Below are 57,671 nucleotides of genomic sequence, written 5' to 3' on the forward strand. Positions count from 1 at the left end.
ACAATGATCCGTACTTTCATATTTTTTAGGATTACACTTAATAGACAATCTAAGTAATACATTTGTTCCACATTTATAAAAAAATAAAACCAGTGTGCCCCGATTGAATATCGAAACACACTGGTAGCTTAGCCTTTTTCTTATTGTCTACTTGACAGGGTCTGTCGGTCTCTTTTCAAAAATTACTATATTTGCACCATTTGCTAGACTCATACCAAATATGAATTCTTCTTCTAAACTATTAGTTTTTTTGTAGTAAAAAAACTACATCCTATATAGAATGTAGTTTTTCTCACAGACTTATCTATTTTTCACTTCATTTTTATAAAAATTATATAATAATTCAATAGATGAATTAGATAAAAGAGGAATTGCCCTCTCAACTAATCCTCTATTCCAATCAAACCAACGCATTTCCATTAGCATATTAATTTCTGCATCAGTGAACCGCTTTTTTATTTCCTTAGCAGGATTACCGCCCACTATTGTATACGGCGGAACATCTTTACATACGACAGATCCTGCCGCAACGATTGCACCTTCACCGATTGTAACGCCAGGCATTATTATAGCATTCATTCCAATCCAGGCATCACTTTTAATGACTGTATCACCCTTTTGTTCATATGATTGTTCTATTTGCTCAACGAATGGATACACTGTAATCCATTCAGGGTGATGGTTATGATTCCCACCCATTAAAATGACAACTCCACTTGCAATACAAACATAATTTCCAATAATGAGTTTATCAAGGTGCCAACCCATCTGTTCAATTGGATTGAAAAGTGCTTGGGACTTAGCATCGCCCCACAAATACCTTACACAACCATCTTCAAAATTTTGATTTCCATAATACCCTGAATAATAGGAGTACTCTCCTACTTCAATGAGTGGATTTGTTACTATACCTTTTAAATACTTTGTTTCAGACCAATGATTAAATAATGGATGTTTCATAACTATATTCCTCGCTTCTAAGTATTGTAGATTTTTGCAATTTACTTAGAAGCTTAATACGACAGCGACATTTTTAAACTTTTTCAAACGACGAATCATTATTTTCAAGCCTTTCAATTATAATGAAAAATCATAACCTAATAAATTATACAAGTCAAATAGAGAAAAGTATAACAAAACTGTTTTTATAAATACGGATTTGTTATACTTTATTTCTTTTGAAACTATTTATATTTTATACAAAATACGGTATATGAAATTTTCACTTCATATACGTAATGTACGTTCATTATATTTTCCATACTCTAAACTTATAAAAAATTCAATACAAAAGAGTAGCCTATAAATTTTTATAGGCTACTCTTAAATTCATCGGTTATTACAGAATTTACGATACAGGAAAGCCCACGCAGGACTTTAGTCCGTCTTTAGACGTGGGATGAAAGCATCGTTTTTGCATAGCAAAACATGGTATACTTTATTCATAGTCATGCAAAAGACGTAAAAACATTTGAGAACCTACAATCTGTACGGTATGGTCACAGTACCGTAGCCCACGAACCTATATGGTCTGTTGTGGGAGTGGTGATGGCACACCGCAAGCTTGCACGTCAGCGATACCAGAAATGGACTTCGCCTTTGGTAGCAAGAATCCCATTGACGTTAGTCAGCTTGCCCTCTTAGGGGTGGGAGTGTCAATTAGCTAATTCTTTCGTTCCCTTCATTACATCAACGAAAAATCCCCAGTTATTCACAACAGAAGAAATACTAATATGTTCATCTGGAGTGTGAACATTAAAGATATCTGGACCGAATGAAATAGCATCTAACTCAGGCATTTTTTGAACAAATACACTGCACTCAATTCCTGCATGTACAGCGAAGATTTCAGCATCTTTGCTGTATTTTTCTTGGTGCACTTTTTCGAATAAATTACGGATAGGCGAATTAGGATTATATGGCCACTCTGGATATTCAGACTCTTTTTCAAATGTTGCCCCTACTAATTCCGCAATATACTTAATTTCATCTACAATATGTTGTTTTAAGCTACTTACAGAACTTCTCACTTCGCTTCGTAATTTAATCTCATCTTGCAGTGTTTGAATAACTCCTAAATTAGTTGAGCTTTCTACAAGACCTTTAATATCCATGCTCATACTTTGTATACCATTTGGAATTAAGAATAATGAAGAAATAAGCTGTTTTTGTGTTTCTTTAGAAAAGACTTTTCCCGCCTTTTCTTCTATTTTTGTAAGTGAAACATGAACATCCGGATCAACAGCACGCAGCTCTTCTTGTAAAATACGTGTCCATGATTTTAGTTTTTCTTCTACTTGCTGTACATCTTCTGCACGTAATAAAATTGTAGCTACACTTTCACGCGGAATTGCATTTGTTTTTAAGCCGCCATGAACTTCACTCATATTAAATTGAATGTGAATTGATAAATCACGTAAAACTCGTCCTAATACTTTATTCGCATTACCGCGTTGTTTATCAATTTCCAAACCAGAATGTCCACCTTTAAGTCCACCAACATATAGTCGGTATGTGTCCATATCTACTGGCGCTTCATCCCAAATCACTGAAATCGTTTCAACTGCTTTCGCACCACCTGCGCTACTCACTAGTAATTTATGATCTTCTTCAGAATCAATATTAATAAATATTTTTCCGTCAAAATGATTTGAATCAACAGCGAATGCACCGCCCATTGTCGTTTCTTCTTCAGTTGTAATAACAACTTCTAAAGCTGGATGCGGGATGTCTGTTGAATCTAATAATGCTAATGCATATGCAACGGCAATACCATTATCCGCACCTAAAGTTGTTTCATTTGCATATAACATATCTCCGATAACTCTAAGTTCAATTGGATCTTTCTCAAAATCATGAACTGTCGCTTGATTCTTTTCACAAACCATATCAGAATGTCCCTGAATAATAATAGTTGGAACATTCTCATAACCAGAAGTAGCTTCTTTTTTTATAATGACATTTAACGCTTCATCTTGAATCACTTCTAAGTTACGCTCTTTTGCAAAGCCCACTAAATAATCACTAATTTCCTTTTCATTACCTGATCCTCTAGGAATCTTTGAAATTTCTGCAAAATGATAAAATACAGGGTGCTTTGTTAATTGTTCTAAAGTAGAATACATTTTTCAAGCTCCTCTCAAAATGACGAAATAATATGTAAGTCCTTTATCATTATACCATGATTCATTATTTTACCTTTCTTTTAACATTTTTAAAATTTGTTATTTTAATTAACAAGTCTTTTCATACTCTACTACTTATTAATCCACAAATAACAAAAAAAATAAAAGAAAATGCTCTATGCATTTTCTTTTATTTTTTTCACCTGTATATATTTCGGACTATTACTATTCATAAGCTTTTCTAAACGATTTATATTTTCCGTTAATGCACCCTTCACAAGAGAGAAATCTGTATTTGCTTCTTCTTTTTTTTCTTTAAAAAACGAAGAATTTTGTACATTTATTTCAGCCATCTCTTCTCCCCCTTTTCAAAAAGATACAACCTTTTATTTATATTATATAGCAAATGCAGACAGAGTGTACACGTATCATTTTCTTTTTAATTCTTCTTCTAACTCTTCTACTTGCTGTAATGTATCTCCTTTTATTAAAGAGAAATCTGTTGTATCTTCATTATCTTCTTTAAAAAAATCATTGTCATAATCTTTTATCACTACAATCACCTCTACGTGCTAGTGTAGGAATGATTGTCCGATTTTATACAAGCTTGTCTGAATTTGTTCTCCCTTTATGTATAGGTGAAAAGGACAGAAAAAGATTCTGTCCTTATTTACTAAAATAACTATGATGAATTGTTAAATTATATACATTTTCAAAATCTCGATCTTGAAGGTTATTTTTCTTCCCATCAATAACAATGAAAACATCACTAACTATTTTCGCTGGTATAATTCCGACATTTTCTACTTGCACCGCTTTCTGCTCATTCAATTGCTCGATGTGTTCTAATGGAACAATAATACTAAATTGAGAGCGGATACCACGAAAGTTTGTATTTAATTCCTTCACCGCTTCAAACACAACAATTTTCGCACCAATCTTTTCCCCATATGAATCTAAAAATGCGTTTAAGCTTTTTGTATATTCCTCTTCCATATGCCATTCCATTGTCCCAAAGGCTGCTGGATTCACATTTTGAATAATTGTCGTATATATTTCTCCTCTTGCTTTTGAAGCAATTAATGACCTTTTAATTGATTGGACCGTCTTTCCAATATCGCTGAATTTTGCGCCCCATATTTCTGAAATATTAGGTGTCAAAATAAATGCAATATCAACGAAAATTACCATCGCAGTGAACATTAAAAGATTTTTCCAGAGGGTTAAATCTATTCCTTTTATCATGAAATAAACTGTGACTGATATTATAAACAAACCATACCAAGTTTTTCGAATTCGTTGTTTCTTCTCCTCGTACAACTCTTCATTTCTCCAATAAAAGAAAACAAGAACTACAAAGGCGATTACTAGAATAAATAAACCGATTCGAATGTTAGAGATCGTCAATCACATCACCCTCCATTCAAAAACTCTTCACGATATCATTACATGCACAAACAGCTCTCTTTATGACAAAAGACGTGGACAACCTTCTAAATTTAGCTATATCGCATATAATTAGAAAGTGCCACGTCTTTTATCCCGCATTAACGGGCAGTAAGCCCCCCCACCTCAAAATTCAGCGAAAGCAAAGACGTTAGGTGAGGGATCAACTGCCCATAAAAGCCCGATTGGTTCAACTAATAATCAGTGCGGGATGAACACCCTCCACTGATTAAAGTTTCACTTTATCATGAATCTACATTGTATATGTAGACAAGCATGCGTTTCAAATTTTCATGTTAAAAAGAAATATGTTTCGGAATTTCCCCTTCAGGTACTTCTCCATCCATACTTAAGTAATAATGACGAATCGGATGTAATTTTTCATCTAACTCATAAACAAGCGGCATGCTAGTTGGAATATTTAATGAAACCACACCATCACTTGAAAGATTGTCTAAGTATTTCACTAGCGAACGAATTGTATTACCGTGCGATGATATCATTACTTTTTCACCATTCTTTAATGCCGGTGCGATTTCTGCATGCCAATAATCAACTACTCTTTTCTCCGTATCCTCTAAACATTCAGTCAATGGGAATTCGCCTTTTTTTAACGTTGTGTATCTCGGATCATTCGCTTCATATCGGGGATCATCTTCAGTAAGTGCAGGCGGTCTCACATCTATACTTCTTCTCCAAATATGAACTTGTTCATCTCCATATTTTTTTGCAGTTTCGTCTTTATTCAATCCTTGTAGTGCACCATAATGGCGTTCATTCAACTTCCATGAGTTATGTATAGGGACCCAAGTGAGATCCATTTCATGCAGTACAATCCATAATGTACGAATTGCTCGTTTTAGTACCGAGGTATACGCAACATCAAATGTATATCCATTCTTTTTTAATATTGTTCCTGCTTCTCTCGCTTCACTTAATCCATTCTTTGATAAATCCACATCTGTCCATCCTGTAAATCGATTTTCAAGATTCCACAAACTTTGTCCGTGACGAATGAGTACAAGTTTTATCATTATAATTCCCCTCTCGGAAATATGAATTTTAAAATTTCAATACGTACACATATAAAGTTTTTGGCAATGTGAATTTTTTATCCATAGTTGCCAAATATACAGATAAAAATTTATGATTTTTCAAACTACAAAACAAGATACTGTTTCTATCTTTTATTCTACTGGTATTTCACGCTTAGACGTCCATGCATCAAATCCTGAACGGCTATTTGCCATTTCATTCATAACTTGATGCCAATTTTCTTCACATGATTCGCCAAACTGTGAGAAAATAGCTCCCATTTGTTCTCTTTGAACATCGCTCAGTTTTTTCTCTAAGTCTGTTCCTTCTTCTGTTAAAGACAGCTGTTTCACACGACGATCATGTGCAGCTTCATTACTCTCAATAAGTCCTTTATCTAACAGTTGGCGCAACGGTCCGTGAAGAGCTTGTTTACTTATTTCTAAAAGTGATAGCAGCTCATTTACACTAAGCCCTGGAAAACGAGCGATAAAAAACAGAATTCTATGATGTACACGCTGTATACTATACTCTTTTATTATTTCATCTGGTTTTTCTGTAAAAGTTTTATATGCAAAGTAAAATAATGCTAATGCCTCATTCATTTGCTCTTCTTTATGTTGTGTCATCTACTTTCCCCCTGTATGTAAATTATACCACAACTCAATTATGAATAATTAAGTTGGTATATTGCGCCTAATTTCTTCATTCTAAAACCAACAAATTTCAACTATTATATTTTTTGAAGGTTGTTTAATTCGTAAACCATACCTTCAAATAAAGTATCCAAATTATTTTTTAAAGAATTCTTAAGGAAATAGGTTAAATTCAAATGATAAATATTGTAAAATTTATTTATTAATATTTTTTTGAAAAACTCAATTGTGATTGGAGTGTTATTGTATGCAAACAAAAAAAGTTTATCTTTATGTATTTAATACGATGTCAGACTGGGAATATGGACATTTAATTGCAGAACTAAACTCAGGAAGATATTTCAAAAAAGAGTTAGCCCCTTTAAAGGTAGTTACAGTAGGAGCTAATAATGAAATTATTACTACGATGGGAGGACTGAGCATAAAGCCAGATATTTCCCTGGATGAATGTACTCTTGAGAGTAACGATCTTTTAGTTTTACCTGGAGGGACTACTTGGGGGGAAAGCATTCATCACCCTATCTTAAAAAAAATTGGTGAAGCGTTAAAACTCGGCACTATTGTTGCTGCCATTTGTGGTGCAACTGAGGGGTTAGCGAATTTTGGATACCTAGATTCTAGAAAACATACAAGCAATGATTTAGAATATATTAAAATGGTTTGTCCTAATTATAAAGGAGAACAACTTTATAAGATGGAACCTGCAGTATGTGATGAAAATTTGATTACTGCATCAGGAGTAGCTCCTCTGGAATTTGCAATGGAAGTATTGAAAAAAATTGATGTATTTGCACCAGATACGTTACATTCATGGTATAACCTAAATAAGACTTATAAGCCTGAATACTTCTTCCAGTTAATGAATTCAATTACTAGATAAGCTGAAAAATTAAATTAGCAGTTTTATATTATATAAAAAACTTAAAAAGCACCCCTAAAGTCGTTATAAATACAACCGATGACGGTTGTAAAACAAAAAATAAAAGGGATGATACATATTTATCTTGTATCATCCCTTTTATTTTTTATAACATTAATATCACCATATTATTTTAATTATTCATCTCCAGCAAGAGTTAACTGCCAAGACACACCATACTTATCATTTAACCAGCCAAACTTTTTACTAAACGGATATGAACCTAAAGGCATAAGAACTTTTCCATCTTGTGCTAGTTTATTAAAAACTGTTTCGATTTCCTCTTCCGTATCACAAGTTACATAAAGAGACATAGCTGGAGTGAATGTAAAATCATGCTTTACATAACTATCAATACACATGAACTCTTGTCCATTTAGCGTAAAAGTTGCATGAATTACAGTTCCCTCTTTACCTGGTCCATTCTCATCATAACGAGAGATACTTACAATTTCTGATTGATTAAATAGCGATGTGTAAAAATTCATCGCTTCCTCAGCTTTGCCCTCAAACATTAAAAACGTAGTGATTTTTTGATTTGTGTTACCCATTTAGAGACATCCCCTTGTTATGTATTTATGCAAAACATACATCGGACAATAAAACCGAACGTACATTCTTATAAGTGTATTGTCTATAAAAACGATGAGTTTGTCAATTATCTATGTTTTATTTCTTCTTAAATAATGCTGTCCAAAGAAATGATTCTCCAAACATATTATTTGGTTGTTCAATTTGCTTCATAAATCGAACTTATCGTGTATATACTAATTTCAAAATAAAGAACAAAAAAGAGCCACGATTTTTCGCGACTCTTTTTTGTCTATCTAATAAATAAAATGATTTACAATCATATCTGAAATTTTATCGGTGATTGTTATTATTTATCAACTTATCGACAAATAATAACAACCCTCTTTATCCCGATTACTATTTTAAGATTTAACGGCCACGTCTTTGCTGACCTTGTTTTGTACTACTTTTCTTATTACTTGGCTTATTAAATGATCGATTGTTATCATTTCTCGAACTATTTCTTGAATCGTTTCTTGGACCACCTTTTGAACCACTTCTTGAACCTTCACGGCTATCTCTTTGACGATATTGACCTGATTTCTTTGGAGCCGGCTTTTGTACCGGTTTTCCATTTTCATCTACATTTTTTATCATCGGTTGTTCGATTATTTGTCTTTGTATTGGTGCACCAAGCGTTTTTTCAATTTCTTCTAAATGTTTTTCATCTTTCGCTGCAACGAACGTAATTGCAAGACCTGATCCACCTGCACGTCCTGTTCGGCCAATGCGGTGAATATAACTTTCTACATCTTCAGGGATATCAAAGTTAAATACGTGCGTTACACCATCTACATCAAGTCCACGAGCTGCTACATCAGTCGCAATTAAGTACTGAATTTTAGCTTCGCGGAAACTCTTCATGACTCTTTCACGTTTCGCTTGAGGTATATCACCATGAAGTTCAGCACAATTATAACCAAGTCCCTTTAAATCATCATAAAGCTTACTTGCTCTAACCTTTGTACGACAGAAAATAACTGCTAAAAATGGCTGATCACGATCCATAACAAAACGAAGTGCATCTGGCTTTGCACGATCTGTCGTCTCAATGACACGCTGCTCAATTGTATCTACCGTTACTTCTTCACTTTGTACTTGAATCATTTGCGGCTCTTCCATATAACGTTTCGCCAATTTTTTAATATCTTTTGGCATCGTTGCTGAGAATAACATCGTTTGTTTACTATCAGGTGTCTCATCTAAAATATCTTCAATATCATATAAGAATCCGAAATAAAGCATTTGATCTGCTTCATCTAGTACAATCGTTGAAAGATTACTTAAATCAATTGTTTCACGTCGTATATGATCTAATAATCGTCCTGGTGTCGCTACAACAATATGTGTATTACCTTTTAATTTTCTCAATTGTTGTGCTACATCTTGTCCGCCATATATCGCTAGTACATTAATATCTTCTCTTTGAACAAGCATTTTTTTAATTTCAGTTGTAATTTGCAGTGCTAGTTCCCTTGTTGGTGCAACAATTAAAGCCTGAACATCACTAGACTCTGGATCGATTTTTTCTAAAATCGGTAACACGAATGCTAACGTTTTACCCGTTCCTGTTTTCGCCTGCCCAATAATATCTTTACCTGACATAATAACAGGAATTGCCTTCTCCTGAATCGGTGTTGCTTCTGTAATTCCATTTTCACGTAATGTATGATTAAAAGTTTCACTAATTCCTAATTCTAAAAAGTTTTTCAAATAGACCACTTCTTTTCCTTATTTTTCACATTAGCTTTCATTGTACCATTTGTTTCGCCAAATATGAAAAATAAAAAAATTCTTATCTTCTTTTTTTATATTCATCCTGTACTAGATGAACAAATTCTTTTTGTTTTTTCTCGGATTTTATTAATGCTTCCATATTTGCCGAATTCAAAATATATTTCTTAATTTTTCTATTACTCCAAATTAAACCTGTATATTTCGGATCTTCGTGTAACCTTCGAAACCACTCAAATTCGCTTAATTTGGCAATATGGTGTTTTAATTTCATGTCATTTCGAGGATAAAATAAAATTATATCTGCTATTACATCAAATAATGAGCCCAAGTTATTCCCTCCTATAACTTCTTTAATGAAGATATTAACGTAATTTTAAAAATCATTGTTTCACCAATTCAAAATAAATTACACCAATATGTACATCAAGGAACTAAGTTCTACAATTTAATATGTAATACGAAAGCATTATATAACCTTCATTTTGATTTAGCATATGAGCTTATCTTTCAGAAAGATGGTTTGCAATATAAAATGGAAAAATCCTAATAGTGCATTAGAGATATTTATTATTTTTCATTATAATTTTTATAGCCTTACCATATCAATTTGGGAATTTTGTGCGTTTAGAAAACCATTTAGATACATTTAGCCATATATTGTACGCCAATAATATAGTAGTAAGAAATTTACAAATGAAGGATATAGAAAGAGTAAGGGGGCATGGTTAATTACTCATGAAGGTATAGTGCGTTAGATGAATAAATAGGCTTCATTTGCAATAACATAGTATGTTTTCCCTTTACTGCTGTGTGCTTTGTACTGTGGCGAACCATTGACACTCACTTTTGCATCAATCATAAATCCCTGCATCTACAGAACCAGCTCCATCTTTATATTTCCAAGATGGAGCATCCTAGAAACGTAGATTGTCCACTTTGAAAACAATACGTTTTCAAGGTGGACAAATAAACTGTGCTTTTCTTATCGAGTAGCAACAGATACTTCTGAAAGAAATAGACTACATCGTAATAGGGGTTATATTCACAGCTGTAATTTTACAAGTTGAAATTGCAAACCTAACGGTTGTAGTTGGATTTATAGGTAATGTCCCTAGTACTATCCCAAGTCCTGTTTGTTCCACGCTAAAATCTGCTGCAATAGAACCATTACTTGCTAAAAGACTTACTGTAGATCCGATAAACGCATCCAGTAATTGTCTAATTGGTCGTTCACGACATTCACACTCGCATCCTACATCGGTAGGTGGAAGTAATGTAATAGGTGGTCCTGGTGGTAAAAAACCTACCCCTGTTACATCAGATATATTGACCACAAAGGTTGTGGTGCCATCTGTAACTGTAACTAAAAAATCATTCACAGAAGTGATAGTAAATAGAAAGAAAAGCGGGGGCGTGTTGGGTGTGTCTGCAATAGTGCCAAGAATAACAGTTTCTCCAATAAGTTGTTGTAAAACGCTTTGCATAGGTAAAACACAGCAATCACAAAGACAACCTTCAGTTCCTCCTGTTGGGCCTGTCTCTCCTGTTGGACCCGTTACTCCTGTTGGACCCGTTACTCCCGTTGGACCCGTTACTCCTGTTGGACCCGTTCCCCCGGTTGGACCCGTTACTCCTGTTGGACCCGTTCCCCCGGTTGGACCCGTTACTCCCGTTGGGCCTGTCCCTCCTGTTGGACCTGTGGGTAAAGTAAATGGTGGGATTGGGGGAAGTGTAGGGCCAATTAAATTTGGATTTAATGCATTAGCTTGAAGTATCCCATTTATCTTTTGTATTTCATTTTTATCAAACACATAACTACCTCCTATGAGTGTACTATACTGTAGTAATACAGTTACATACACATAAACTTCATTGATCGTAATATAATATGTTTTCCCTATACTATTGTGCACCTTAAATTGTACTGAACCTTCCATATTTAAATTCCTAAAAATTGTAAATACCTCACCTACATCTACAAAACCATCCACGTCTTTATCCTGCCAAGATCGAGCATCATAGAAACGTAGAATGTTAACTTTAGAAACAACACGCTTTCCTACAATAGAAGAATCTACTGTACTTTTCTTACTAAACTTCACATAGGATGGATTGTTCTTAATCCATTGCTCTCCACCAAGGTTTAACCAACCAGGCTTTTCACCCCATTCAACATAAGCTTCTGATTTATTTAGTTGACGAATCTTAGAATAGCTTGTGTCTGGTCCTTTACGTAAATTAACGTTGTAGCCTTCAATATAAGCTATACCATCGGTTACAGCTGTTGGTACTTCTGTTGGTTTAGGTGGCTTTCAGGTACAGAAACATCCACACTAGAATTATTGTATGCGCGTTGTACATCAGCACGGGATTGAGCTCCTGATCCCCCATGAGATTTTAAATAATCAAGTTGATCTTCATGATCTGTACCGCCAAGATATTTAATCACATCGTAGTGAATCCACAATCCTTTTCCTACAGATAACTTGTTATCTTTTAAGATTTCCGCTAAAAGTTTTACGTATTTTTCATATGAACGCTCGAGCTTTGTATGGTCTGCTGTTTCACATAACTCTACATGTACAAATCGTTTATTAGCAGCAGGTCCACCGCCATATGCAATGTATTTTATATTAGCGATTTGGATTGTTTCATCTCAATCAACAGCATATTGAACAAATGCGTTTCTTCATGTACGAGATTCATACTTTTGAATATTTCAGAAGTCGCTGTACTATGAGCTACTACGCCCTCATAAACACCTACGCCAAAACGATATGATTGTTTTGGTAAATTAGGGATAAAAAACGTTCTATCAGCAAAAATACTTGTAGCAAATGAACCAGCAAGTACTAGAATCATAAGGAACGAGGTAATTAGCTATATTAAAACCAGCTAAAATTGGAATGAATGTAAGTGATTGATTATTTATATCCTTAATTCCTTTCAATATTATTGTTGTATTCGGATTCATATACGCTATAAACAATCTAATAATTATTGTCAAGATAGCTGGTATTAAGAAATCAAAAGTTTTTTCTGCCTTCGTTGCAGAACGCAAATAATTCATTGAAACCTCTATCGGAAACTTATTTGCTTTCCAAAACAGATTTTCTCTTCATCCATCTCCATAATCGTATCCACTTAACAAGCATTGTTTTATTTTGAACAGGTATTCGCTTATAAATATCGAAATATACAATAAGAAAAAACAATAAAATTGATTATTCTTTCGCTTCTTTGTCCATCCTTTTAAAAAATCTATTTTTTGGGAAAGGAGTTTTTATATGGAGAAACAGACTCTTTGGAAAAAATTCACAAAAAGCTCTGTAAACCTTGGTAAATCCAGCGTATATGAAAGTATTATTTTATTCTACACAATGAGAAAAAAAGAGTTACCTACTAAAGCGAAATTCATAATATTAGCCGCTTTATCTTATTACGTATTAACTATTGATTTCATTCCAGATATAGCTGCTATTATTGGGATTGGCTTATTAGATGATGTTTTAGCAATCGCTATAGCGCATAAATTTGTAATGCGCCATGCAGACGCTGAAATTCGAGAAAAGAGTAGAATAAAAATGGAGTCATTATTTACTTCAGTTCAGACGTGACTTAAAATAGTTAGTCATTTACCTACCTTTTCTAGTTTCAACTAAAGCCAACCCTTAATTAACGTAAACTCTATGCACCCCACTGAATATTATCCTTCATCAATTGCGCTTTTACAGGATAAATCCTATCATAAGCATAAGAAATTCTCTTAGCTCTCAAGCTGTAGACAAATAGGGTGTCAGCACTTATTCCTAAGTTCCGACACCCTATTATTCGTTCTTATAACTATCTATTATGCAGTTGATTCCAATAAAGGAATATAGACAATAATAGTGCAGGTATTTTATACAGTTACATGCGTCCCCCTATACAAAACTGCGATTGCCACTGTTATAAGAATCATCCCCATAAAAGCAGGTGCGGCATGACCAAGTGATACATAAATTTGCCCTCCAATAATTGGACCAATCATTCTTGCCAAAGCTTGAATAGATTGGCTTCCACCTTGAATCCTTCCTTGTTCACTAGAATCGACAGACTTTGAGAGCATCCCATTGAATGAAGGTCCGAAAATTGAATCACCAAAGCCAAACATTAACATTCCAATGATAAGAAGAGGATATTGGGAAAACAAAGCAGATGCGGCAATAAAACTGTAGCCAATAATCTCCGAAACCATCCCAAGAATTGCTATTTGTTTATCACTAAGCTTGATCAAAAGCTTTGGCATTATAAAAGCTTGTGAAATGATGTCTTGAAAGCCCATAATTGAAAACATAAGTCCGATTAGTGCAGGCTTCCAGCTAAAAGTATCCATCGTAAATTGTGTGAAAATTGCTTGTAAAGATCCGTTAGGTATCCAAAGTAAAAACGCTGAGACAAGTAACCATTTTAAGTTTTTCATGGAAAGTATGTTTGCAAGCTGTGCAAAAGGATTTAACCTTACAAAAGTAATCTCTTTCAACCTATTATTTTTGTCAAGACTCTCAGGCATATATTTCATCCCATATAAAACATTTAATAAAGTTATGAGCGCTCCAAAATATAAAGGTACAGAATGACCAAACTTGGCAAGTAATCCCCCAAGAGTTGGACCAATGATGGTTCCTACACCTACCACCGCACTCACCCATCCAAAGTATTTCGTTCTCTGTTCTGGAGGAATGATATCTGCAAAATATGCGAAAATTGTACTTATACTCCCGCCTGTTATACCTTCTATTATGCGTCCAGCAAATAGTACCCATAAGGCCCCTCCTATACCAAAAACTAAGTACCCGATTGCAGAACCGAAAAGGCATATTAAAAGTAATGGACGACGGCCATATTTATCGCTCAAAGCTCCGAGTACAGGAGCAGCGAAAAACACGCAGACAGCATAAACAGAGGTCAGTAGCGTAACAACTAGAACCTGTTCTTCCGGACTACTTATATAAGGCTGCACTAAGAATGGCACTACAGGCATAATGATACTGAAACCTATACCACAAAGAAATACAGAAATAAGGCCGAATATTAAAGCATGTTTATCTATGTTTTTTTCAGTTTCGCTTTCATTTTGTGATCTAAAAATAGACATTTAACTTCTCTCCTTAAAACATTTTGTTGCTTCGTCAACAAAATAATAACTCTGTTTTGTTGATTAGTCAACAAAAATACAATAATAAAAAGGTAGCCTTACTATGAACAGGCTACCTTTTTATTATTTAAATGTATCCCGCATGAACGGGAAAATAAGTTAGTTTTCGGGATTAACTACCCGTAAAAGCCCGAATGCTTCAACTTTATTATGACTTAATATGTATACCTTGTTTCTTTATTTCTGCATCCAAATGCCTACTATACTTTTCCACGAAGTTAATTATACTGTCGAATTCTGCCTCGGTTACTTGCTCAAATACAGCTTTATCCCGCTCTTGAAACTCATTGTGCAACTCTTCGTGAATTTTATATATTTCTTTCCCTTGTTCAGTAAGCCTAAAATAGATCTCTTTTTTATTCTCTGATTTCTGGTAACTTTCGATAAGGCCTTTTTTTATGAGCTTCTTAGTCATTCTACTTATTGCACCGCGAGTCACATAAAAAGCCTCTGCAAGTTGTGTCACGTTAGAATCTGTATTGTTTTCAATATATTCAATGCAATGTACTTCAGAAGACTTAAAACCCTTCAGACCTGCTTCCATCTTATCCTTATTTAGCCAAACCATCTTATTATATAATTCCCTGAAACCGTTCATGACCTGTTCTTCCTTACTCATGGCCTATCCTCCTAACAGCTCATTCATACATTAAAACCATTATATTAAATTTCCGTTTCTGTTTCGACAATATTGATATAATTATTTGAGTTATCTTTGAATATAGACGATTACATATAATAATTTACTATACAGTAGACAAAAAGTAAGAGCTAAGATTAGTTTTCTTAGCTCTGCTTTCATAAAATTTATGTTATTTAAATACTATTTCACTTCATTAGCTACAAAAAATTGCTCACAAACACTTGATATACGTTGCAAGTCTACGTTTCCACCAGATATAACGGCTACTACTTTTTTTCCTTTTATATATTGATCAACTTTCCCTGCAAGTAGAGCAGCAGTAGCTAATGCACCTGCACCTTCTACAACGGCTTTACCACGCTGTAATAAGTCTTTCATCGCTACTTCTAATTCACCTTCTGACACTGTTACAATATCATCTACTAATTCTTTTACAACTTCAAAAGTTAAATCGCCTGGTATTTTAACTGCGCAACCATCTGCTATAGTAGGTGCCTCATAATGTTCTACAATCGTGCCTTTGTCATAAGATGCCTTCATCCCATGAACATTTTCTGCTTGTACACCAATTATATTAATGGATGGATTAAAAGATTTTAATGCAACAGCAATTCCAGAAATAATTCCACCTCCGCCAATTGGTACAATGACCGTATCAACATCCCACATATCATCAAGAATGTCCAAACCAATTGTACCTTGACCAGCCATTACCTCTACATCATCGTATGGATGTAAGTATGTTTCACCTGTTTCCCTAATAATCTCCTCACATTTTGCCTTCGCATCATCAAAAGTTTCACCATATAAAATCACTTCTGATCCGTATCCTCTAGTTGCTTCAACTTTCGCCTTCGGTGCAGAAATCGGCATCACAATTTTACTCTTAATACCAAGTAAATGAGCAGATAAAGCAACTCCTTGCGCATGATTACCAGCGGAACAAGCAATTACGCCTCGCTCTTTTTCTTGATCTGTCAACTGTGACATTTTATTAAACGCACCACGAAATTTAAAAGAACCCGTTAATTGCATATTTTCTAATTTTAAGTGAATTTCTCCGCCTGTTTTACTAGTCAAATAAAATGATTTTACTAAAGGAGTTTTACGAGCATTTCTGTCTAAAATGTTTTGAGCTTTTTTAATGTCTGCTATATGTAATGGTAGTTTTTTAGTTATCATGCTAACACCTCTTCTAATAATTTATAATCTACTGTTTGTCTCATTTTTAAGTTTTCGTAAGTAATAATCCCTTTATACGCAACCAACTATGTTCAAAAATCATTGCTCATATATGTACGCCATTCTTTAATGTACATCTGTGTAAACAATTCAACATCCTTTTCATATCACGTTCTTTGTAATGATTCAGGCATGCAATTTGGATCCAGTTATTCTTTTGTAAATACGCTGATTCATAATGAACAATATATCCTTGTAACGCTAACGCATCACCTAGCGCCTTAGAAGACTGATCTTCATTTAATTGAATGGTAACTATAATTGGCGCGGCATGTTCTTTAGGTGAAACAAGATTTAAACCCATATTAGTAATAGCTTGTTCAATATATGTATACGTCTCTTTTATTTTTTCAAATACCATTTCATCTTCAAATATTTTTAATGCTTCTTGCAATGCATAAATTAAATTCCATGAATGGAAGTATGGGATACTTTCATTTTCTTCGTACATACCAATGTCCATATAAGCAGGTACTGCCTCGTTTACTTTTACAATGTGGTTATGAAAAACGAAAGATAATCCTGTATATGATTTAATCGCTTTTCCGCTAACACCACTTGCAAAATATACATCCTTCAAATTTATTGGTATTGCTCCAATTGAGCTTATACAATCTACACATAGTTTCATTTGATATTTTTTACAAAGAATGTTTAGTTCTTCTAAATTATTTAACATTCCAGTTGATGTTTCATGGTGAACAAACCAAAGCCATTCATAATTTCCAGTTGCCATTATTTTTTCTAATTCTGTATAAAGAAACGGCTCTGCCATTTCTTTTTTATGCGTATCATAATGTAATTGCGCACGTGTTGCATGTCCCACTAACCTATTTCCAAATTCCCCATTTGTTAAAACTAGTCCTTTCCCTTTTAAAGAATTCAACTGTAAAGCAATGGCATCATTCGCTAACGTCCCTGTTCCTAACATTATTTGCACACGTTTTGCTTTTGTCATTTGCAGTAAACGTTTTTTTACATTTTCCATTGTCACTTGAAATGACTTAGAACGATGCGAAATAGGCTTAGTAGAAAATGCCTTTCGAACATTTTCTTCAATATCCACTGGACCAGGTAAAAACGTATATTCTTTCGTCATAATACCCCCAACACTCGACTCTTCAAACATAGCTGGGGTAACATACATTGGCTGGAAGGCTGCTTCTTCAGTACCAACTAACGTATGGAAAGATTTGAATCCCATTTGCTCATATAAAGGTAGTTCACGTGTTGTAGCAGAAATGAGTGCCAATTCATATCCATTTAGAAGCAAATAACGATGTAAAAAGCGAATTAAACCTAACAATGCTCTTCCATTTCGATATTCACGTTCTACTGAAAGTAAACGAATTTCATATACATTTTCTCCATGTTCTTGCAAATAAAAATCTAGATTTGGAATTTTATAATCTAACGAGAATGGTCGTTTTCCTCGCAATGCAACCATACCTACTAACTTATCGTCATCTAAACAAATTAAATATGTATTTTCTTCATGGAAACGATCTATACGAACACGATCTTTCGTTTCTTCATGTTGCGGAATTTCTTCTACAAATGTTTTATAATTCAATTTATGTATACTTTCAAATTCCCAAGCTTGATCAGCAACTTTATAAATTAACCCCATGTTGTATCTCCTTTATGTATTTAATAAAAATTATAAGTGGAGATTAACTCCACTTATTAAAAGTTCATTTCATTCTCGATTTACATATAAAATAAGTACAATGATAAGTGCACTTAAAATAGTCGTAACAATAGAGTAAGAATACAAAATCATGCAAACTGGTAAACAAGCGATTGTAATTAGTCCGGGCTTAGTAAATCCTTTAAAGATTAAATAAAATATAATGAAAACAGCAATAAGAGTAAGCGCTATCAAATAATCAAATGCAATTAATCCTCCAATAAATGTTGCAATGCCTTTTCCACCCTTGCCTTTAAATAAAATTGGGTAAATATGTCCAAGTATAACAGCCAGTAAAGCTAACATTACAAATGTAGAATCTTCAAAAAGGTATTTTGCAATAGAAACTACGATTGCCCCTTTGATCGCATCACCTAAAAATGTAGCGACGAAATACCCTTTTCCATATACGCGCCCCATATTTCTTGCGCCAGGATTACCACTTCCTTCTTCACGAATATCAACATTATGTTTCCATTTCGTTACTATATAAGCGGTCAATATGTTTCCAAATAAATAAGAAGCCACCAAATACAAAAATTGCATACTATTAATCATGTAATCATTCACTTTCTACATGGGAGTACTTATACAATATTCAATGACTATGTATATTGTACTTTTTCTTGCTTTACATCCCTTTGTATATTTTAACATCATATTTTTACAAATCATACAAAAATTCTCATACTTCTATTTTATAAAATATACACCCTTCATTAAATGATATGTTCCTTTCACTGCCATTTCTGATGGTGATACGAATATAACTTCTCCCATACTTTTCTCACAGCATTTCTTAAATTCAGCATATATCTCAGGAACGAAACGCAATATACTGCCACTTACTGCAATTAAAGGTGATAAATCAAACTGCATCTTGTTGTAAATATTCACCGTAATTATCGTTAATTCCTTAGCCGCTTGCAGAATAATTTTATGTGCATCATCATTCCCATTCCTCGCTTCCTCTATAATTAATGGTGCAATTGCTGCAACTTTATCTTTTGAAGAACTATATACTAGTCTTTTTATATGAGATGATGTTAAAAGTCGAAACTCGTCTTGAATCCTTAAGCTTAATGGACAAAGTCTAACTCCTTGATCAAATTGATTTGCCATTCTCTTTAAACCTTGTAACGCAATCCAATATCCGCTTCCTTCATCGCCTAAAATATGTCCCCATCCACCACTATACTCGTACACTTCGTCTTTCTTTCCTATACAAATTGCACCTGTACCACCTATAGTTAATATTCCATTCTTACCTTTTAAAGCAGCTGCATGTGCAATCATTGCGTCATTAAAAACTTCAATTTTCGTTTCATATTTCTTTATTAATCGTAATGTTAATTCATTTGTATTCGCTCCACTTATACCCGCTAACCCTAAACAAATACAAACGCAGTGCCCATCTATTAAAGCTTTCTTGCATTGATCGATCGCCTCCATAATATGCGAAACTGCTTTTTCATAATCTATTAATATATTTCCAAACCCACTCGTACCTCTTACAACTTCGTTTCCGTCTTGATCAAATGCAATTGCTTCTGTCTTCGTGCCCCCACCATCTACTCCAATCATATATTTCATATGTTCGCCTCATTTTCATCATCTTATTGGAGGGAATGTTATATTCCCTAAAACTACAGATTGCTTTGCACCTGTTGCGCTTGGCACATTACTCGGATTACGATGATGCGTTTCGTTTGCTAATATCGCAAAGGCGATTGCTTCTTTCGCCTCTGAAGAATAGCCTATATCTTCTTGAATGAATATCGCGCACTTTTCTTCCTTCAATCCATTTCGTATCATTTCAACAAGTGTACGATTATAACTGCCCCCACCACCTAAAATTACTTCATCGATTTCATAATACGGCAGAATAAACTCCTTATAATGATGAACAATTGAACTTGCTGTAAACATCGTGACAGTCGTCAAAAGATTTTCTTTACCATGCTTTTCAAACCGCTTCAATAATTCACTTACAAACTCTTCTCCAAACTGTTCTCTACCAGTTGATTTCGGTGGATTCATTTTCAAAAATGGATGGTTCATACAATATGTCAAAATTTCATCTACAACTACTCCTTGTTTTGCAATCCTACCATTTTGATCATATGGCAACTGAAATAATCTTTGACATACATCATCGATTACCATATTTCCTGGGCCAGTATCAAAAGCAATTACACTCTTATTACTTCGTTTACTTGGAATCACTGTAACATTACCAATCCCGCCAATATTTTGTAGTAATCTATTTTTAGTTTGATGACGATACAAAATGACCTCTGAATATGGCACAAGTGGTGCACCTTGTCCCCCTGCTGCCATATCCATCGTTCGAAAATTAGAGATAACCGTAGTGTTCGTTTCATATGCTATAACTGCTGGTTCTCCAATTTGCAATGTCGAAGAAATACTATTGCCTTCTTGCTTTGGCTGATGATAAATCGTTTGTCCGTGAGAACCTATTAAATCTAATTGTTCCAATGACAAATCAGCCTTTTTACAAACTTCCTTCACAGCATTGGCAAAACATAAACCAAGCTTAAAGTTCAAACTGCATATCAATTGAACATTAGATGTATCAATTGATAAAGCCTGCTGTATCTCATTTTTTATATCCTTACAAAATGGAACAGTAGTAAAATGAATGAGTTCGACTTTAGAATCTACACCGTTTCCTTCTATATGAACGAGCGCTACATCTATTCCGTCTAACGATGTACCGGACATTATCCCTGCAATATACATAATATGCATGCCCCCTATTCACTAAAAAACAATTATGTAAGTAAACAACGTACAACCTACAGAAAACAATATAAATCTAATAAACAACTGGACTTTCGATACAAATGTGCCATCAATGAAAGAAACAACGATCGTAAGCAAAACACTTGCCACAATACTTGTAACGAGCCATATACTATGCATTTGTGATAGATTTAGCATTCTTAATAAAGGTACTAAGAGTAAATTCGCACATATTACTCCAAACAATAATATAAATACACCTTTATAACTAAATTTTATATTCATTCCTTTACACCTTCTTTCAGTTTAATATGAAAGAAGTGATAGACAAAAAGTCTATCACTCAAAATAACAGTATAAAGCTTAAGGACTAACAGATTCCCCGTCACCATTCTTTTCAATTTCAAGCATATTTTTGTCATACATTTTAAAGAATGGTAGGTAAATAAGGAATGATATTGCTATGTTTATAAAAACTAATACTACTGCACGCCAATCTCCACCTGTGGCTAAATACGCGCCAATTGGAGCTGGTAATGTCCACGGCGGCATAATATGTGTTGGCGTTACAAATCCCATCGCAGTTGCTGAATATGCAACAGTTGCTGTTACGAGTGGTGTAATGATAAACGGGATAATTAAAATTGGATTTAGTACAATCGGTAATCCGAAAATAACAGGTTCATTAATATTAAAAATACCAGGCACAATACAAGTTCTTGATAATGCCTTCGAATATTTTGATCGACCAAATACAATCATAGCTAATACAAGTCCTAACGTCGCACCAGAACCACCAATCCATATAAACCATTGGTATAATGGTTCTGGTGAAATGAATGGCAACTGATTTGCTCCACTAGCAACTGCTTCACCATTTTTCCCTAAATATACTTCCCATAATGGCCGGGCAACAGTTCCAACAACCGACACACCATGGATTCCGAATGACCAAAAAAATGTAATTAAAAATACTGGAATGATTACACCGAAGTAACTATCACCAGCTTTTACTAACGGTGCCGCTAATTTATCAACTACATGATGTAAATCAATACTAAAAACGACAGTTACTAAACTCATTAAAATAATTACGAATGCAGCAGGTATAAGTGCTTCAAACGAACGTGAAACAGACGGCGGTACTTGTTCTGGCATTTTAATCATTACATTTTTCGTCTTACAAAATCTTAAAATCTCTACTGATAAAATAGATACGATCATCGTTACAAATAATCCATGCCCCCCGAGATTTGTCATCGGAAGCATAAATCCTTTTTTATCGATTAATTCGGGCGTCAATGTTAAAAGTAGTGAGCATACTGCTAACTGTGCCCCTGATAAAGCATCTAACTTATAACTTTTCGCTAAATTGTATCCTATACCAAATGCTATATATAAAGACATAATAAACATCGTTAAACGATATGGTATTAATATACTTGTTTGATTTTTCAATGCCCAAACTGATATGAAACTATCTTTCGGTAATGGTGGAAATGCTACTATTAAAAAGAAACTCCCTACGATAATAAATGGTAACGCCGAAATAACTCCATCACGGATTGCTTGTAAATGCCTCTGTTCAGAAAGCCTTGCCATCGGTCCAGATAAGTTTTTATCAAGAAACGTGACAAACTTATTCATAACGCTTCCCCCTAACTAACTAATTAATTCATTTACAGTTTTTAATAAAGTCGGTCCACCAAGCGGCGTGTATGCTTGCGGCGGAATAATACCGCACGGAATAGATTCTTGTTCTGTAAGTTTTTTTACAGCGTCAAATCGATGTCTAACTTGAGGTGCAACCATTACAACATCCCAACCATTCTGTACTTCTTCCTCCACCTCACTTGTTCCAATAGCATGCACTTCCATGTTCATACCTTTTTTCTCTGCTTCTTTTTTTAAAGCGTTTACAACAATTGCGCTGGACATTCCTCCAGAACAAACGAATAAAACTTTCATTATTGAATCCTCCTATACTTATAAATTGTTTCTTTCAAATGAAAGAAAGTTTCACTTTACTAACAAGCATATGAAGAAATGAAACGATTTAGTTATACTGAAAGTAAATTTCACTAAAAATATTTTTCCTATTAAATTAATGTTTCAATACTTATTTTTCTCAATTGCAGGGCCAACCTAACATCATATATTATTTTAAATAATCGTATAATAGGGAGGCGTATAAATGATTATGAAACGTTTAGTAATGATGTGCTGTATCGTCATATTGTTTACTCCTTTCTCTTTCATTTCCCCTCACTCTACTTATGCTGAAGTAAATACTACTTACAAAAAACATGAATTACGCGCTGTATGGCTAGCATCTGTTCTCAATATTGATTGGCCTTCAAAAACTGGCTTACCTATTGAAAAGCAGAAACAAGAATTTATAAGACTATTAGACGATGTAAAAAACACTGGTATGCATGCAGTCGTTGTACAAATTAAACCGACTGCTGATGCTTTCTATCCTTCAAATTACGGTCCTTGGTCTGAATACATTACGGGTACACAAGGAAAAGACCCTGGATACGACCCGCTCGCATTTATGATTGAAGAAGCACATAAAAGAAATATAGAATTCCACGCATGGATTAATCCATACCGAATAACGATGAATCACACTGATATAAATCGATTATCAAATAATCACCCTGCAAGACAACATCCCGATTGGGTTGTACCTTACGGCGGGAAGCTATATTACAACCCTGGTATTCCAGATGTGAAAAACTTTATAACGGAAGGCGCTTTAGAAATCGTAAAAAATTATGATGTTGATGCAATTCATATGGACGATTATTTTTACCCTTATAAAGTAGTTGGCGAAGAATTTCCTGATCAAAAAACATTTGAATCATATAATAATGAGAATTTTTCAACTATCGAAGATTGGCGTCGCAATAATGTAAATGAACTCGTAAAAGGTTTAAATACTGCTATAAAACAAGAAAAATCATACGTAAAATTTGGCATTAGTCCATTTGGCGTATGGCGAAATATAGCTGACGATCCAACTGGCTCTAATACAACCGCAGGTCAAAGAAACTACGATGACCTGTATGCTGACACACGTGAGTGGATACAAAAAGGGTACATTGACTACATTACACCTCAAATATATTGGAATATAGGTTTCATACCTGCTGCATATGATATATTAGTAGATTGGTGGGTAAAAGAAACAAATAACAAACCGATTCACCTATACATCGGTCAAGCGGCTTATAAAATAAATAACAACTCTGTGCCTGCTTGGTCTGAGCCAGAAGAATATCCAAAGCAAATCGCTTTAAACCATCAATATCCACAAATAAAAGGTAGTATGCATTTCAGTTTAAAAGATATAAATAACAATCCACTTGGAATTAAAGATAGACTCTCAAAAGACATATATAAACACCCTGCATTAATTCCACCTATGCCTTGGCTTGATCATGATCCACCAAAACAACCTACTTTAAAAGGTGCCATTCCAAGAGATGAAGGTATTGCTGTGGGAATAATTGACAATAGAGATAATGACTCTTCTTATTACGCCATTTACCGTGGGAATGGAAAAAATGAAGTGGATATACAAAACCCAAAACATTTACTTACTACTGTAAGAAAAACAAAACTTGGAGAAATTTACGTAGATAAAACGGCTATTTCTGGAGAAACGTATACGTATGTGGTAACTGCAGTTGATCGATTGCATAATGAAAGCATTCCTTCTAGTTTTACTACCGTTAAGGCAAAATAAAATCTCAAAAAAAACGCCTTAAAGCTGAGAAATACTTAGCTTTTAAGGCGCCTTTTTTATTTATTCTTAAACTTCTCTGTCGCTGCTCTCATCTTCACATTCAAATCGTGATCAATGGCGTCACGAATATCACGCTCTACTACTTCCATTTCTTTTTGGAAATTTTGCAAGTATATTTTTAGTTCTTCTTCTTTTTCAGGACGTTGTGACGGAGGTAATTGCACCACTAAAGATAACATCGCTGTTAAATCTTTCATTAAGAACGTTTCAAGTTTATGTTGTTGTTCAAACATTCGTTGTTCTTGATAGTACGGAAGTGCATTTAATACTGAAATTGTAATGTCATCAACCGTTCTTTGTAGTGAAGGATTAATCGAGCGTTTATATGCTTGAATTGTATTTAATGCATCTGGATATCGATCATAGAAATACAATTTATAAAACGATAAATCTGTCGGTTTAACAGTTTGCTGTGATTCTTGTCTCAAGAAATCTTTCACTTTCATTGTTGCAATATCAATATCTTCATTCGTAAGCTTTTTCGTTGTTTTTGCCATCACATGCACTTTTTTCTGCTTTTCTTTCGGTAACATTGAGAAAACTTGCTCTCTCGTACGTTGGCCCGATGAACAGAAAAGTGTATTTAATGTATTTTGTTCTTTTTTCCCTTCTGTACGAATCCAGCGATAAAAGAGTGGGTGCTGCGTAAATTCTTGTAAAAACGGTGTTGATTTGTTCGATAATTTTTCAATAGAATCTTGCGCTCTCTTATATGGTTTCGTCCATGAAAAATAAAGTTTACGTCCGAAGTATACAACTAAAACAACGACAGTAAATGCGATTAAAAGTAATGACCCTAATAGTAATAATACTCCTTGAATGAAACTCATTTTTTCACCTCCTCTAATGATCTGTTATTTCCTTGGACGCTGAATGAGTTTCTGCTTCATCTCATCATTAAATGTGTCAAGTTCAATTACAAACTTCTTACTAGACTCAATAATACGCTCTGACGATTTCTCAGATGCTTCAATAGCAGCGAATACATTTTGGAATGATTCACGTAATTTACCCATGCTAATTGCAGGATTTTCTAGGAGTTTTGTTGTTTCTTCTGTATTTTGTTTTAATGCTTGAGAATTGCTTAATACCATTGATTCAATCGCTTCATTTGTCGCATTAACTGCATCAATTGTTTTACGTTGATTTGTTAATGCGAGCTGAATTGCAGCTGAAACCGTTATAACGTTTTGTGTCATCGTAATTGCATTGCGAATTGCTTCTGCTAGCTTTTCATTATTTTTCTTAATGATGTCTACAGATGCAATAGATTGTAATAATACACTTTTTGCTTGTTGCATATTACGAGTACGCACAAGTATCTTTTCTAATGCATCATTTATTAACGGAATATCCCTTTGACGTTCTGGATTTTGTTTCTCAGCTTCCAGCATACCAGCAAGTTTTCTTCCTAAGTATACTTGTTTATCAAGAGCGTGAATTTTATCGTGTGATTGCTCTTTTAACATTTCAAGACCAACCGTATCCTCTTGCAAGTTATCACGGCCAATGAGAAGTGATCTTATAATCTCCTCGATTTGCTTATCTATAGATTGATATTTATGCACGTAATTTTCAAGCGGATTTTTCTTAAACACTTTAAACATAAGTTTCTTCATACCAGTTGCTTTTAATGAGTTTGGATCAAGTTCTGATACCACTTTTCGTAATTCTAACAATGTATTTGGAATTTCTTCATTCTTTCCATTCATCATCGCTGTCACAGGACGTTTTAAAGCTGATAGCGTTTGTCCTGCCGCTTGCTGCTCTTTATCCCCTAAGTCTCCAAGCTGCGACAATACTTTTGATAAATCTGTATTTTGCTCGCTATTTAACTTTTGTACATAAAGATCTGCTTCTTTATTCAGTTCTTCAAGTTCTGCATCTTTTATTACTGTATCCACTACTACTTCTACATTATTATCTTTCACAATCGATACAGGTTCTTTTTTCTCGAGTTCAGTCAACAAAATCGCTCCTTTATTTATATGTGCGAATTTATGTGCACTATATTTCATCTAATATATCGTATTTCATATACATTTTTGCTTGCTTGAAATCGATTTTTCAAGAAATACCTGCTTATGCAGTCATTCCCTGTTTCATAGTATAAGTATACCTGTTCTCGTCATTATTTTCCTCAGACTTAAGACCTAGAGAACAACATACTGAAGACGGATTCTTCACAGCTTACCTTACTTATCACCACTGACTATTAATTTGAAATTCCATTTAGTTACCTTCTTAAATTCATACAATGCTCTATCTTTTGACATATACTATCTTTCAATGTGATAATTATATTAGGTCCACTTCTAATTATTCTTCCGCGCAACAAATGCTCCCTTTTGAAAAGCTAATAACACCGTTTCAAACGTAACGTCTTCTTCAATCATCTTTATAAATCCAGCTAATTCCCCCGCATGAGAAGTTGCATTATCAATTACAAGAAAACCTTTTGGCTCTAAAATACGTTTTATATGTTCCCACCACCACATGTATTGCGTGCGCTCTGAATCTAGGAAAATAAAATCAAATGAACGATCTACTTGCGAATCTAAAAATGCCCCAGCCTCTTGATTATGAATATCGATTCTCTGTGTAAGATTTGCCCTTTCAAAATTTCCAAGTGCCTCTCCAACCCGTTCTGAAGAAAGTTCTACAGTTATAACATTTCCATTTGTTTCTTCTACCGCATTTGCTAGCCACAATGTAGAATAGCCATTTGAAGTTCCAATTTCTAAAATTTTTTTTGCATTGCACCCCTTTACTAATACTGATAAAAACTGCCCCATTTCACGAGAAATATTTCTTAATTTTTCTTCTCTTTTTTCTTTATGTCGATCATGCTCTTCTCCATATTGTTCAAGTTGCAATAATAATGAATCTAGAGTATTCATTTTCTCCATCGCCTTTCCAAGCAATATGATGAAAAAGTACATGATGCCCGTCTACTTTTCATTATATGCGAAATGCACACCTTTTTCCTGTTATACGACAAAGAATTAAAATTTTTTATAGCATATTGTTTCGTTTTTTGGTAAAGTTAATTTCTACGTGCAATTATTTAATTCACATTATTTTACAATCAGTTTTCAATTATAAGATAATCTAAACCCCATTTAAATGAATCGGTATTTCTAATTCAACTAAGCGCCCTTTTCGGACGCATTTTCTTTTGTTTATATATTTCTGTAAGAAAGGATGCTTACACATGAACGTGATTAACTTAGATGCTGCTAGAAGACGTAAACAGCATAAAAAACTAATGATAACTATACCGATTATTAAACGCATTTATGAAGAAGACGGGGAAATTAAATTCGAGGTAGCCGGCGAAAAAGATGTACCTCTTGAAATGTTAGAAAAATAAAAAAAAGACGCACTTCTAAAGAAATGCGTCTTTTTTATACTATTACATTTAAGTGCATAAGTTTTTCAGGATTAACCATCATATAAATGTTTGAAATTTTCTCATCCTCAAATATGAATGAAAGTACATACGTCACTTTATTATTTATTGTAACTATAACGCCTGGTGCACCATTTACTATTTTGAAATCAACACTATACTTTTCTGGCAATCGTTTTGCAATTCCAAAGAACAAACGTATAATTTTATCTGCAGAATAAATCGGATTAATTGCAGTTGTAACTTTACCACCACCATCTGCTTTAAATATCGCATCTGTTTTTAATACTTCTAACATGCCTTGCGTATCCCCACACTGTAATGATGATACAAACTTTTCCACATAGGCAGCCATTTTCTTCGTACTTAATGTTGATTGCTTCGGCTTATCTAAAATACTTTTTCGTGCGCGTTGAAAGATCTTCCGGCAATTCACACTACTCTTATCAACAATTGAAGCTATTTCCTCGTAGTCATAACTGAAAACCTCTCTTAATATGAAAACAATCCTTTCTACCTCAGACAATTGTTGTAAAAGTAATAAATATGCCGTAGAAATTGATTCTTTCATTACAAATGACTCTGCTGGCTCATCAGACTCTTCCACAAATATGCTTTCATATTTTCTATAGATTGAACATCCTCTATATTATTTACCGCGATAAATACGTCATGAACGATATCTTCAGCGTCCATAACACTCCCAAGGATTCTATATGCTAATGAAAATAATAATGGTTGATACGCTTCATATAATTGCTCCGTTTCCATGATGAACTGCCTCACTTTCTAATTGCTTTAAAATGTGTAACGCTGCACGTTTCCCGCTTGCTACCGCAGCATCAGCTAATATTTCATCATGCCCAGCCCAATCTCCTGCAACGTAAACACCTGGCATTTCAGGTATATTAGGACCCGGATTTTCAACTCGGCCAATATGAGGAAAATCATGTACTACCGTTATTTTCGGTAAATATTGCTTTACAATAACTTCTCTTTTCCAATTGGGATGTAACAACTCCATCGTTTTTTCTAACTGGTCTTTATCATCAGCAAAATAATTTAACTCTACCAGAGGATTGTGATACTTAATTAAACTCACTACTATCGATCCATCTTCACTTAATTTAGCTGCTCTTGATTGATTCGTAAAAAATATGGGTTGGTCTAACCCCAATGCAAAATGATGCAATGGATTCGGTAATCGTTTCAAACCAATATCTAACGCTGCCACAGTCACTTGTATTGATTGTTCATTCCATTTTTGCAAACTTGTTCCTTCTGCACCTTTTATTATTTTACAAGCTTCTTTAGGTGGAATCGTCACGACGACTGCATCAACTTCAAATACTTCATCATCCAAACATCGAATTTTTTGTACACCTTCACAATATTCTACTTCCAAAACATGCTTACTAGCCAGAAATTGCACACCAACATTATTAGCTATATCTCTTAATTTTGTTATTATCGTCTCCCAGCCACCATCTACATAAAATACTCCTTCTTTCATAGAAAGCTGAATTTGCTTTAGTACTGATGATGCTAATTGCATTGTAGGAGCATATGTGTATGTCGTTGTTCGGCATAACGCATAAAACATATTTCGTACCATAGGATCCTGTATTTCTTTTTCTGCCCATACAGAAAGACTCATTTTTGGAATCATATTTATATCCAATTTCCCTAAATGAATCATAAGGCGAGAAAATTGTATTTTAGCTGACCATGAAAGTAACGGCGTTGATAAAATGGAGCGAAAATCCGTTGGGATAGTATATACGTCATCTTTCCATATTCCGTGTGCTTTCGTGGACGGCATTCCTCCCGTAAGATTCATACCAAGCTCGTTAAATGTTAAGAACGCTTCTCCTCCGCGGTATAAAGCGTGTGCTCCAAGGTTCATATATATGCCATTTTTATTTATTGTCATCGCTCTGCCACCAAAACGGCTTGATTTTTCTAATACAACAACTTTCCTTCCTTCTTTCGCTAAATATATAGATGCTGTTAACCCTGCAAGCCCCCCGCCAACAATTGCTACATCAAACTTTTTCATAATAAAATCCCTCCTTATCGTTCTACAAACAAGACGAACGATAAAGGAAGGATGTGACATTCCGTTACATATAATTTATTTCTTTTAACTACTTATTGCAGAATCAACTGTTTGATTTACAAACAGTTGATTCTAACATTAACTACTTTCTTCATATGGACATTGTTAGTGTTAATGAATGCCCATTTTTAAAAATGAGTTTATTTACATAATATTATTATTTTTTGTTTTCTAATCCCTTACATGCTGGTACCAAACTTCACTTTCTTCTTCACTCATTTCTCCTATTATTTTTGAAAAATCTATTTTTCTATCAAATGAGTCTTTTAACATATAAAATTGTTCAAATGACCCTGAAAATGTTTCTAATGACTTAGAACAACAAATCGTTTCAATGTTTTCAATTGTTGCCCCATCTAATTCTAATTCCTTTAGTCCTCTCATTCTACATAACGCCGATCCATCCTTTACCTTTGTATCTTTCAATTTTATATTTTGAATTGACGCGTTATGTTGAAAACAATTTAAATTATCAATGATACTATTTTCAAATTCAATTGTTATTAATTTATTTAAATTTTGTAAAACAAGTAAATCCAATTCACTAACATTTTCTAAACTTAAAATATACAAATGCTTTAAAGTATCTACTTCTGAAATTGCATAGAGCTGCTCACGATTTGAAATATGTACAGAAAGCGATTCTAACGTTTGAAACTGTGGTAGTAATGAAAAATCTTTAATACCAGTATGTGAAATATCCAATTTTTTTAATGATGATATTTCTACAAGTGCCGATAGAGTATTTACTCTCGTCTTCTTTATATTTATTTCTTGTAAGTGCTGTAAATGTAAGAGTGGCGTTAAGTTTTGAACCGGATTATTAACTAAATATAGCTTCTTTAAAGAATTCATCCGTTCTAATCCTGTTATATCTTTAATTTCATTTCCAGTTAAAATTAGTTCTCTTACTTCCGTACACATCTGTAATGGACTAATATCTACTAACCCTTTTCCACCTAAATATAATCTCTTCTCTCTAATAAATTTATCCGCACGTTCAGAAGAACCCACAATATTTTGCCATTCTCCATCTAAATTATCGTACCAATCTTTAACATTATTTTCAGATTGAAATATAAATTGAGGATGTAAAACAGGTAATTCAATATTAAATAATGCGTCTAAAAAATGTATATTATCGTTAGCACCATAACTCCAATATAAATAGTCTTCCTCCTGGTGAATGGTGAAATTTTTATCTTTTAACGTTTGTAAAATAAATAGTAAAAAATCTGAAATTCTATTTGCAATTACGTATTTTACTTCTTCATCTCGTCCAAAATTAATAACTTGTCCCATTTCCCCCTTTTCATCCGGATCAACATCTATTCCTATATTGTTCCCGCCATAATCCTTACTAATAGGTATCCAATTGTGATTCACATATCTTTCCTTAATACATTTTGCTGGTATTGAAAATGCATCAAAATTAAAAAACTCATCATCTTCAATTATTTTCCATATTCTCCACTCATCCAAAACTTCTTTTAAGGAGAGAAATGGCAAACCAAAAAACAATCCTGGTCCCGATTTAACTTCACCGTTATGCGTGAGATAAAGCATACGTAATTCATCTGGAAACGAAATTCCCATTTCGCTTTCGACATATTGAATTTCTTCTATTGTTGCAGGTCCATTCAAAAACGGTTTAAAGTGATTTTTCAATTCCACTTCCAACTCTTTTAAAATTGGATTTTTCATTTTCCACACTCCCTTTTTATTAACTAATAAAAAAGCTCCTTTAATTACATTAATTGTAATTAAAGGAGCTTTTTCTCGCAACCAAACTTATTTTATACTATTTCATCGAAATTCAATCATACTGCATATGTACTTGCAATTTTATTATTTAACAAACTAAAACCATCCTCCCTTTCACATTTCAATAACTAGACTCATACCCTAATTTCAGATTGCATTAAAACATAGGAAAGGCGGGTAATACAATTGACTTCTAATATCGACTACACTTCCCCCTCAACTAATTTCACTCATGATTTAAGTAAAAGTAATTTTTTTAAGAAAGATGCCCAAAACTATATAAATGTACTTGGCATGAAACAATTAAACACTTTAGAAAATACTTCTTTATTAGATATTTATTTAAGTACAGGCAACGTTGTAGAACCACATATTCATCAAAATGCAGCTGAACTCGTTTACTGTATTTCAGGATCTGCTGTTGTTTCTTTACTTAATCCATTTACGAATCAAATATTAAACTTACCGATAAAACCAGGGCAAGTTGCCAACATTCCACAAGCGTGGTGGCATTATGAAATTGCTTCAGCAGATAATACTCATTTATTAGCTATATTCGACGCCCCAACCCCAGAAGTTATTTTTGGTTCTGATATTTTAAGATTAACTCCCGCTAATATGATGGCTCATACTTATTGCCTCAATGAACAACAATGGAAACAAGCAGTATCCCCAATTCAATCCACTACGGTAATTGGTCCTCCCGGAAACTGTAATCAAAACCGCGACATGATAAATCAGTCAACTCAGCCCCCTACTCAACAACAAAATCTATATTACCAAGATTCTTATTACTTCCCTCTATACTGGGGGTATTAATTAGTATCATTTTAATAGAACCACCATTTATCTCCTCGGAAAATATCGAGGAGATTTTTTATCGTAACAATTAATAGAGTACATACATATAATATTTATATATTTAATTGGAGGTGATAGTACTATGAGTAATTATAACTATCGAAAAAACTACTCTAATAATAAAAATAGTAGCTCTTCAGCATCCTCTCAATCTTCGAACTCTCAATCTTCCGATTCCCAGTCACAAAGAGATTTAGCCGAGCAAGGCTATGTAAAGAAAAAAGGATGTAACTGTAATAAAAATAAATAGTTTATTACTAATTTGAGCAATGACATTTCACCGCTCATGATTAACAATTTAACCCACTAGTATATAGTTTATTTAATGGATGAATTCTGTTTTTAATAGAATTCATCTTTTTTGTTTATATGTAATTTTTCAAACCATATAACTTATTCCATAAACAATAAAGTGTAAATCATAAATTTTGATTTTTCTTATATACCAACTTAACAAAGAGTAACTTTTCAATTGATTTATTTCTAATTTCCCACAAAAAATATAGCCCCACCTAATAAAATTAGGAGGGGCTATATACAAATGCCTGTTTAAATTTCAAACAAACATTGTAACAAGTTAGACGATATTAATACCTGCACTTACAAATCCAGCAACTGCAGCTATTGGACTAGCAGCTGTTAATGAAACATATAATAATACTTTATCCCCAGCGGCTACCGGAATTGCTTCAGGTATGATACCTGATGCTGTAGCACCAATCGCTATTACAGCAAATGCTGGTGCTAATAATAAAGGTGCGCCCTGTACTGTAAATGTATTACTTGCTGCAGGTGCAGTTAATATTTGTATCTGCACTTGAACAGGTGTTAATGGAGCTAATGCAGCTGTTGCACTAAAGAAACCTGCTAACGATGTAATAGTCCCTGCGCGTGGTGCTACAAATGCATAATCACCTATCCCTAACGCTAATGTGATACTTGTTCCACCCGTTAAAGCTATGCCAGGCTGACTAAATCCAAATCCAAGAAGAGTTCCTGTATTAGCTATTATCGCGTTAACTAACGCAGATGGTGTTGTACCTGAAGCAAACGGAATAATAGCTCCGCCACCAGTTGCTCCTGTTGCTCCTGTTGCTCCTGTTGCTCCTGTTGCTCCTGTCGCTCCTGTTGCTCCTGTCGCTCCTGTCGCTCCTGTCGCTCCTGTCGCTCCTGTCGCTCCTGTTGCTCCTGTTGCTCCTGTTGCTCCTGTTGCTCCTGTTGCTCCTGTTGCTCCTGTCGCTCCTGTTGCTCCTGTTGCTCCTGTCGCTCCTGTTGCTCCTGTCGCTCCGCCTCCTGTTGCTCCTGTTGGACCTGTTGGACCTGTTGGACCTGTTGGGCCTGTCGCCCCTGGAGTAGCATTGATTAATTGAATTAATAAACCAAAAAGAACTTGTAAAGTTGCAGGATCGATATTTGAGTTGCAGGATACAGGGATAAGATCTAAAGCGAAGAAGAATTGTGCAAGAGCGCTATAAAATTGTTGCAATAATGTTGACAATTGTCCTAAATTAGGTGCTGGAGATTGTAATAAAACTATAATACTTTGAGTTAATTGTTTCAAAAAATTAACTTCTGGGGAAGGTAATAAGGAATTTAAGAAAATTAAAAATTGATTAAATAAATCGAGTAACGCTAATCTGTTTGCATTACTTGGATTTGCAAAAAATGCTGCAATAGCTGATATTAATGAATTTAGTAAAGTAATTAATTGACTTAATTGTTGGCTAGTAATAGGAACTGACTGTGGATTTTTACAACAATCTGCTGAAAAAACAATCGGATTGCAGTTATTATGACCAAAACAATTATTATGTGACATTTATTTCCTCCTTACTTTTCTTATAGTTGAGTGTTTTCCTATTCTAAGAACTATAAAAGATGCGATTGTAAAAAGTAGTTGAGTTATATGTTTCTCTTAAAATAGGAAACATGAATTATAATCAAACTTGAAAACGTAATTTAATTATGTTCATGACTCACATATTAATTATATGTTTTTAATAATTGACTGCTTAGATTAAACACCTAAACTTAAGAGTTTATTTTATTTTTCCACGTTTATCTCCCAAATTCAATTGCCTATCAATTTAATTATCCATAGTAATCACTAAAACAATCAATAACATATGTTCCACTTATAATGACATCACTTTTTCCATACTAGAATAATTAGTATTTTACCTATACAAAAATTGTGTTGAAACTATAATCAGGATGCCGTTTCTAATATAGAAAATTCTCATATTATATAGTGGACAAGTTATTCTAAACTTCGTTCCAATAAATTTAGAATAGGAGTGAGAATTAAATGCCTATCATTCAACCATTTATGGCATCTAGAAGATTTACCTCTACACTAGGAGCTGGAACAGGCACAGGTGCTGCTTTTGCGATTGCTGCCACAGCTTGTTTAAACGATGCGGGTACTACTGCAACTGCCTTCCCAACTTTTACGTATTACAATCTCTATATAAACGGTATTCTTCAGCCTAGTGTAAACTCCAGTGTTACTACTGGTCCTACTGGTGCTATTACAATTCCTGGCGGAGATGCATTAGACGGTGGAATTCCAATTACAATTGAATTTATCGTCACTTAATTTTAACTAACCAAATTTAGAACAAAAAGGGCAGATTTCTCTTTATAGGAAATCTGTCCTTTTTAATTGATAATAATAAATTGTAGGATAATTGAAGATCCTTGTGAGGGTGGTTCAGCATCTAATAAAGTTAACTGACCAGCTGTAACTTCATAAAAAGGTTGTGGTTGAAGAATTCCATTTATAAATAGATTAATATAAGAAACTTCACTTGGTGATAAGATTTGTGTTGTACCGTATTGTGCTATACCATCTGCATTAGTATATATAAGTTTTTCCCCATCTGAAAAAGTAAAATATAATAGGTTTGTTGTTGGGATTGTTCCCGGTATTCCCGTTGGGCCGGTTATTCCTGTTTCTCCGGTTGCTCCCGTTATTCCTGTTTCTCCGGTTGCTCCTGTTACTCCCGTTATTCCTGTTGCCCCTGTTGCTCCCGTTATTCCTGTTGCTCCTGTTGCTCCCGTTACTCCGGTTGCTCCGGTTGCTCCTGTTGCTCCCGTTACTCCGGTTGCTCCGGTTGCTCCGGTTGCTCCCGTTACTCCGGTTGCTCCTGTTTCTCCGGTTGCTCCGGTTGCTCCTGTTTCTCCGGTTGCTCCTGTTTCTCCGGTTGCTCCTGTTTCTCCTGTTTCTCCTGTTTCTCCTGTTTCTCCGGTTGCTCCTGTTGCTCCTGTTACTCCTGTTGCTCCTGTTTCTCCGGTTGCTCCTGTTACTCCGGTTGTTCCGGTTGCTCCGGTTGCTCCGGTTGGAAAATTAATAGACGGAAGAGGTGGAAATGTAGGACCAATATTTTTAGAATCCATAACTTCCTTAGACATTGGTAATTTGTCATATCGATTCAAATTTGCATCTCCCTTCTATAGTATTTATTAAATGTTAGATGTTCCGAAATGTTAAAAGGATTATCTAAAAAAATATTATTAATAGAATATATGAAAAGTATCTCCTTTATCATAAAAATGAGGTGATTTTAATTAAAAATAAAGATAGAGAAAATCCCCAAAATAATGACGTACAATTATCTATAATTTCACTTGAAATTATCCTTCCTTATAGACTAACTGGTCCTACTGGTAGTACTGGACCCATGAGTAATACCGGACCCACGGGTAATACCGGCATAAACGTTACAACAAATTCTATGTTTGCAAATAATACAGTGGATGGAACAGTTTCAGTTGTACTAGGTGGTACTAACATACTACTCTCAAACAATCAAAGCCTTGATAGCTTTGCAGTCAATAGTGCGAATGATTTATTTACAGTCCCTGTAACGGGACGTTATTATCTTTCTTATCAAATTAATACTACAACTGCACTTCTTGCGGGTTCAAGACTAATTTTAAACGGATCTACATCACTTCTGGGCTCAATTCTATCTCCTGCCTTATCTACTTCAAGTTATAATAATAATTTAATTACAATATTAAATGCAGGTAATACTATTTCTCTTCAATTATTCGGTCTCTTATCAATTGTCAATTTAGTCGGTGGTGGATCAACTGGCGCCTCTCTAACAATTATACGAGTTGATTAATAAATGATTCATTTTTTCTTCTTAGCTTTAAATGCCATTCCCCTATATAGATAGTAGAAACTATCTATACTAAATATTCCGGATAAACATTATCAATTTACTCTATACGCTATCAATGTTAAGTTATTTATGAAGACAGTTTCTCCTTTACTAATCATCTCAATATGTATTTGAGAAACATTCTCCAATCCTATACGCGAGAGAAATACTGTGTTGACACTCAAATGAGTGTCTTTTTTTTGTAATTTTTCACATAATAAAAACCACCTTGTATAGATGGTTTTATAATTACGCTTCCCTTATATTTTTTATGTACATAAAAACTTATGAAGCTGGATAATAAATTGTCATACTCAACCGAGTTAACGTACTTCCTGAATTATAATAAGCGTGAGGTCTATCCGCCTTAAACCTGATTGAGTCTCCACTATTTAATCTATATTGACAATTATTTACCTCAATTGTCAGTTCACCATCAAACACAGTTATAAATTCCTCTGTTCCTTCTTTATGCGCTTCAGCATATAACTTTCCTTCTGTTTCAATTTCAACAGTATAGATTTCAAAATGTCTATCATCTTGGAAAGGAAACGAAGGATACACTTTATATCTCCCATTGTCTTCAGATAATACTTGAACATCGTTTCGTAAAATAACTTTCGTATCTGGCTGTGGATTATTGATTAAAGAAGTAAAAGACACTTTCAGGCCATTAGCAATTTTCCAAATCGTAGTTAGTGTCGGGCTAGATTCTCCCCTTTCAATTTGTCCGATCATCGTTTTACTTACACCACTTAATTGAGAAACTTTTTCTAAGCTCAGCTTTTCTTTTTCTCGAATAGCTTTTAAATTTTTTGCAAGAATAAGTTGAATTTCCTCCATAAAAAAACACTCCTATACAATATAACGACCATTATGTATAATAAAAAGTATACGTTATATTGTTCTTTTCAGTCATTATAACATACAAATTCAAAGGGAGGTTTGAAATGCCTATATTTTCTTTTTTATTATTCGTCTTTATTAGTAGCTTCACACCAGGTCCTAACAATTTTTTAGCTATGACATACGCCAACCAACATGGGTTAAAAAGTAGCATTAAATTTTGCTTCGGAGTGGCTTTCGGCTTTTTCATCATCACTTCATTATGTAGTTTCTTTAATATTATACTTATAAACATTCTGCCAATAATTGAATTTCCTTTAAAAATTTTAGGTGTAGCTTATATGCTGTATTTAGCTTTTAAAATACTCAATAGTAAAAGTAGTGCAAATACAAATGAAAAAAGCAATAAAAACTTATTTTTAGTAGGAATTATGCTTCAATTCGTTAATCCAAAGGGAATATTATTCGGACTGACTGTAGTATCAACTTTTATTCTCCCTTATTACAATTCATATTCTAGTTACCTTCTTTTTTCATTATTTTTAGGAGTAGTCGGTTTAATGAGTACGTTTAGTTGGAGCCTATTCGGTTCAATGTTCCAAAAACTTTTATTAAAACATAACCAATTCTTTAACATTATTATGGCAGTTTTATTAGTTTTTAGCGCTATTTCAATTGTTATCAACTAGCTCCATAACCATCCTAATTCTTAATTTAACAGTCAATCCGAAATAAATAATTATCCTTCCACCTATCATCTTTGTTTTTTTAGTATGATATGGTGGGAACCTTCTAGCGATAAGATTCCCACCATATCATACTAAATAAGAAGTGTGTTATATAAGGAGGAGGTTTTCATTAAGACTACTTTAATTTCTCATTTTTACAATGAAGAATATTTACTTCCATGGTGGTTAATGCATCATACAAAACTATTTGATCACGGTATTCTAATTAACCGAGGATCTACTGACCGTTCAGTGGAAATATGTAAGTTATTTGCACCTCATTGGGAAATTCGCAATTCAAAAGTATTAGAATTTGATGCCTATTTAGTTGATCAAGAAGTTATGGAAATTGAAAAAGAAGTTACTGGATGGAAAATGGTATTAAATACGACAGAGTTTCTTTGTTGTTTTAATAAAGAACAATTTTTTACTTCACTTAACTCTAATGGAGGGAACATGTTTTCCATTAGAGTTATAATGATGATCGATGAACCTTCTCACGGCTATTCTAATCCAAGATACAGTATTCCACTAGTCAAACAACGTTATCACGGTATTTTAATCCAACCCAGTCCCAATCTGCTTTATCTCAACGGTAGATTAATTCACAATACTTCCCATGGTGACTACAGAGTCGGCAGACATGGCTCACATTATCCATATAGCATTTACATGCAGCCTGCCTTCGTTTTAAAATTTTTTTATAGTCCATGGAACGAGGCTATGAAAAAAAGAAAATTACAAATTGGACCCACTCTTTCTAAACATAGTGTACAGCGTGGTTTAGGTTCTCATCATTTAACAACACTTGAAAAATTAGAAAAAAACTATACGCACTATGCGACCTTAACTACTGATCTTCGGTTAATCCCAGAATACCAAACTGTATTTCCCGATCTATGCTTTCCTAACTATTAATATCGTAAAAAGGTTAGCTATACATTTCTTATATTTGGGTTAACTGAAACAAATTCTACAGAACATACATCTAAAATTTTTTCTCTTATTCTCCTAAATAGAACTTTTTTCTACCTTGTACAAACATTTCTTACTTTTATTAAATACTATATATAGACAAATAAAAGATAGGAGATTAAAGAATGGCTGACTATTTTTATAAACATGGAAAAAAGTACTATAAAAACTATTCGTATTCTCACCACAAAAAAGAGAACTGTTTCATTGAAACGCATACGATTGCCGGTTCAAATATACCTCTAGATATTGTCGTACCAGCTAACACTTCAAGAATAGTTTTTGAAGATTCTACTAATAATCACAACAAAACATTACTTCAGTTTCATGTTCCTGGCACTTCTGCACCGATTGTAATAACTATTCGTACAAGAAATTCTCGTAGACCAATTACTGCTACAATAGCTACAGGTGAAACAAGGATTTTTCAAGTAGAAAATTTTGAAAGCCTCACTGTCACAAATAATACCAATACAAGTAGCGATATTGGTATTTTTATTCAAAAAACGTTTTGCATCTGCTGTGATGACCAAAATGATTACTATGCAGAACAATCACATTCTCTTAACCAAAAGAGTAACTGTTTTATTGAGACTCATACCATAGCCGGTTCGGGAACTTCCTCAACTGGAAATGTACCTCTAGATATTATCGTACCCCCTAACTCTTCAAGAGTGGTTTTTGAAGATCTTACTATTAATCACAACAAAACATTACTTCAAATATCTGTTCCTAACGATTCCGGTCCCATTGAAGTAACTATTCGAACAAGGATTTCTAACACACCAATTATCGCTACGATAGTTCCTAATGAAACAAGGATTTTTCAAGTAGAAGATTTCCAAGAACTTACCCTCACAAATAATTCCGATTCCTTTGATTTTATTGATATATTTATCAATAAAACGTTTTGTATTTGCTGCAATGATCAGAACAACCCTTGCGATGAATGTTGCAATGAATACGACAATGATTATGATTGCTAGAATAACCGAAAAAGAAATCTCTCCTTTTACATTTTCCCATTAATACAAGAGGATGCTGTTAAAACATTTAGTGAGAGATTATTCGGATAGCAATGTTTGCAAATACAAAAATGCGGTTTCTCTTATCACGAGAAACCGCATTATATCAATATTTTTGTTAAATTTTAAACTGACTTGTATACAAATCAAAGTAGAATCCTTTCTTTTCCATTAGGAATTCATGATTTCCTTTTTCAAAAACACTACCATCTTTAATTACAAGTATTTGATCTGCTTTTTCAATCGTTTTCAGCCGATGGGCAATTACAAAGCTCGTTCGCCCTCTCATTAAATTATTTAATCCAGATTGAATTTGTAATTCTGTTCTCGTATCAATATTAGATGTAGCTTCGTCGAGAATTAATATATCTGCATCCGCTAAGATTGCTCGTGCAATCGCAAGAAGTTGTTTTTGTCCTTGACTTAAATTCGAACCTTCTGAAGCGATTTCTGTTTCATATTGATTCGGTAAATGCTTAATAAAAGAATGTGCTGATGCAGCTTTAGCAGCGGCCATTACTTCTTCATCACTTGCATCCAAACGCCCATACCGAATATTATCCATAATCGTCCCAGCAAATAAATACGTATCCTGTAAAACAACCCCTATTTTACTCCGTAACGAATTAATATCATAATCCTTTATATCTTTTTCATCAATGTTAATTTGCCCTTTTTGAATGTCATAAAAGCGAGTTAACAAATTAATAATTGTTGTTTTTCCTGATCCAGTTGGACCGACTAAAGCGATAGTCTCCCCAGGATTTGCCTCGAGACTCACATCTTTTAAAATCATGTTGTCCTGTGCGTATCCAAATGAAACTTTCTCAAGCCTAACATGTCCTTGTAAATTTTGTACAAGTACTGCATCTTTTTTATTTTGAATTTCTGGTACTTCATCCATAATTTCAAAAACACGTTCTCCTCCAGCAACTGCAGCTTGAATCGTATTCATTAAAGTTGCAAATTGACTAAGTGGTCTTGAAAATTGTCGAGAATAATTAATAAAAGCTGCAATGACACCTACTGTTGTCATTCCGTTTAATACCATTACCGATCCAGTTCCAATTACAAGCCCCATTCCTAAGTTATTAATAAAGTTCATACTTGGAAAAATAAATGCTGAAAACGTTTCAGCCTTCGTTGCTGAAATTCTTAGCTGTTCGTTAATTTCATTAAAGTTATGTAAGGTTTCTTTTTCTTTTCCGTATAACGTAGTTACGTCTGCACCTGTAATAGCTTCCTCAATAAATCCATTTAATTCCCCTAAATCCTTTTGACGCTTCGCAAAGTTTTTGCCACTATAAGCAACTAGTTTTTTTGTAACGAAAAACATAATAGGTACTGTAATTAAAGTTACAATCGCTAAAATCCAATCTAATGAAAACATCGCAATTGTTACACCTATAAATGTTAACGCTGATGAAATAATTTGCACAACACTTTGTGTCAAAGCTTGATTTAAGTTATCAATATCATTTGTCACACGGCTCATTAAATCACCTTGCGAACGTACATCAAAGAATCTTAGAGAAAGCGTTTGGATTTTATCAAAAATATCTTGTCGTATTTTTTGTATCGTCTTTAATGCAACATTAATCATTACAAATGTTTGTAACCATGTTAACAATACGGTTATCCCATATATTGCAATGAGTAGCATGCACATTCTTGCTGTCCCACTTAAATCCTTCGGTACAATGTATTCATCAATAATGACCCCCATATAATATGGCCCAAGTAAACCTAGTAATGTCGTGATAAATACAAGAATAATAACGAACATAAGAGATGCTTTTTGATACCCCATATAGTTCCATACTCGCATTATAGTTCCTTTAGTATTCTTTGTTTTTCCCGTTTTCGGATTGTTACGTCCACCTTTATTTCCAAATTGTCCTTGAAAATTACGCACGCTCTTCCCCTCCTTCTTGCTGCAGGTTACCACCTTGGGAAAGATAAATTTCCTGATACACTTCACAAGTTGCCAATAAAGCCTCATGCGTACCAGTTCCAACTAATTCACCGTTATCCAAAACGAGGATTTTATCAGCATCTATAATAGAAGATATTTTTGATGCAATTAAAAATGTCGTTGTGCCACTATATTTCGACCTTAACGCTTCTTGTATTACAGCTTCTGACTTCGCATCAACTGCCGATGTAGAATCGTCTAATACAAGAATAGATGGTTTTCTCACTAAGGCTCTCGCAATAGATATACGTTGTTTTTGACCGCCAGATAGATTGGTTGCCCCTTGTGTTAAGTTATATTGATAAGAGTCATCCAGCTTATTGATAAATTCAGTCGCACAAGCAGATGAAGATGCTAATTCCAATTCATCATCAGTTGCATCTTCTTTGCCATAACGTAAATTCTCTTCTATACTGCCTGAAAAGAGAATTGCCTTTTGTGGAACGAAGCCAATGGAAGCACGAAGTTTTTGCAAATCGTATGCTTTCACATTAACATCATCTATACATATTTCACCTTGATCAACATCGTAAAGTCGTGGCAATAGTTTCGCCAATGTAGATTTACCACTTCCAGTAGATCCAATAATCCCTATTTTTTCACCTTTACGTACGGTAAAGGAAATATCTTTTAAAACATATTCATTATTTTTCGTATAACTATAACTAACATTTTTAAACTCTACATTACCATCCACTTGTTTTGGTTCATATGCGTCGCCTTCAGTTGTAATATCAACTTCAGTATGTAAGACTTGTTGTACACGATCAGCTGATGGAAAAGCACGGGCAATTTGAATAAATACCATACTAATAGACATAAGTGACATTAAAATGATATTTAAATAGTTTATAAATGCTAAAATTGCTCCAACTTGAAGGGTACCATTGAATACTTTTTCTCCACCTATCCACAAAGTTGCTACAATCCCGCCATTTACAACTAGCATAATAATTGGCATCATCAATGAAATAATTTGTATAGCACGAATATTTATTTCAGTTAAACTTATATTAACTTTCTCAAACTGTGAGATTTCATATTTTTGTCTTACATATGCTTTTATAACACGTACACCGGATAAATTTTCTTGTAGCTTTGTATTTACTTTATCTAATGCTTCTTGTACTCGTTTAAATGAACCGCTCGCTTGACCTGCAATCCATACAATTGCAACTAATAAAACGGGTACCACAACAAGTAAAATTGGAAATAGGTCTCTCGCTGTTACAAAGACTATAATGATACTTCCAATAAATAATAACGGTCCACGGACAAGTACACGTAACGTCATCGTCATTGCCGCTTGAATAGATGTAATATCATTTGTCACGATTGTTAATAATTTACCTGTTCCAAATGAATCACGATTTTTGCTAGAAAATGTTTCTATTTTCGCAAACACATCTTTTCGTATGTCTGTAGCGAAATTAACAGCAGCTTTTGTAGAATACATCATACAACCAAGTCCTCCAACTAAACCGATTGCTGCTGCCCCTATCATAAGAAGCCCCATTTTTATTACATAATTCAAATCCCGGTTTGCAATTCCAACATCAATAATATGTTGCATTATTGTCGGTTGAATTAAGTCCATCGCAACCTCAAGTACCATAAATAGCGGTCCAATAATAGCGAAGAACATGTATGGTTTTAAATACTGAAACAACTTGCGAAATGATTTCATACATAATCTCCTTTTTTCATAAAATTACCATTGAATAATTCATATTCCTCCTTATTTAAGTGATATAGTCTGTAATTTCTTCATTAGTCCTAATATATTATGCAAATTAATATTTAACATTATTAAATGATAAGTTTTAAATCATTTTTAGTCAATAAAATGGAACTTTAATCTACCAGGCATTTTCACTGCCAGTTGATGTGAATACTCTTTAACTTAATAAAAACCGCATTCTCATTTAGTAAGAATGCGGTTTTTCCATCTATATTTGTTCAATTTTAAAATCGAAAACCTCGGTCTCGAATCCATTATTTTCAGAAGGACTACACGTATAAAAACCAATTTTAACAGGCTCATTACCTATGTCCTCCATCAAATGAGCGATTCTTATTTGTTCCCATCGCTGACTCGTTTTCACATATATTGTATAATCGCCAAGTTTTCGAATAATTCGAAAACGTAATTGTTGCTTAGCAAACTCATTTGGATAGTCTTGCGTTGACCAATCAGAATAGCCATTATTCGTTACGACAGCACCTAAATGTGATGGGCCCTCAGGAATATATTCTAAAGATGTTTTTAACCAACACTTCTCAGAAATCATAACAAATAAACCCGCTTGATCGTATGTCGCATTTGGATTCATGCGCAATTGAACTTCAGCCTGAAAATCTGTCATTATCTCATCATAAAATACATGGCCATTCATTACTTCAAAACCATAATGGGTTTTCAGCCAAAAATCTGTTTCTTCTTTCGAATGGACAATGAATGTATCATTGTCTTCAAGTTTGTAAAATTTAGGTGCGTTCATTACAGTAAGTTGCTCAATATGATTTGGTATATATGATGTTTTCATAATTCCTCCATAAAAAAGCATTTAAATTAATATTTAAAACTCAGTTAATACCGGGAATTTATAACCTTTAAAATCTAATTCTTTATTACTTCGAACCATTAAATACTTACTAGTCTGTAATTCTGTATATTGTACATCATCAATTCCTAATTGATCTGGGTAGAAATAAAATTCAATCTCCGTAAATTCCCCAGAGATTTCCTCACATAATTCATCTAAAATCGGAATTACCGGCGCAAATACTCCAAATAATTTTAGTTTTTGATTTTCTACTGTAAAAACAATCAGTGCATCTAATTTCTCTGAATAATAAAGGTTTTCATTCCATGTTGAATCATACATATTTAAATAAAACGAAGAGCGGTAATTTAACGTTGAAAATTTATTAGAAAGCCTTTGGCCATTTTCAATAATCTCATGTATTAATTGTCTATCCTCTTCATTATAAAAATCTAACTTTTTAAGTTGAGAATCTTTATCACTCTTGTTTTCGTATGATACTGTCATCAAATATTCTTGCACAATTTGAAAACCAAATGGTTTATATAGTTCCGGATTTTCAGTAAACAAGACCGCACACTCGCATTGCTCATCAATTTCCTCTATCATCTTACTAAACAATTGTTTCATTAATCCTCGTCTACGATAATTCGGATGTGTCATTACTGATTGAATACCCGCTGCATTTATTTTTTCACCATTAATTAAAAGCGGAAGTGAAAATGCCGCAACATTTGCAATCGCTTTATCATCTTGTAAAAATGATAATGCTTTATATGTATAATCCCAATATCCTTTCGCTGAAAAATCATGCAATGTTTGACTTGTAATCCCAAACACTTCTTCAAATAAAGGAAATAACTGCTCTCTTTTCGGTTCTTCTAATAGAATATTTACAAAATTATCAACATTCCCCATATTGTCCCTCCATACGTCGATTCCATTAAATTAGATATACTTATATGACCTACTCCTAGAATAATAGGCCTTTCAAATCAATATAGTATCATAAAACATAAAAAAATAGTCTAATTTATTTTTTGTTTTGACTATTTAAAAATAAGTCAAATAAACTCATATGAAGATTTTTGAATATTAATAAGTTTATTATATACAAATGGTGCTTTCTAATTAACTTATTACTAATAGAAATGCACCATTTATAAAAATATTATTCACTTATTATTTTGTTCCTTCAAGTCGCTCCTTCGTACTTATTTCTTCACCCCTAATACGCTTTTCAAACGTCTTTCTCCAACTAGTAGACAGTGCATTTACTTCTAAAATCCTTCTTAATCCTTCAGAGTTTTGCTTTTCTTTATGCATTATGCGATTCGCAAACGAAATTGACACACCTTTTGGATCAGGCCTCAAAAATTTCAAAGTATCTACCGGTAATATCCACCCTTCTTTTAATACTCGAAAATAAAAACCTGTGTATCCTGTATCTTGAAAATATAATGGTAGCTTTGGAATATTATATTTCTTCGCTAATTTAAAACAAGGTTGTCTTGGCTGCGTTACTTGTACAATCGCTTCTCCGAGTTGAAACGTGTCACCAATACAAACATCTTCTTCACGCATTCCGCTTACTGTTATATTTTCACCGAAAGCCCCATATACAAGTTCCTGATTCAATTCTTTTTCCCAGTACGGATAGTGGTCACCAGTATAAACACAAACCGCTTTATCTACCCCTCCATGATGAACTAAATCCGCCTGTCCATCTCCATTAAACTTTAAAAATGATAAAAAAGCAGGTTCCTTTACTTGCTTTTTATTTATCCCTGTTTGAATTAACTTCCCACCATACATAACCTCTTTTGGCAATCCTATATTTAAAGATAGGATTTCATATACTTTAGTCATTCAAACCCCTCCTCTTACTTGCGGCACAACTTTTCAAAAGACTCATTTATTATTTCAAACCCTCTATCTATTTCTTCGTTTGAGATAACTAGAGGTGGTAAAAAGCGTAGTACATTATCAAATATCCCCGCTCCAATACTTATAAGCCCATTCTTCCAAAAATCTTCAATTAGCTTTACTGTTAGTTCTTTTGCAGGTTCTTTCGTTATGCGATTCGTTACAAGTTCCATTGCAACCATCGCACCGATTCCACGAACATCACCAATCACTTCGTACTTTAATTGCATTTGATGTAGATGTGACATTATTCTATTTCCAACTTGCTGAGCTCTTTCAACTAGATTTTCTTCTTCCATAATTTCAAATACAGCAAGACCGGCTGCACATGATAATGGACTTCCCGCAAAGGTCCCACCGACTTGCCCTCTCCCAGGAATATCCATCAACTCCGCACGGCCAACAATTGCACTTAATGGTAAGCCTCCAGCTATTGATTTTGATAATGTAATAATGTCAGGCTCTATTTGAAAATGTTCCGTTGCAAACCAGTTCCCAGTTCGACCAAATCCAGTTTGCACCTCATCCATTATCATTAAAATACCATATTGATTACAAATCTCCCGGATTCGTTTTACAAATAAAATAGAAGGAACAATAAATCCAGCTTCTCCTTGTACTGGTTCCATTACGATTGCCGCTACTTTTTCAGGTGATACTTCTTCTAAAAACTTTTCAAACTGATAGATGACTTGAGAATCCACTTCTTCAGGAGAAGCCCCTTCTTCAGCTCTGTAATAGTACGGATACGGCAATATATGCATGTCTGAAACGAACGGACCAAATCCTGCTTTATATGGATTTTCTTTGGTCGATAAAGACATCGTCATTAATGTTCTCCCATGAAATCCTCGTTCAAACGAAATTACTTTACTCCTCCCTGTTACTTTACGTGCGATCTTTACAGCATTTTCAATCGCTTCCGCACCACTATTGGCAAACATCGTTTTTTTCTTGCTTGTACCTGGCACTTTCTCATTAATTTTCTCCGCTAAAGTAATATAATTTTCATATGGAGTTACATGAAAACAAGGATGTATAAATGATTCTGCTTGTTTTTGTACCGCTCTTACAACTTTCGGATGACAATGTCCAACATTTTGCATACCAATTCCACCAGCAAAATCAATAAACTGATTTCCATCTACATCTGTTATTATCGCTCCCCTTGCTTCTTTTACATATAAAGGCGTTAAATGATATATTCCTGTCGGTACAGCCTCCTCATACCTTTTTTGAAGCACTTGTGAATAACTGCCCGGTAATACACTAGATTTCAACAATTCTTCTTCACCTCATCTAATTTTTTAATCAATCCATTTCTGATAAAGTGATTATAAATCCCACAAAACCATTGTTCAATTCAATTATTTATATAATAATGATAGGTATATCCTATGATTAAACTTGAGGTGATTTCAATCGAATTACGACAATTAGAATACTTTTTAGCTGTTTCGAAAGAATTACATTTCACAAAAGCAGCCGAGAAATTAAATATTTCACAACCTTCACTAAGCCAACAAATACGTGCATTAGAACATGAAGTAGGCATGCCACTTTTCGATCGAATTGGTAAAAAAATATCTTTAACTGAAGCAGGAAGAGTTTTATTATCGCACAGTAAAACAATCTTTCATGAAGTCGAACAAGCCCGTTCTGCCATTCAAGATTTAAACGGATTACAGCATGGTTCCTTAACAATCGGCTCATTGTTAACCGTCGTAAATTATTTACTACCACCAACCATTTTAAATTTCAATAATTTATATCCTAATATTGAGCTTTCTGTATTAGGTCTTCGTACAGGAGAAATTCGCGAAAAATTATTACAAAACGAATTAGATATTGGCATTACATTTCTACCAGTGCAAGATAAAGAGATTATTTCTATCCCACTATATAAAAGTGAACTTACATTAGTTGTGCCATCCAGCCATTCTTTAACTGAACGTAAGTATGTATCTATCGAAGAATTACAGGAATATCCTTTAATTCTTCTGCCAAAAAATTTCTATTTAACAGAGCTAATAACAACGCATTGTCAAAACTTTAACTTTAAACCAAAGCCAATTTTAGAAATTAGTACGATGGAATCTTTAATTCAAATGGTCTCAAAAGGTATGGGAATTACCGTGTTACCAAAACCGTATATAGACTTTTTGCAAAGTGAGCACATACAAGCTATTAAAATTGAAAACCCCACTCCAACAATAGATATAGGACTTATTTATAGAAAAGATAAGTATATGCGCGCTGCTACCCGGAAATTTATTGAGCAACTCAAAATAACAGTACATTCTCTACAAAAATAAGCATAAAAGAGATTATCCTATGAAGCCGATGCACAACGACCTATTAGAATAATTTCTTTTCATAATGAAATAAAACATTACATATAAACTCATATAATTTTAGTGCACCTTTTTTGAGATTGGAATATATTTTGTAAAATACGCCCCCACTAGCAACAATACGATTGAGACTAGCCAAGTAAAAATACCGCCAAGATGAGAAATCCCCTATGATGTGTAGTATTGATATTGAAAATAATGAGGTATTAATTAGTTCCATTGTTTTTTATAACGACAAAGAAGATGAGTATATTGCTATAGAAGATGTAGTGAAAAAGGTTGAAATGCCTTTATCACTTAATATTAATCTCACAATTAACGGAGAGCCTAGATTTTTAAAATTCTCTGCAGATAAAATTGATATTTATAAAAACACTATAAAAACTAACTTAAATTAAATTTCAATTAAAGTTAGGAAAATACTCATTACGCAAGAACTGGGAAACCATAATAATTAACGGTTTCCCAAATATCCTTCTATTTTCAATATTTATATAAATTCATACTAAATAATCCCCTTTTTCACCAATGTCTCTGCGATTTGAACTGAATTCCAAGCTGCACCTTTTAATAAATTATCAGCAACAATCCAAAGATGAAATCCTTTTGGTGTATCAGGATCTTTGCGTATTCTACCTACAAATGTATCTCTTTTACCCTCTGCATATAATGGCATTGGATAAATTTGTTCACTAGGGTTATCTTGTAAAATAACACCTGGTGCATTCAGTAATACTTCTTTAATTTCTGTAACGGTCGCTTCTTTTTCAAGTTCAATATAAACCGATTCGGAATGCCCTGATACAACTGGAACTCTGACACAAGTAGCTGCCATTTTTAGATTGGGATCTTCTAAAATTTTCTTCGTCTCTTGAATCATCTTTACTTCTTCGAATGTGAAATCATTGTCTGTAAATATATCTACTTGTGGCAGTACATTAAATGCAATTGGATAATTTTTTTTATCTTTTTTCGCGGGCAATATAGTACTCTTCACTTCATCACCTGCAAGCATTGACTTAGCCTGTTCTTTTAATTCATGAATCGCATGAATTCCTGAACCTGATACAGCTTGATACGTTGAAACAATAATTCGTTCTAAACCGAATGATTTTCGAATTGGCTGGAGAGCTGTTACCATCTGTAGTGCTGAGCAATTCGGAACTGCAATGATACCTTTATGCTCCCTTAAGGTGTGTGCATTTACTTCTGGAACGACGAGTGGTACATCGTGTGCCATTCGGTATTCACTTGTGTTGTCAATTACGATTGCCCCGCTAGAAACCGCATGATTTACATATTGTCTAGAAACTTCTCCTCCAGCACTAAAAAATGCAATGTCTATCCCTTCAAAACTAGTTGATTTTGCCTCTTGTATTTTAATCTCTCTTCCTTTAAAACTTACTGCCTTACCAGCAGATCGTTTTGACGAAAGTAATGTAATTTCTTCTATATTAAACTTCGTTTCTCTCTCTAACAATGCAATGATTTTTTGTCCAACTGCACCTGTAGCCCCAACTACAGCTACATGATAGCTTTTTTCACTCATTTTTTCTCCTCCAATTTCACTTAAATAAATTTCTCCACAAATTAATTTTAAAAGAAATTTAATGATTTGAAAAATTGAAATACATGATATAATCGTTCACAAATCATGATAATAAAAGAGGTATCATTTATGGAAATGAGACATGTTAAAACATTTTGTGCCATTGTTAAATATGGTGGTTTTTCCAAAGCTGCTCATGCGTTAGGTTATGCGCAATCTACTGTTACAGGGCATATTAAAGCATTAGAGAATGATTTAAATATTCCTCTATTCGATCGATTAGGCAAAAAAGTACTTCTTACAAAAGCAGGTCATCAATTTCATCCGTACGCATTAGAATTACTTGCTATTTATGAAAAGGCTCAAGAAATCCCTCAAAACAGTGACCATTTAGAAGGAACATTGACTATTACATCTAACGAATCATTGGCAGTGTATCGGTTACCACAATTATTACGTACTTACAAACAGGAAAATCCGAAAGTAAATATCGTACTTGAGACAAATACCAATGAGCAAGCATTGACAAAACTACATGAAGGGGAAACCGATGTTATCTTCATAATTGGAGAAAGTATAGAGCATAATGATTTGATTACGTGCAATTTATGTAATGAAACATTTGGATGGATTTTCCCTGCTCATTTCCCTTCAAACACTGATCCACTCCTTTTATTACAGGATACTCAATTTATATTTACAGAACAAAGCTGTGGCTATAGACCAATGGTAGATCATTTTTTACGTCAAAGCGGCAGAAATCCTAATAAAACATTTGAGACTTCCAATGTTGAAGTCATTAAACAATCCGTTATGTGTGAGTTAGGAATTTCTATTCTCCCTTACATCGTTGTACAAGAAAGTTTTCAAAAAGAGCAACTCTGTTTTCAGCCCATCGAAACTCCAGCAGTCATTCAAAGCCACGTAATCTACCATAAATCTAGATGGATATCACCAGTTTTACAATCGTTTCTTACATTATTAGAGAACCTAGAAAAGTAAGCGCGTAATAACAAAAATGAGTAACTGCTCTAAAAAGCAGTTACTCATTTTTGTTAAAACATTTGTGTTCATAACAGTAAAGGTGTTTCAAAATCAATATGTATATTATTTATTAGCTTGTACCTCACCTGCAATTAATTTACTACCTGAATATGTACCTTTTTGTATAAAAACTTGATTAATTAATTCTTTTTGCTCCTTTTCTGACATTACTCCTTTCCCTTCTCCTAAATTCCCACTTTGCAATTTCCAAATCTTGTTGTGGTCCACATCAACCTTTTCATATTTTCCTTGTTTCCATCGTTCTAAAATATCCACATATGTACTTTTTTGTGCAACATCATTACTATTTATAATTTCAAGTAAACTTTCAATACGTTCTTGTGTAATAAAAATATAACCCCATTTTTGATCAGCTTTCGTTTTTTGATGTGCCATTTCATGTAATGCTGTCTGTATGTTCTCATCTGTCCATTTGAAATTTTTATTAAAACCACTATTCGGCAATGAATGATTTCCATTTTCTAACAACTTTGCATCTTCGGCTTTTACATTACTATCAGCTAGCACTTCTACTGCCGGAGCGGCTGGTGATGCCTTTTTCGCAGCTGGTTTACTATTATTCAGATAATACAGCATACCATACGTTACACCTACCCCGATTACCGCCATACCAGCTATAATTCCTATTATTTTAAATAATGTTTTCATCTCGCCTGTTTCCTCCCACATAGCCCTTTTCATAATTTCTATCTATTAAAAACAGATGTAGCTTCTCTTTTTTCGCAACTTACTGCAATTCATTTTTTCATACTAATTAACATAAATATAACTATTACTTTCCAGAAATGTAGCAACTCCATCCTCATCATTACTTTTGGCAATAAATTTAGCGACGGATTTTAATTCCTCAACAGCATTGCTCATCGCTACACCAATCCCACACTTCTCTATCATTTCCATATCATTGTAGTCATCTCCAAATGCAATTACTTCAGATACGTCTCGATTTAAGTGCTGTAGAACATGCTGAATACTATTCCATTTTGAAACATCCGCATGCATAATTTGACACAATGTTCCGTTATCTGTAATGACTGCCTTGCACTCATCAGGCAGTTCCTTAGTGAACTCCTTATTTATTGAGCCATTAGTACAAACAATTACTTTAGAAGCTTTTTCAAAGTTTAACTCTCTTATATCCATGACTTCACACGGCACATTACCAAAATAATCAGTAACATCAAAATTTGAGTACAGCTTATCATTTATTTCAAGACAAATCTGATGAAGATTATACTTTTTTGCTATTTCTATGATTTCTAAAGTATCATTACCTTTAAGAACTAGAGCTCCGTTATAACAAATGATAATCTCATTCTTTAACACGTTGGGAATATATTGATTTATAGCTCTTGGAGGCCTTGCCGTAGCAAAAATCAATTCGTCTCCATTATTTTTACATTCCCTCAAAATATTAATAGATTTCTCTGAAATTGTTTTATCACTTCTTAATAGAGTCCCATCAAGATCTGAAATAATAATCTTTTTCATGCTTATATTTATTCCTCCCTCACAGGTTATAACTCGAAGCATCGATTATTTGTTGAACCAATCGAGCTTTTACGGGTAGTTGACCTCCGCCTAATTTTTTGTCACAGCTGAATTTTGAGTCTTATTTCCCGCAAATAGCGGGATACATTTTCATTTATTACATATTTTCTATTTCCTGAATCATATATGTATTTCCTTATATTGTATTTCTTTTCTTTATAAATTGAAAGATTATTCCGTCAAAAAAATACAGTCTTTTTCAAATGCTAATTCCACTCTAAGCATTTCGTTTTAAATTTATAAAAATATATGCTAGCCTAATATTTAAAGAAGATGAATAAATATTAGTTTATTGTATGGCGGTTTAACATTTTTAAACTTTGATGAAACTATCTATACTTTTAAAATCTATTCATTCTCTCATTATGAATAATTCTGTTTATGGTATCGATGTTTGTGGTGAACTACCAGTTTATCCTTCTCAACTCTTTCTACCTAAATATACAAATGCTATTAAGAAAAATGAAAAAACAAACTTACAAATATTAAAAACAATATATAATACGAACTCACATATTCAATATGCATAAAAAACAACGAGTACCTTATAAGGCACTCGTTGTTTTTTTATGCACGATTCTCTTTTAACCACTTCGTAATAGCATTTAGCCTAGAAACATCAAAACGTCTTTCTTCACACATGTTTAAGCTGTTTAAACTTTTCAGAATTTCTAATTCATTCGACTTTACACTTTTCGCTTCAATCAAATGACAGTAACCATCCGTGACGGTATTGAGATTTTCATAATAACGCTGAAATGCTTTAGATATATGTAAATGTTTTTCAAAGTTTCTTCTGTTTTTCGTTTGATCAGATTCTTTCCGTTTTCTAAGCTCTTCATCACCCGTGTATAAATAAAAATATTGATCAGGAAAACCAATTTCCCTATTTATCAAATTTTCTTTATAAAAATTTTCTATTAAAGATAATGCTTGATTAAATATATCAAAATGGAAACACCAATTATAGCTAAGCGGCTGATAAATATCACCATCAAGTATTACTATTTCATGTTGATCTGATTTCTGCACTGCCATATTCCAGCGCTCCACTTGTTTTTCAAAATACCATGTTTTATGTTCATTTCTAGGTCTTTCAAATAAAAAGTTAACTTCAGGAATAATAAATGCACCGTAATTTCTTTCTAGTTCACGGCATGTTGTACTCTTACCAACTGCGCTCGCTCCCTCAAAGGCTATAATCCCCATATTTTCTCCCTCTTTCATTAGCTAATATCTCGTTGTTTCGACTTTCGCCCCCACAACTGTCTCCATAAAACGATTGAAGCAATTGCAAGCATTATTGTTGTAATAATACTACCTTCAATTCCGAATGTGCCTCCGTGAAGTACTTCTGACCCATTTGTTACAGGTTTAAATAGCGGCGTTGAATATATCGTCATGCCACTAACTGCAAAACCATAGACGTTATATTGCGCCCAATTCCAAATTGAATGCCACGCGCATATCCCCCAAAGACTACTGTCTTTTAATACGTAAAATGCTGCAAATATACCAACTAATATTATATTCGATATTGAAAGAATTGTAATACCAGGATTAAGTAAATGCAGAAAACCAAATAAAAAGGACGTCACTATAATCCCAACCCATATACGACTTCTAACAGAAATAACTGGAAATAACCAGCCTCGTACAATAATTTCTTCCGTTGCACCTTGTATTAAAAAAGCAATTAAAGATCCTACAATACCAAATATGGCGGTTGCCGTAATTTGTTGCATTTGTAGTTTTACAATCCCTGTTAATACAAGCAAAATTACTGGTATTGAAATGAAGACAAATCCTATTAACGCACCTCTCAAATACTTTCTCATCCATTGCACTTTCCAAAAACCAATGGATGAAAATGACCTTTTCTCTACAAACCTAATCCATAAAAAAACAAAAAATATAGCCCCACCAAACGTTAATATCATCTCAATATTATTATAAATTTCCTTTACAAATGATGTATCTGCTTTCGGTAAAAACAGCATAAATAACATAAAAAATTCACCTAAAGTTAAAAATACAATAGCTAGTAGTACAGCTAAAATAGGATGAACTTTTCTTCTTCCTTCTTTTGCTGCTTCAATTATTTTAAATTGTTTATTTTGCAATATTCTATCCCCTCCTAATTATTGTACTCCTCAGTATTATTAAAATATATATAGCCTTTCCTTTAAACTTATTTTTTAATATAAATGATCTTGGTTTAGAATAAATCCAGATTTGGAATAATATATAAATAAAAGAGATGTCTTTGTGCCTTTTACCAATTTCTCCTCATATTACTTATTGGTATTACCAGCACTTGCTATTTCCCACCATTTGTTGTAAGATAGTAATTAAGGTCAATTTAACACTATACTTTCTTTGCATATTATCAAGTATCAATCAGGAATGTTTTGTACTCCTTATGGATTTTTGATAATATGTGAACTTTTATTTTCAATCGAATAAGGCCGATCATATTGTAATCTTTTTAAATTTTAGGAGGCATTACCATGACATTAACAGGTAAAGTAAAATGGTTTAACAGCGAAAAAGGTTTCGGTTTCATCGAAGTTGCAGACGGTAGCGACGTATTCGTTCACTTCTCAGCTATCACTGGCGACGGCTTCAAATCTCTTGACGAAGGTCAAGAAGTTAGCTTCGAAGTTGAAGACGGTAACCGTGGACCTCAAGCTAAAAACGTTGTAAAGCTATAATTCGATCAATAAAAAGGTTGTTACCAGCTCGGTTAACAACCTTTTTAATATATAACTAAAAATTTTTACATAAAAGGAGTGGTTACATGTATCGCAATCGAAAGAACGATGTAGCAGAAGTACCACCAGAACAAACCCCTGTTTGGGAATGTGAATCAGAGGATTGTTTAGGATGGATGAGAAAGAACTTTTCATTTGAAGAAGAGCCTAAATGCCCTTTATGTAAAAGTAGTATGAAAAGCGGAGAACGTTTATTACCTAAAATAGGTTGATTTTTACAAGCCCCTCTTATTTTAAATAAGAGGGGCTTTTTTATTAATAATGAATATCCTCTACATCTGTTCGTACAATAGAATACATGAATGCATCGTGTTGTTTATTTCCTTGATGAATGTATCCGCGTAACAGCCCTTCTTGTTGAAAACCTAATTTAGATAACATATTACACGAAGTTATATTTTCAGGATATGTAATAGCTCCAATTCTGAATAAACCTAAATCTCGAAATCCATAAGTAATAATTTTTCGAGCAGCTTCAGAAGCATAACCATTCCCCCAATAACGAGGATGCAAATCATATCCAATCTCTGAGCGTTTACTCCAAAGTTGTAAATTATTTAATCCAATTGTTCCTACTAAAGTATTTGTGTCTTTTAATACAATCCCCCAACGCATTGCCTTTTTCTCAAAGTAATTTTTCGAAAAAGATTCAATCATACGTGAAGCTTGTCCAAACTCAGTAAAAGAATTCATACCGTAATAACACGTTACCTCATCCAATGAGAATATTTCATATATTTTTTGACAATAAGATTGTTCTATTTCAACTAAGCGCAAGCGTTCCGTTTCTAATATAGGAAATGCCATAACCATAGGATCACTCCTTTCTCTCTACTAATTTATTATAGCAGAAAACGTATTTATAATTAGGAAAGTCCTCAATGTCCCACAAATCAAACATTTCTAGCGACGCTTTTCCTCATTTTCACTTACTAATGAAGCAAATGCACCCGTTCCAATTCCAATATCAATAATCTTTTGCCTCTTATTTAATTGAATCATTTCTTTCGCTTCAAGAGTACGTAACAATTACACCCCTCCTGTTACTCTTTTCTCATCTTCACTTAAAAATATATTTTATTCTTTTCATTTCTATCACTCCGCTCGTACTAAGCTATTTTATAATTTCGATACCATATCCTCCTTTCCCTTCTAAAACGACAACCTAATTCATACATTCATGTTA

General features: G+C 33.7%; 57 protein-coding genes and 7 pseudogenes. 17 read left to right on the top strand and 47 right to left on the bottom strand.

Annotated elements, in window-relative coordinates:
* Positions 1–300 precede the first annotated feature (300 nt).
* The 7 genes from MKX77_RS12000 to MKX77_RS12030 form a co-directional block, all read right to left on the bottom strand.
* Positions 301–960 carry a CatB-related O-acetyltransferase gene (locus tag MKX77_RS12000; RefSeq protein ID WP_341306754.1) on the bottom strand — a complete coding sequence of 220 codons (660 nt, stop codon included), beginning with the start codon at positions 958–960 and terminating at the stop codon, positions 301–303.
* Positions 961–1,655: 695 nt separating this feature from the next.
* Complete coding sequence (locus tag MKX77_RS12005) at positions 1,656–3,125, bottom strand: aminoacyl-histidine dipeptidase (RefSeq protein ID WP_341306755.1); 1,470 nt, start codon at positions 3,123–3,125, stop codon at positions 1,656–1,658.
* 176 nt (positions 3,126–3,301) lie between these two features.
* The gene (spoIISB, locus tag MKX77_RS12010) at positions 3,302–3,478 is read right to left on the bottom strand and encodes a stage II sporulation protein SB (protein ID WP_002161785.1); all 177 of its coding nucleotides are present in this window, start codon (positions 3,476–3,478) and stop codon (positions 3,302–3,304) included.
* Positions 3,479–3,553: 75 nt separating this feature from the next.
* The gene (locus tag MKX77_RS12015) at positions 3,554–3,679 is read right to left on the bottom strand and encodes a hypothetical protein (RefSeq protein WP_000588712.1); all 126 of its coding nucleotides are present in this window, start codon (positions 3,677–3,679) and stop codon (positions 3,554–3,556) included.
* A gap of 112 nt (positions 3,680–3,791) precedes the next feature.
* Complete coding sequence (locus MKX77_RS12020; protein ID WP_199675133.1) at positions 3,792–4,532, bottom strand: type II toxin-antitoxin system SpoIISA family toxin; 741 nt, start codon at positions 4,530–4,532, stop codon at positions 3,792–3,794.
* A gap of 335 nt (positions 4,533–4,867) precedes the next feature.
* Positions 4,868–5,605 (bottom strand): 2,3-diphosphoglycerate-dependent phosphoglycerate mutase, encoded by a 738-nt coding sequence (gpmA, locus tag MKX77_RS12025; protein ID WP_341306756.1) that lies wholly within the window; start codon positions 5,603–5,605, stop codon positions 4,868–4,870.
* 153 nt (positions 5,606–5,758) lie between these two features.
* Positions 5,759–6,235, bottom strand: a complete 477-nt coding sequence (locus MKX77_RS12030) for a MarR family winged helix-turn-helix transcriptional regulator (protein ID WP_002017049.1) — start codon at positions 6,233–6,235, stop codon at positions 5,759–5,761.
* A 274-nt stretch (positions 6,236–6,509) separates the two neighbouring features.
* Between MKX77_RS12030 and MKX77_RS12035 the strand changes: the two genes are divergently transcribed.
* Positions 6,510–7,142 (top strand): type 1 glutamine amidotransferase family protein, encoded by a 633-nt coding sequence (locus MKX77_RS12035; protein WP_002017047.1) that lies wholly within the window; start codon positions 6,510–6,512, stop codon positions 7,140–7,142.
* Positions 7,143–7,318: 176 nt separating this feature from the next.
* On the opposite strand, the gene MKX77_RS12040 is transcribed toward MKX77_RS12035, so the two are convergent.
* The 4 genes and pseudogenes from MKX77_RS12040 to MKX77_RS12055 all read right to left on the bottom strand — a co-directional run bounded on the left by MKX77_RS12040 (position 7,319) and on the right by MKX77_RS12055 (position 9,819).
* Positions 7,319–7,732, bottom strand: coding sequence for a VOC family protein (locus MKX77_RS12040; RefSeq protein ID WP_002012925.1), 414 nt, complete (start codon positions 7,730–7,732; stop codon positions 7,319–7,321).
* Positions 7,733–7,850: 118 nt separating this feature from the next.
* Positions 7,851–7,934: pseudogene (locus MKX77_RS12045) on the bottom strand (SAM-dependent methyltransferase); the annotation flags it as partial.
* A gap of 189 nt (positions 7,935–8,123) precedes the next feature.
* Complete coding sequence (locus MKX77_RS12050; protein WP_002141774.1) at positions 8,124–9,476, bottom strand: DEAD/DEAH box helicase; 1,353 nt, start codon at positions 9,474–9,476, stop codon at positions 8,124–8,126.
* Between the two features lie 73 nt (positions 9,477–9,549).
* On the bottom strand, positions 9,550–9,819 hold the full coding sequence (locus MKX77_RS12055; RefSeq protein WP_044439601.1) for a hypothetical protein: 270 nt from the start codon (positions 9,817–9,819) through the stop codon (positions 9,550–9,552).
* An 18-nt stretch (positions 9,820–9,837) separates the two neighbouring features.
* Between MKX77_RS12055 and MKX77_RS12060 the strand changes: the two are divergent.
* A pseudogene (locus MKX77_RS12060) lies at positions 9,838–10,026 on the top strand (hypothetical protein); the annotation flags it as partial.
* 216 nt (positions 10,027–10,242) lie between these two features.
* Here MKX77_RS12060 and MKX77_RS12065 read toward each other — a convergent pair.
* The 4 genes and pseudogenes from MKX77_RS12065 to MKX77_RS12080 form a co-directional block, all read right to left on the bottom strand.
* Positions 10,243–10,444, bottom strand: a pseudogene (locus MKX77_RS12065) (N-acetylmuramoyl-L-alanine amidase); the annotation flags it as partial.
* A gap of 66 nt (positions 10,445–10,510) precedes the next feature.
* Positions 10,511–11,302 carry an exosporium leader peptide-containing protein gene (locus MKX77_RS12070; protein WP_341307956.1) on the bottom strand — a complete coding sequence of 264 codons (792 nt, stop codon included), beginning with the start codon at positions 11,300–11,302 and terminating at the stop codon, positions 10,511–10,513.
* Between the two features lie 42 nt (positions 11,303–11,344).
* A pseudogene (locus tag MKX77_RS12075) lies at positions 11,345–12,353 on the bottom strand (N-acetylmuramoyl-L-alanine amidase); the annotation flags it as partial.
* Entirely contained in the window at positions 12,307–12,561 is a 255-nt protein-coding gene (locus tag MKX77_RS12080; protein ID WP_002085542.1) for a hypothetical protein, read from the bottom strand. The gene MKX77_RS12080 and the pseudogene MKX77_RS12075, both read right to left, overlap by 47 nt.
* Before the next feature lie 217 nt (positions 12,562–12,778).
* On the opposite strand from MKX77_RS12080, the gene MKX77_RS12085 reads away from it, so the two are divergent.
* Positions 12,779–13,108: a YkvA family protein gene (locus tag MKX77_RS12085; protein ID WP_341306757.1), complete on the top strand. Its 330-nt coding sequence runs from the start codon at positions 12,779–12,781 to the stop codon at positions 13,106–13,108.
* Between the two features lie 284 nt (positions 13,109–13,392).
* Here MKX77_RS12085 and MKX77_RS12090 read toward each other — a convergent pair whose 3' ends face one another.
* From MKX77_RS12090 to MKX77_RS12135, 10 genes are all read right to left on the bottom strand, one after another.
* Positions 13,393–14,628 carry an MFS transporter gene (locus MKX77_RS12090; RefSeq protein ID WP_341306758.1) on the bottom strand — a complete coding sequence of 412 codons (1,236 nt, stop codon included), beginning with the start codon at positions 14,626–14,628 and terminating at the stop codon, positions 13,393–13,395.
* A gap of 208 nt (positions 14,629–14,836) precedes the next feature.
* Entirely contained in the window at positions 14,837–15,307 is a 471-nt protein-coding gene (locus tag MKX77_RS12095; RefSeq protein ID WP_341306759.1) for a MarR family transcriptional regulator, read from the bottom strand.
* A gap of 204 nt (positions 15,308–15,511) precedes the next feature.
* Positions 15,512–16,513 carry a bifunctional threonine ammonia-lyase/L-serine ammonia-lyase TdcB gene (tdcB, locus tag MKX77_RS12100; protein WP_341306760.1) on the bottom strand — a complete coding sequence of 334 codons (1,002 nt, stop codon included), beginning with the start codon at positions 16,511–16,513 and terminating at the stop codon, positions 15,512–15,514.
* A gap of 106 nt (positions 16,514–16,619) precedes the next feature.
* Positions 16,620–18,203: an aminotransferase class V-fold PLP-dependent enzyme gene (locus MKX77_RS12105; protein ID WP_341306761.1), complete on the bottom strand. Its 1,584-nt coding sequence runs from the start codon at positions 18,201–18,203 to the stop codon at positions 16,620–16,622.
* A 69-nt stretch (positions 18,204–18,272) separates the two neighbouring features.
* Positions 18,273–18,821 carry a glycerol-3-phosphate 1-O-acyltransferase PlsY gene (gene plsY / locus MKX77_RS12110; RefSeq protein ID WP_341306762.1) on the bottom strand — a complete coding sequence of 183 codons (549 nt, stop codon included), beginning with the start codon at positions 18,819–18,821 and terminating at the stop codon, positions 18,273–18,275.
* A gap of 135 nt (positions 18,822–18,956) precedes the next feature.
* The gene (locus MKX77_RS12115) at positions 18,957–19,856 is read right to left on the bottom strand and encodes a BadF/BadG/BcrA/BcrD ATPase family protein (RefSeq protein ID WP_061689423.1); all 900 of its coding nucleotides are present in this window, start codon (positions 19,854–19,856) and stop codon (positions 18,957–18,959) included.
* An 18-nt stretch (positions 19,857–19,874) separates the two neighbouring features.
* Positions 19,875–21,026 carry an anhydro-N-acetylmuramic acid kinase AnmK gene (gene anmK / locus MKX77_RS12120; protein ID WP_341307957.1) on the bottom strand — a complete coding sequence of 384 codons (1,152 nt, stop codon included), beginning with the start codon at positions 21,024–21,026 and terminating at the stop codon, positions 19,875–19,877.
* Positions 21,027–21,047: 21 nt separating this feature from the next.
* Entirely contained in the window at positions 21,048–21,314 is a 267-nt protein-coding gene (locus MKX77_RS12125) for a hypothetical protein (protein ID WP_341306763.1), read from the bottom strand.
* Between the two features lie 78 nt (positions 21,315–21,392).
* On the bottom strand, positions 21,393–22,676 hold the full coding sequence (locus tag MKX77_RS12130; RefSeq protein WP_085311089.1) for a PTS sugar transporter subunit IIC: 1,284 nt from the start codon (positions 22,674–22,676) through the stop codon (positions 21,393–21,395).
* A gap of 15 nt (positions 22,677–22,691) precedes the next feature.
* Positions 22,692–22,997, bottom strand: coding sequence for a PTS sugar transporter subunit IIB (locus MKX77_RS12135; RefSeq protein ID WP_341306764.1), 306 nt, complete (start codon positions 22,995–22,997; stop codon positions 22,692–22,694).
* Positions 22,998–23,223: 226 nt separating this feature from the next.
* Between MKX77_RS12135 and MKX77_RS12140 the strand changes: the two genes are divergently transcribed.
* Complete coding sequence (locus tag MKX77_RS12140; protein ID WP_341306765.1) at positions 23,224–24,783, top strand: glycoside hydrolase family 10 protein; 1,560 nt, start codon at positions 23,224–23,226, stop codon at positions 24,781–24,783.
* Positions 24,784–24,839: 56 nt separating this feature from the next.
* Here the strand turns inward: MKX77_RS12140 and MKX77_RS12145 are convergent, their stop codons facing one another.
* The 3 genes from MKX77_RS12145 to MKX77_RS12155 all read right to left on the bottom strand — a co-directional run bounded on the left by MKX77_RS12145 (position 24,840) and on the right by MKX77_RS12155 (position 27,752).
* Positions 24,840–25,673: a DUF3974 domain-containing protein gene (locus MKX77_RS12145; RefSeq protein ID WP_341306766.1), complete on the bottom strand. Its 834-nt coding sequence runs from the start codon at positions 25,671–25,673 to the stop codon at positions 24,840–24,842.
* A 24-nt stretch (positions 25,674–25,697) separates the two neighbouring features.
* Positions 25,698–26,810: a toxic anion resistance protein gene (locus MKX77_RS12150; RefSeq protein WP_341306767.1), complete on the bottom strand. Its 1,113-nt coding sequence runs from the start codon at positions 26,808–26,810 to the stop codon at positions 25,698–25,700.
* A gap of 348 nt (positions 26,811–27,158) precedes the next feature.
* A complete protein-coding gene (locus MKX77_RS12155; protein WP_002085565.1) occupies positions 27,159–27,752 on the bottom strand; it encodes an O-methyltransferase in 594 nt (197 codons plus the stop codon).
* A 305-nt stretch (positions 27,753–28,057) separates the two neighbouring features.
* Between MKX77_RS12155 and MKX77_RS12160 the strand changes: the two genes are divergently transcribed.
* Positions 28,058–28,216: a hypothetical protein gene (locus MKX77_RS12160; RefSeq protein ID WP_002085567.1), complete on the top strand. Its 159-nt coding sequence runs from the start codon at positions 28,058–28,060 to the stop codon at positions 28,214–28,216.
* A 34-nt stretch (positions 28,217–28,250) separates the two neighbouring features.
* Here MKX77_RS12160 and MKX77_RS12165 read toward each other — a convergent pair.
* From MKX77_RS12165 to MKX77_RS12175, 3 genes and pseudogenes are all read right to left on the bottom strand, one after another.
* A pseudogene (locus MKX77_RS12165) lies at positions 28,251–29,026 on the bottom strand (sigma-70 family RNA polymerase sigma factor).
* On the bottom strand, positions 29,004–30,314 hold the full coding sequence (locus MKX77_RS12170; RefSeq protein ID WP_341306768.1) for a phytoene desaturase family protein: 1,311 nt from the start codon (positions 30,312–30,314) through the stop codon (positions 29,004–29,006). The pseudogene MKX77_RS12165 and the gene MKX77_RS12170 overlap by 23 nt, the downstream one beginning before the upstream one ends.
* Before the next feature lie 231 nt (positions 30,315–30,545).
* Positions 30,546–32,078, bottom strand: coding sequence for an SMI1/KNR4 family protein (locus MKX77_RS12175; RefSeq protein ID WP_341306769.1), 1,533 nt, complete (start codon positions 32,076–32,078; stop codon positions 30,546–30,548).
* 246 nt (positions 32,079–32,324) lie between these two features.
* Here MKX77_RS12175 and MKX77_RS12180 point away from each other — a divergent pair, with 246 nt between their 5' ends.
* Positions 32,325–32,957, top strand: coding sequence for a cupin domain-containing protein (locus MKX77_RS12180; RefSeq protein WP_002085579.1), 633 nt, complete (start codon positions 32,325–32,327; stop codon positions 32,955–32,957).
* A gap of 619 nt (positions 32,958–33,576) precedes the next feature.
* Here the strand turns inward: MKX77_RS12180 and MKX77_RS12185 are convergent.
* Entirely contained in the window at positions 33,577–34,818 is a 1,242-nt protein-coding gene (locus MKX77_RS12185; RefSeq protein WP_341306770.1) for an exosporium glycoprotein BclB-related protein, read from the bottom strand.
* 489 nt (positions 34,819–35,307) lie between these two features.
* Here MKX77_RS12185 and MKX77_RS12190 point away from each other — a divergent pair, with 489 nt between their 5' ends.
* Positions 35,308–35,598: a DUF4183 domain-containing protein gene (locus MKX77_RS12190; RefSeq protein ID WP_107887531.1), complete on the top strand. Its 291-nt coding sequence runs from the start codon at positions 35,308–35,310 to the stop codon at positions 35,596–35,598.
* 62 nt (positions 35,599–35,660) lie between these two features.
* On the opposite strand, the gene MKX77_RS12195 is transcribed toward MKX77_RS12190, so the two are convergent.
* Complete coding sequence (locus MKX77_RS12195) at positions 35,661–36,437, bottom strand: DUF4183 domain-containing protein (protein WP_341306771.1); 777 nt, start codon at positions 36,435–36,437, stop codon at positions 35,661–35,663.
* Between the two features lie 245 nt (positions 36,438–36,682).
* Here MKX77_RS12195 and MKX77_RS12200 point away from each other — a divergent pair, with 245 nt between their 5' ends.
* Positions 36,683–37,132, top strand: coding sequence for a BclA C-terminal domain-containing protein (locus MKX77_RS12200; protein ID WP_341306772.1), 450 nt, complete (start codon positions 36,683–36,685; stop codon positions 37,130–37,132).
* A 324-nt stretch (positions 37,133–37,456) separates the two neighbouring features.
* Here MKX77_RS12200 and MKX77_RS12205 read toward each other — a convergent pair whose 3' ends face one another.
* Entirely contained in the window at positions 37,457–38,014 is a 558-nt protein-coding gene (locus MKX77_RS12205; RefSeq protein ID WP_002069930.1) for a helix-turn-helix domain-containing protein, read from the bottom strand.
* Positions 38,015–38,121: 107 nt separating this feature from the next.
* On the opposite strand from MKX77_RS12205, the gene MKX77_RS12210 reads away from it, so the two are divergent.
* The 3 genes from MKX77_RS12210 (at position 38,122) to MKX77_RS12220 (ending at position 40,706) form a co-directional block, all read left to right on the top strand.
* Positions 38,122–38,706, top strand: coding sequence for a LysE family translocator (locus MKX77_RS12210; RefSeq protein ID WP_063219529.1), 585 nt, complete (start codon positions 38,122–38,124; stop codon positions 38,704–38,706).
* A gap of 144 nt (positions 38,707–38,850) precedes the next feature.
* A complete protein-coding gene (locus MKX77_RS12215; protein WP_341306773.1) occupies positions 38,851–39,663 on the top strand; it encodes a glycosyltransferase family 2 protein in 813 nt (270 codons plus the stop codon).
* Between the two features lie 182 nt (positions 39,664–39,845).
* Positions 39,846–40,706, top strand: coding sequence for an exosporium protein D (locus MKX77_RS12220; RefSeq protein WP_341306774.1), 861 nt, complete (start codon positions 39,846–39,848; stop codon positions 40,704–40,706).
* A 157-nt stretch (positions 40,707–40,863) separates the two neighbouring features.
* Here the strand turns inward: MKX77_RS12220 and MKX77_RS12225 are convergent, their stop codons facing one another.
* From MKX77_RS12225 to gabT, 6 genes are all read right to left on the bottom strand, one after another.
* Positions 40,864–42,660 (bottom strand): ABC transporter ATP-binding protein, encoded by a 1,797-nt coding sequence (locus MKX77_RS12225; protein ID WP_341306775.1) that lies wholly within the window; start codon positions 42,658–42,660, stop codon positions 40,864–40,866.
* Positions 42,653–44,407 carry an ABC transporter ATP-binding protein gene (locus MKX77_RS12230; RefSeq protein WP_341306776.1) on the bottom strand — a complete coding sequence of 585 codons (1,755 nt, stop codon included), beginning with the start codon at positions 44,405–44,407 and terminating at the stop codon, positions 42,653–42,655. Before MKX77_RS12230 ends, MKX77_RS12225 begins: the two co-directional genes overlap by 8 nt.
* 262 nt (positions 44,408–44,669) lie before the next feature.
* Positions 44,670–45,266, bottom strand: coding sequence for a DUF1349 domain-containing protein (locus MKX77_RS12235; RefSeq protein WP_002127357.1), 597 nt, complete (start codon positions 45,264–45,266; stop codon positions 44,670–44,672).
* 33 nt (positions 45,267–45,299) lie between these two features.
* Positions 45,300–46,184, bottom strand: coding sequence for a GNAT family N-acetyltransferase (locus MKX77_RS12240; RefSeq protein WP_215556335.1), 885 nt, complete (start codon positions 46,182–46,184; stop codon positions 45,300–45,302).
* Positions 46,185–46,448: 264 nt separating this feature from the next.
* Entirely contained in the window at positions 46,449–47,135 is a 687-nt protein-coding gene (locus MKX77_RS12245) for an MOSC domain-containing protein (RefSeq protein WP_341306777.1), read from the bottom strand.
* A gap of 14 nt (positions 47,136–47,149) precedes the next feature.
* Positions 47,150–48,475 carry a 4-aminobutyrate--2-oxoglutarate transaminase gene (gene gabT / locus MKX77_RS12250; protein ID WP_341306778.1) on the bottom strand — a complete coding sequence of 442 codons (1,326 nt, stop codon included), beginning with the start codon at positions 48,473–48,475 and terminating at the stop codon, positions 47,150–47,152.
* Positions 48,476–48,604: 129 nt separating this feature from the next.
* Between gabT and MKX77_RS12255 the strand changes: the two genes are divergently transcribed.
* Both MKX77_RS12255 and MKX77_RS12260 read left to right on the top strand, forming a co-directional pair.
* Positions 48,605–49,507 (top strand): LysR family transcriptional regulator, encoded by a 903-nt coding sequence (locus tag MKX77_RS12255; protein ID WP_341307958.1) that lies wholly within the window; start codon positions 48,605–48,607, stop codon positions 49,505–49,507.
* 194 nt (positions 49,508–49,701) lie between these two features.
* Positions 49,702–49,944, top strand: a pseudogene (locus tag MKX77_RS12260) (hypothetical protein); the annotation flags it as partial.
* A 107-nt stretch (positions 49,945–50,051) separates the two neighbouring features.
* Here the strand turns inward: MKX77_RS12260 and MKX77_RS12265 are convergent.
* Positions 50,052–51,095 (bottom strand): aspartate-semialdehyde dehydrogenase, encoded by a 1,044-nt coding sequence (locus MKX77_RS12265; RefSeq protein WP_341306779.1) that lies wholly within the window; start codon positions 51,093–51,095, stop codon positions 50,052–50,054.
* Between the two features lie 129 nt (positions 51,096–51,224).
* Here MKX77_RS12265 and MKX77_RS12270 point away from each other — a divergent pair, with 129 nt between their 5' ends.
* On the top strand, positions 51,225–52,097 hold the full coding sequence (locus tag MKX77_RS12270) for a LysR family transcriptional regulator (RefSeq protein WP_341306780.1): 873 nt from the start codon (positions 51,225–51,227) through the stop codon (positions 52,095–52,097).
* 105 nt (positions 52,098–52,202) lie between these two features.
* Here the strand turns inward: MKX77_RS12270 and MKX77_RS12275 are convergent, their stop codons facing one another.
* Positions 52,203–52,808: a PRK06770 family protein gene (locus MKX77_RS12275; RefSeq protein ID WP_002085644.1), complete on the bottom strand. Its 606-nt coding sequence runs from the start codon at positions 52,806–52,808 to the stop codon at positions 52,203–52,205.
* Positions 52,809–52,910: 102 nt separating this feature from the next.
* Positions 52,911–53,651, bottom strand: coding sequence for an HAD family hydrolase (locus MKX77_RS12280; RefSeq protein ID WP_341306781.1), 741 nt, complete (start codon positions 53,649–53,651; stop codon positions 52,911–52,913).
* 383 nt (positions 53,652–54,034) lie between these two features.
* Between MKX77_RS12280 and MKX77_RS12285 the strand changes: the two are divergent.
* Positions 54,035–54,241, top strand: a pseudogene (locus MKX77_RS12285) (arginase family protein); the annotation flags it as partial.
* 37 nt (positions 54,242–54,278) lie between these two features.
* Here MKX77_RS12285 and MKX77_RS12290 read toward each other — a convergent pair.
* Entirely contained in the window at positions 54,279–54,938 is a 660-nt protein-coding gene (locus MKX77_RS12290; RefSeq protein WP_341306782.1) for a chloramphenicol acetyltransferase, read from the bottom strand.
* On the bottom strand, positions 54,938–55,834 hold the full coding sequence (locus tag MKX77_RS12295; RefSeq protein ID WP_341306783.1) for a CPBP family intramembrane glutamic endopeptidase: 897 nt from the start codon (positions 55,832–55,834) through the stop codon (positions 54,938–54,940). The genes MKX77_RS12290 and MKX77_RS12295 overlap by 1 nt, the downstream gene beginning before the upstream one ends.
* Positions 55,835–56,221: 387 nt before the next feature.
* Here MKX77_RS12295 and cspD point away from each other — a divergent pair, with 387 nt between their 5' ends.
* A complete protein-coding gene (gene cspD, locus MKX77_RS12300; protein WP_002012849.1) occupies positions 56,222–56,425 on the top strand; it encodes a cold-shock protein CspD in 204 nt (67 codons plus the stop codon).
* A gap of 86 nt (positions 56,426–56,511) precedes the next feature.
* A complete protein-coding gene (locus MKX77_RS12305) occupies positions 56,512–56,697 on the top strand; it encodes a cold-shock protein (RefSeq protein WP_000286202.1) in 186 nt (61 codons plus the stop codon).
* Between the two features lie 43 nt (positions 56,698–56,740).
* On the opposite strand, the gene MKX77_RS12310 is transcribed toward MKX77_RS12305, so the two are convergent.
* Both MKX77_RS12310 and MKX77_RS12315 read right to left on the bottom strand, forming a co-directional pair.
* Positions 56,741–57,292, bottom strand: a complete 552-nt coding sequence (locus MKX77_RS12310) for a GNAT family N-acetyltransferase (RefSeq protein WP_341307959.1) — start codon at positions 57,290–57,292, stop codon at positions 56,741–56,743.
* Positions 57,293–57,388: 96 nt separating this feature from the next.
* Positions 57,389–57,514 (bottom strand): hypothetical protein, encoded by a 126-nt coding sequence (locus MKX77_RS12315; RefSeq protein ID WP_002157856.1) that lies wholly within the window; start codon positions 57,512–57,514, stop codon positions 57,389–57,391.
* Positions 57,515–57,671 lie beyond the last annotated feature (157 nt).

This window comes from Bacillus sp. FSL R9-9410, from assembly GCF_038050385.1.
In the GTDB taxonomy this organism is placed as follows: domain Bacteria; phylum Bacillota; class Bacilli; order Bacillales; family Bacillaceae_G; genus Bacillus_A; species Bacillus_A cereus_U.

Coding starts and splice junctions, on each gene's coding strand:
- MKX77_RS12090 (WP_341306758.1), bottom strand. CDS start 14,628: ATGTCTATTTTTAGATCACAAAATGAAAGCGAAACTGAAAAAAACATA.
- MKX77_RS12265 (WP_341306779.1), bottom strand. CDS start 51,095: ATGAGTGAAAAAAGCTATCATGTAGCTGTAGTTGGGGCTACAGGTGCA.
- MKX77_RS12135 (WP_341306764.1), bottom strand. CDS start 22,997: ATGAAAGTTTTATTCGTTTGTTCTGGAGGAATGTCCAGCGCAATTGTT.
- MKX77_RS12155 (WP_002085565.1), bottom strand. CDS start 27,752: ATGGAGAAAATGAATACTCTAGATTCATTATTATTGCAACTTGAACAA.
- MKX77_RS12040 (WP_002012925.1), bottom strand. CDS start 7,732: ATGGGTAACACAAATCAAAAAATCACTACGTTTTTAATGTTTGAGGGC.
- MKX77_RS12240 (WP_215556335.1), bottom strand. CDS start 46,184: ATGGGGAATGTTGATAATTTTGTAAATATTCTATTAGAAGAACCGAAA.
- MKX77_RS12130 (WP_085311089.1), bottom strand. CDS start 22,676: ATGAATAAGTTTGTCACGTTTCTTGATAAAAACTTATCTGGACCGATG.
- MKX77_RS12035 (WP_002017047.1), top strand. CDS start 6,510: ATGCAAACAAAAAAAGTTTATCTTTATGTATTTAATACGATGTCAGAC.
- MKX77_RS12000 (WP_341306754.1), bottom strand. CDS start 960: ATGAAACATCCATTATTTAATCATTGGTCTGAAACAAAGTATTTAAAA.
- MKX77_RS12140 (WP_341306765.1), top strand. CDS start 23,224: ATGATTATGAAACGTTTAGTAATGATGTGCTGTATCGTCATATTGTTT.
- MKX77_RS12085 (WP_341306757.1), top strand. CDS start 12,779: ATGGAGAAACAGACTCTTTGGAAAAAATTCACAAAAAGCTCTGTAAAC.
- MKX77_RS12245 (WP_341306777.1), bottom strand. CDS start 47,135: ATGACTAAAGTATATGAAATCCTATCTTTAAATATAGGATTGCCAAAA.
- cspD (WP_002012849.1), top strand. CDS start 56,222: ATGACATTAACAGGTAAAGTAAAATGGTTTAACAGCGAAAAAGGTTTC.
- MKX77_RS12125 (WP_341306763.1), bottom strand. CDS start 21,314: ATGAATATAAAATTTAGTTATAAAGGTGTATTTATATTATTGTTTGGA.
- MKX77_RS12190 (WP_107887531.1), top strand. CDS start 35,308: ATGCCTATCATTCAACCATTTATGGCATCTAGAAGATTTACCTCTACA.
- plsY (WP_341306762.1), bottom strand. CDS start 18,821: ATGATTAATAGTATGCAATTTTTGTATTTGGTGGCTTCTTATTTATTT.
- MKX77_RS12080 (WP_002085542.1), bottom strand. CDS start 12,561: ATGAATTATTTGCGTTCTGCAACGAAGGCAGAAAAAACTTTTGATTTC.
- MKX77_RS12305 (WP_000286202.1), top strand. CDS start 56,512: ATGTATCGCAATCGAAAGAACGATGTAGCAGAAGTACCACCAGAACAA.
- MKX77_RS12005 (WP_341306755.1), bottom strand. CDS start 3,125: ATGTATTCTACTTTAGAACAATTAACAAAGCACCCTGTATTTTATCAT.
- MKX77_RS12170 (WP_341306768.1), bottom strand. CDS start 30,314: ATGAAAAAGTTTGATGTAGCAATTGTTGGCGGGGGGCTTGCAGGGTTA.
- MKX77_RS12115 (WP_061689423.1), bottom strand. CDS start 19,856: ATGAAATATATGATTGGAGTAGATGGTGGGGGCACGAAGACAGAAGCA.
- spoIISB (WP_002161785.1), bottom strand. CDS start 3,478: ATGGCTGAAATAAATGTACAAAATTCTTCGTTTTTTAAAGAAAAAAAA.
- MKX77_RS12310 (WP_341307959.1), bottom strand. CDS start 57,292: ATGGCATTTCCTATATTAGAAACGGAACGCTTGCGCTTAGTTGAAATA.
- MKX77_RS12290 (WP_341306782.1), bottom strand. CDS start 54,938: ATGAAAGAGGGAGAAAATATGGGGATTATAGCCTTTGAGGGAGCGAGC.
- MKX77_RS12095 (WP_341306759.1), bottom strand. CDS start 15,307: ATGAGTAAGGAAGAACAGGTCATGAACGGTTTCAGGGAATTATATAAT.
- gpmA (WP_341306756.1), bottom strand. CDS start 5,605: ATGATAAAACTTGTACTCATTCGTCACGGACAAAGTTTGTGGAATCTT.
- MKX77_RS12160 (WP_002085567.1), top strand. CDS start 28,058: ATGAACGTGATTAACTTAGATGCTGCTAGAAGACGTAAACAGCATAAA.
- MKX77_RS12270 (WP_341306780.1), top strand. CDS start 51,225: ATGGAAATGAGACATGTTAAAACATTTTGTGCCATTGTTAAATATGGT.
- MKX77_RS12205 (WP_002069930.1), bottom strand. CDS start 38,014: ATGGAGGAAATTCAACTTATTCTTGCAAAAAATTTAAAAGCTATTCGA.
- MKX77_RS12230 (WP_341306776.1), bottom strand. CDS start 44,407: ATGAAATCATTTCGCAAGTTGTTTCAGTATTTAAAACCATACATGTTC.
- MKX77_RS12105 (WP_341306761.1), bottom strand. CDS start 18,203: ATGGGGTTAATTTATAAAGTTGCTGATCAAGCTTGGGAATTTGAAAGT.
- MKX77_RS12210 (WP_063219529.1), top strand. CDS start 38,122: ATGCCTATATTTTCTTTTTTATTATTCGTCTTTATTAGTAGCTTCACA.
- MKX77_RS12235 (WP_002127357.1), bottom strand. CDS start 45,266: ATGAAAACATCATATATACCAAATCATATTGAGCAACTTACTGTAATG.
- MKX77_RS12185 (WP_341306770.1), bottom strand. CDS start 34,818: ATGTCACATAATAATTGTTTTGGTCATAATAACTGCAATCCGATTGTT.
- anmK (WP_341307957.1), bottom strand. CDS start 21,026: ATGTATATTGCAGGGATAATGTCCGGTACATCGTTAGACGGAATAGAT.
- MKX77_RS12175 (WP_341306769.1), bottom strand. CDS start 32,078: ATGAAAAATCCAATTTTAAAAGAGTTGGAAGTGGAATTGAAAAATCAC.
- MKX77_RS12030 (WP_002017049.1), bottom strand. CDS start 6,235: ATGACACAACATAAAGAAGAGCAAATGAATGAGGCATTAGCATTATTT.
- MKX77_RS12220 (WP_341306774.1), top strand. CDS start 39,846: ATGGCTGACTATTTTTATAAACATGGAAAAAAGTACTATAAAAACTAT.
- MKX77_RS12275 (WP_002085644.1), bottom strand. CDS start 52,808: ATGAAAACATTATTTAAAATAATAGGAATTATAGCTGGTATGGCGGTA.
- MKX77_RS12200 (WP_341306772.1), top strand. CDS start 36,683: ATGAGTAATACCGGACCCACGGGTAATACCGGCATAAACGTTACAACA.
- tdcB (WP_341306760.1), bottom strand. CDS start 16,513: ATGATAACTAAAAAACTACCATTACATATAGCAGACATTAAAAAAGCT.
- MKX77_RS12280 (WP_341306781.1), bottom strand. CDS start 53,651: ATGAAAAAGATTATTATTTCAGATCTTGATGGGACTCTATTAAGAAGT.
- MKX77_RS12145 (WP_341306766.1), bottom strand. CDS start 25,673: ATGAGTTTCATTCAAGGAGTATTATTACTATTAGGGTCATTACTTTTA.